We start from the raw sequence: 57,671 nt of genomic DNA, 5'->3' as shown, positions 1-57,671 counted from the left end.
TTCATCTTAATCTCAATCACAGGTGTGGTGATGTGGTGGATTCGTAGACCAAGTCGCAGTGCCGCATTGGGCGCGCCACCTAAGTTTCAACAAGACAGTATTTGGAAGCTTGGCTTAGTAACGTTAGTGATATTGTGTCTCGCGTTCCCGATGGGCGGTTTGGCAATTGTTACGGTTCTCGCACTGGATTGGCTGTTGTTCAACCGCGTTGAGAAACTGAAAACGGCGTTGAATTAGTAACAGACAAAGAATGGAATAATAAAAGAGCCTGCGAAGTCGAAGTGCTGGCTCTTTTTATTTCTGGTAAATCTCCAGTGGCAAGCCATCTGGGTCTTGGAAGAAGGTAAAGGCTTTGCCTGTAAATTCGTCAATACGAATTGGCTCAACTTCAACGTCATTCGATTCTAGGTAGACTTTCACTTGCTCAACATCATCAACCAAAAAAGCGAGATGTCGCAGGCCTTGCGCTTCGGGAAAGCTCGGTCTCTCAGGGGCGCCCGGAAAGCTAAACAGTTCAACTTGACTGCCGTCAGGTAAAGCGAGGTCAAGCTTGTAGGAGTCTCTGGCTTCACGATAGTTTTCAGCAATGACTTTTAATCCCAACACTTCAGTGTAAAAGCGTTTTGACTTTGAGTAATCGCTGCAAATGATCGCGACGTGATGAATGGCATTAAACATGGTTAGCCTCTTCAAACATGGTTAGCTCAAGCATGGTTAGTATCCTTGGAGACTAAATGCTCCTTAACGAAGTCGATAAACACGCGCAGACGAGCAGGCATGTATTTGGTTTGCGCATACTGCATCGCGATAGCGCCGTGGTAGTTACTCTTGATCATCCAATCCGGCAATACTTCCACCACTTCTCCTTGCTCTAACGCGTCTTTGATCACAAAGTCATGGAAGATCCCAATTCCCAAGCCAGACTTAACCCCGTTCAAGCGCATTTGGGAGTGGTTGACGGCGTAGCGTCCACTTACTGCAATCGAGTGGAACGCTTCCTCTTTAAAGAACGACCAGATGTTGTCTTTGTCGTTCTCGGCAAGGTAAATACAATCGTGCTTCTCAAGTTCAGTGGGATGCTCAGGCATACCGTGTTTGGTGAGGTAATCTGGAGAGGCGCACAAAACAAGATTGGTCTTGCTAATTTCTTTGAGTACCAGATTCTCATCGGGTTTGTCGGTGAGCTTAAAGGCGACATCAATACCTTGGCGGAAAAGATCAATCTCACCATCTGCTGCTCTCAGCTTAAGCTGAATATTTGGATAACGTTCTAGGAATGGCAACACAAATGGTTGAAGCACCGAATTAAGAAATGCTTCAGGGGCTGCCACTGTGAGTGCGCCTGTTGGCTCGGCATGATCTTCCGCAGATAGCTCAACGGCTTGCTGCGCGGCATTTACCATTGCTATGCTTTGGTCGTAAACCTTTTGCCCTGCTTGAGTGATGATCAACTTACGAGTTGTGCGCTCAAACAGTTTCACCGAGAGGGCTTGTTCCAATCGTGTGATCAACTTACTTAAAGCCGATGGCGTCACGCCGAGTTGTTTGGCTGCAGCGGTAAAACTTCCTTCGTTTACCACTAAGATAAACGAAGCAAGATCAGGAAGTAGGGCAATGAGTTTTGGATTAACCATAATTGTTCAGTTCTGCGCAGCGGAATAACGATATTGTCTGGTACGGTTTCACGAGGTTCAAGTGTCACTGTCTCGCTTTAACGATATTTTGCCAAAAATGCATTGAGTGCAGGCAAGCCAGATTCACCAGTATGGTATTGCTGCCAACAGTGATAAATGGCCGTTTCGTGGTCTGCAATCAACTCGATAGCTTCTCGCTCAGCGATTGAATACTGCTGTGAAGCTTTCACTTCTTCATGCCACTCTCGATACTTGACCTCATAAGGTTCTACCCATTTCAGAAGAGTCGCCACCAACTCTTGCCATGGTAAACCAATCCACTTGGTTGCATCTGCCAAGCCTTTATCCAGCATCTCTTGGTGTCGACTTTCGATATCCATGCCATTTGTCAGCAGTACAGGTTTGAGCTTTTCTGCGGTGAGTTCTTCCACTTCAATCAAGGTTTGCCACAGCGTTTGTTGTTCACTTTGGGTGTAATGGCTCAAGTAGTGGTTGAAAAAAGCGATGCCGTAGATTTCGCCATAGTAGGCAGACAGAACGTTATGAATCATGGTGAGAATCGTGATTTAAACAGGGAATATCGCATTGTAGGAGGGGAAAGTGCGAAGTGTAAATACCAAAATATACTCAAGTGACTTCAAGATACATGGTTCAGAGCGTTGTCACTGATTCCCTATTTATCGAAAGCAAGCAAGGAAAACAACGAAGCGGAATAGCGAGCTCTTTCCAAGTTGTTTGACGAAGAAATTGCTTCAGTGGCACGCTCCCGAAGGGCGAGTTGCCTTGGTTCGCATGCTTCGTTAACAATTTTCGATTTAGAACCACTAGATTTTCAAATTGTTGCCTCGCCTTCAAACCAAGTCATCCTCGCTGAACCAAGCATCTCGAGGTTACTTGAGTATAAATAAAAAAGTGCTGCTGACAGAATTCGAACAGAACTTGTGAGAATTTTATGAGAATTCGATGAAGTTGCTGATAGATTTGCTCGTCATTCTTAGAGGCAAGAACGCAAAACGTTCGAAACGTAATGCTTAACCTACTCAAGTCACGAACAATGAAGTAAAGCCGTACACATGGGCTTGGGTAGTTCAACCCTCATTAAAGGATGGAATCACAATGAAAAAACGTACCCAACTCGGACTCGTCATGACTTCAGTCGCTATGGCACTAGGCTCTGCATCAGTGAATGCGGCGGAATTGGAAATCACCGTGACAAACGCAACCAAAGGCATCTACTTTACGCCACTTATTGTCGCTGCACATGGTTCTGATCTTCAAATGTTCAGAACGGGTCAAGCAGCAACGCCAGAACTAGAAGCTATGGCAGAAGGCGGTGATATCTCTGGTCTTGCTAGCGTGATTGGTAACGCTGGTGGTGCGGTGGTTGAGAACCCTGCTGGCGGCATTTTGAATCCGGGTGTTGCAACCACCTTCACCTTGGACAGTGGCGACCACGGTTATCTTTCTCTGAGCGCGATGTTGCTGCCAACCAATGATGGTTTTGTCGGTCTAGATAGCTGGAAGATTCCAACGGAAGCGGGTACATACCGAGCAACGCTAAGAAGTTACGATGCCGGTACAGAAGCGAACGATGAACTTGCGTCTAGCATGCCAAACCCACCTTTCATTACCTTTGGTACTGGCGGCACAGGCGTTGAAGCAACGGTAACTAACGACAAAGTTCACGTGCATCCGGGTAACCTTGGTGATAGCGACCCAACTGGCGGCATCAGTGACCTAGACAGCAGCAGCCATCGTTGGTTAAACCCAGTCGCAACCATCACAATCGTTGTGAAGTAAGGGGGATGTATGAAATACAGAATCTTACTAGTAGCAGCTTCAGTCGGCTTGCTCGCCGGTTGTCCAAGCGATGATGATAATGACGTAGTGAAATCGTACCGCTACACCGTCAACGTTGCGAACTTGACTGCGAATCAACCTATGTCTCCGCTCGCTGTACTCACTCACAATGGTGACTACCAATTGTTTGAAATTGGACAAGCCGCATCCGTTGAACTTGAGCACCTTGCCGAAGGCGGGAGTAACGCTGAGCTGATTGAGTTGATGAACAGCAATGACAGTGTTTACCAAGGTATTTCGGGCAATGGATTGGTGTTGCCGGGTGCATCGGACGAAGTCACCATCACGGTTGACCCTAGTCGTTACGGTTACTTGTCTGTGGCGTCTATGTTTGTGAATACCAATGATGCCTTTGTTGGCGAAACGGGGCTATCGCTCAAATCGCTCGCGGTGGGTGAAAGCTATGAAATGAGCATGAACGTTTGGGATTCCGGCACGGAACTGAATGATGAGCTTGCCGAAACCATTCCGGGCCCAGCAGGTGGCGGTGAGGGCTTCAATGCCGCTCGTAATGACAGCAGTGACGTTGTTGCATTCCATGCGGGTGTTGTTAGCCAAGATGATGGATTAGCAAACTCAGCACTCTCTGCGAACCATCGTTTCTTGAACCCAGGTGCGAAAGTCACCATCACTCGAGTCGAGTAACACAGGCTCCGATGACGTCTCCTTTCCAAAGCGCTTGTAGCCGAGCGCTTTATCCCTCATGGCGTCATCGGAACCTTTTTTGAAAGAATTTCTAATTTGTTCCGGTCATGTGCAAAGTGAGGATACTCGAAGGCAAGGAAAGGACCATGGAACAACAGGCAATCAATTTAGTCGCGAACATCTTGTTGGTGGAAGATGACGATGATTTGGCAGAACTGGTTCAGATGCATCTCAAGTTTCAAGGACACCAAGTGTCGCGAGCCACAAATGTCGCCGATGCTAAAACGCAATACCAGCAACAACCCTTTGATTTATTGATCCTTGACCGAGGTTTACCAGATGGTGATGGTCTAGACATTTGCCATTATTTGCGTCAGCAACAAGATTGGAGCCCAGTGCTCATGCTGACAGCCAGAGACGGTGAAATGGACAAGGTTGACGGTTTAGAAGCGGGCGTTGATGACTACATCACTAAGCCATTTAGCGTATTAGAATTCCAAGCACGAGTGCGAAACGTGCTACGCAGAGTCAGCCAAACCGCAGAAGCAAAGGTGGCAAATGAAGTCCTCGACGATGCGATGGATTTTGGTCCGCTGAGAATCATTCCGGAGTTGCACCAAGTATCCCTAAACGACAAAGACGTCACTCTTACCGCGACAGAGTTTACTTTGCTGCAGTTTCTCGCGACTCGTCCGGGCAGAGTCTACAGTAAAGATGAATTGCTCGATCACGTTTGGAACACCAGTCACTCTGGTTATCACCACACTGTGTGTAGCACCATAAACCGTTTACGCAGCAAATTGTCGTTGTCTGACTCTGATCATCACTTCATTCAAACCGTGTGGGGTGTTGGGTATAAGTTTCAACCAAGACACTAATGCAAGAAAGTAAGTCAAAACATCAAGCCAAGACAGTAAGTCGGCAGTTGTTTTCACCGTCATTTTTCAATCATCACGGGTGTTGCAAAAACACCGCTGTTTAAGGAGGCGATAGGATGAGCTTCAAATCTCGCTTGGTAGTATTTACTAGCTTGTGGTTCTGCCTCGCGGCGGTGGTGATTGCACTGACTTACAATTGGCAAAAAGAAACCATTGAGTTACGCACCAAGCAAAGCCTGCATAAAGAGCTAGCCAGCCACATGCGTGATGATAACCCGCTGATGATCGGGACGGATTACAACCCTAAAGCGCTCAAGTCGATTTTTCACACGCTCATGCTGATCGGCCCTGACTTTGAAATCTACTTCCTTGATAGCCAAGGCAATATCACCACCCATGCTGCACCGGAAGGGGCGGAGATCATGGGGAAGGTGGATCTCAATCCCATTAAGCAATTCTTAAATGACCAGCCTTTTCCTATTTTGGGTGAAGATCCACGTAATCGTGGTGAACACAAAGTCTTTTCTGTCGCGGCGATAGAGGAATTAGGCTCAACGGTCGGTTATCTCTACGTGGTGATTGGCAGTACCCGACATGACGCCATTGCCAATGCTCAAGTCGATACTCCTTACATCGCGCTGGCAGGATTGGTCTTAGTGTCCATTTTAGGCTTTGCTCTTGGAGCTTATGTGCTGGTCAAACGTAGCCTATTGAATCCGATTGAGCGCGTGACCAAGCAACTTCAACAGCAAGCTGAACATGATTTCCGCCTGCAACCTGATTTTACTCACCAAGTGCCAGAGCTTGTGCCGATTGCGCACTCTTATCAGATGATGGCGAAGCACATTCAGCAACAGTTTTTACAGTTGGAGTATCAATCGTCTCATCGTCGTCAAAGCTTGTTGCAGCTTAGTCATGATTTAAAAACGCCGTTATCGAGTGTGCTTGGCTATTTGGAAACGTGGCGTTTGCAACATCCGGAATCTGATCCTTTGATTGATGTCGCTTTCCGAAATTGTGAGAAGCTCTCAACTCAATTACATTCTTTGTTAGACGCTGCGCGCAAAGAAGCTCCAATGCCAAATTACGAGTACCGCCCCGTAGATCTTGGCGTGTTGATGGCAGAATGTGCCGAAACGATGCAGAGCCAGTTTTCTCGTAAAGAAGTGGTGTTGAAAGTGGATATCGATAGCGAAATCCAAACTGTGGGTGACAAGGGGCTATTGGAGAGGTTGGTATTGAACCTGCTTGAAAATGCATTGCGCCACAGCCCAATCGGCTCGGAAGTGCATTGCCAAGCGCATTTGAGTGAGGATAAGTCGCGTATCCACTTTACCTTCGTCAATCACATCGAGGAAGAAGCGGAGGGCGGTTCTTTGGGGATCGGGACGAAGATTGTTCAATCGATCTTAATGCTTCACCACAGCTACCTTGAGACCAATGCAACATCCTCTCAATATCAACAGAAGTTCACACTTCTCGCAATCTAAAGAGAAGTGTGAGACATAAGTTAATGTTTATTCAATAACACCACATACGACGCGAGCGCCGCCACCACCTAGCTTACTTGGGTGATCGGAGTGATTGTCACCACCTGCATGGATCATTAACACTCGACCTTTTAAATCCGATAATTTTAGGCGAGGCGCGACAACGGGCTGATTGGCATTGCCGTCCATGTCCACATAGAGTGGAGGCAAGTCGCCTAAATGATTGTCATCGGTCCAAGGATAGCCATGCTTCCCTGTGTTGTTAGGATCATAATGGCCACCTGCTGCGCCGCCTAATACGGTTTTGTCATCCTTTTCTATGCTATCGCAAGATGGATTAGTGTGAACATGGAAACCGTGCACACCTGCTGACAAACCTGATAATTGAGGCGTAAAAACAACGCCATAATCACTTTGTGAAATCTCAATGGTACCCGCACTCTCATTGGTGTTGAGAGCAGTCATTTCTACCGTTTTTGCTAGCACGTTAGGTGCGGCGACAAGAGCGGATGCAACTGAAATGCATAGCAATCCTTTTAACATGGGACCTCCTTCTTTTAGGGTGTACGCTCAAGCACATATTAGTGAAAACCTGTTTTACTTATGTATGTTGAGCGGTGAGTTTATGTCATAGAGTGATGTGTATCACTTTATGGTCTTAAACTGATATCTCGATCCGAAATCAGCTTTCTTTTATTTAGTCTTAACATGTTGAGATCGTTAAGATATAAAAAGAATAGACGCCAATCTTAAAATAGCCTGAATATTTTTAAATTAACGCAAAGTTAAATTTTTAATGACTTTATAACAAAGCTCATAATTGTTTTATAAAGAATTTGGTGGAATTGTCCGCAATAAAGAATAATCAAATTAACGAATATATTAATGTGAACATTGTTGTTTATAGATTTGTGGTCAAACTGTTGCTTATATCATCAAATAAGATAAAAAATTGGAACTAAAGTCACTTAATGGCAGAGGAAAAAATTAAACTCTGATTGTAATGGGTAATAATGTTTTAGTAACAGATAGTTACGCACTTAAAATTAATAATATGGCTAATTTCCGACAAGGATTGAAAAAGATGAAAGACAAGGAATCTATTCAGACTAATAGCAGCCGCCGTAATTTTCTGAAAGGCGCAACAGGAGCTGTTGTTGCTGGTGTGAGTGCTTCCGCTTTCTCAGGCGTAGCTCAAGCACGAGAACAGAAAATTGATTGGAGCAGCCGCGGGCTAGGTAGAAAACACGATAAGCGCTTCTGGCGTAAAGTGCGAAGACAGTTCGTTTTGGACAAACGAACCACTTACATGAACATTGGTACAACAGGTTCAATGCCAAAACATGTTCTTGAAGATTACGAGCATAACAACAAGCTGGTGGCTAAATACCCTTGGGATATGAAAGGCAAATTTGGCTCTTGGCCTTATGTTTCAGAGATGGTTAAAGACGTCGCGCCAGGTTTTGGTGCTAACCCAGAAGAGATCATTCTCAGCCGCAACACTACTGATGGCTTATGCTCGATCATTAATGGCTTACACTTTGAACCAGGTGATGTGATTCTAACGACACACCATGAACATATTGCTGCAACATCACCTATGAACGTAGCGAAACATCGTTTTGGTGTGGATGTGGTAGAAATTCAACTACCAGTATTTACTGGTACCGAAAACGTTTCTGAGCAAGATTACATTCAAGCGTTCCGAGACGCGCTTGATGCGAATCAAAACGTTCGCCTAATTGTTTTCTCTCATATCACATACAAAACAGGAACCGCGCTACCAGCAAAAGCCATTTGTGCTTTAGCAAAAGAGTGTGGTGTACCTACTCTTGTTGATGGCGCGCATACGGTCGGTATGTTTGACCTTGATTTCCACGATATGGATTGTGATTTCTATGCAGGATCTGGTCATAAGTGGCAGTGTGGTCCGGGCGCGACAGGTATTCTGTATGTTCGTGATAACGGTAACCGTTTGAATGAGTATTGGAGCGACCGAGAGAACCCGTTATGGTTGATCAACTCCTCACTTTCTCATGCTGATTACCTAGGTAAACAGCTGCAAATGCAATACATTGGTAACGATAACTATCCTGCGAAACAAGCACTAGTTGATAGTTGCAAAATGTGGGATGAGATTGGTCGAGACCGTATCGAAGAGCGAGTTGTAAGCCTTGGTAGTTTATGTAAAACCTTGCTTCAAGAGTACTTACCACAAGCCAAAATGTATTCACCAAACGTGGAAGGCTTAACCAGTGGCTTAACGACGGTTAACCCGTTCTCCGATGTAACTAATGAAGAGATACTGACGGAATTCCGAGATCGTTTACGTGAAGAGTATGGTTACATCATCCGTACGACTAGCTTTAAGCTGCATAAGGATGATGACTTTGATACTTACGCGCTGCGTATCTCTACGCATTTGTTCCATGACGAACAAGATGTGGAAGGGCTCGTAGTGGCGATGACGAATTTGTATTACTCGTCGTTCTAACATCGTTGTTTATCACTCAAGCGCCCATTATTGGGCGCTTTGTGAAAGGTAAGGATATTATTATGTCAGTCATAACATTCAAAAGAACTTTAGCGACGGTGGCGCTCATGGTTACCTCTGTTGCGTCGTCTGCCGCTTGGTCAGACGATTTACAACAAATCCGTGAACGCGGTGTACTGCGTCACATTGGTGTCCCGTACGCTAACTTTGTCTCCTATATTGAACAAGGTGAAGTGGAAACTTTGACTGGCTTGGATGTAGAGATAATAAAAGGTTTTGCCAAGTCGTTAGGTGTTCAGTACCAGTATGTTCCAGCACAGTGGAGCGACGTGGTTGGTAAGTTGACAGGGCAAAATGTGCAATATCACAACAAGCAGGCTGTTGTCGGAGAAAGTGTTCCAATTGAAGGCGATTTGATCGCAAATGGCGTTACTATTCTTGATTGGCGTTCTGAGGTTGTCGATTTTTCACAAGATTATTTTCCTTCAGGTGTATGGTTGGTTTCCAGATCCGACTCTAGTCTGAGCCCGATTAAACCAAGTGGGTCGGTCGATGAAGATGTTAAAAACGTCAAGCAGCTGATCGATGGTCGCGAAGTGTTAGCTTTAGAACATTCTTGCTTGGATCCTAACCTTTATGACTTATATGACACAGGTGCAAAAGTTATATTACCTGATGGGGCGCGTCTCCTTAATGAGATGGTTCCAGCGATAATGAAAAATGATGCGGAAAGCACATTATTAGATGTTGCGGATACGCTAATTGCCCTCGAAAAATGGCCGGGTGAAATAAAAGTCATTGGCCCTATATCTGAGAATCAAAAAATGGCTGTTGCATTCCGTAAAAATTCCCCTGAATTACGCAAAGCATTTGATCGTTATTTAGACTCGATAAAACAAGACGGTTCATACGAAAAACTAGTAAAAAAATACTATCCATCTATTTACTACTTTTATAACGATTACTTTATAGAAGATAAAAAGAAACTCCGATGAATAAGGCCGTTAAAAAATTTTCCAGTAAAAGATTTATTACAATAAGCGCAATATTAGTTTCAATTTACTTAGCTATGCTTATTACTGTGACTAGCGTAGGTCAAAATAAGTTAAAAGAATCTCAATACAGAGAACTAGATTTAAAAGTAAAAAGTTATGCAAGCACACTCGATAATTTATTTACCATAGCGAGTGAAGATGTTGATAATCTAGCTACAGATAAAACAATACAAACATTCTTTGGTAATTTAGCTTCTGGCATGTCAATGGAGTATGGATTAGGAGCCAGTCTAATTAATTTAAAGCGTCGCTTCGATGAGAAGATAGACAGTAAGCTAATTAATAGCAGCCAAATCTATAAGAAGCTCACGCTGGTAGGCAGTGATGGAGTCACCATTGTCACCACTGGAACTGAAAACCTTGCCGAGCACAAAATGGACATACAAACCTTAATGACTCAACACGGGCATCCCGAAGAGGTTTGTGCGACGCGATACAATGATGACGTTCGCATTCAAGTCATTAAGCAAGTTAAGTTCTCCGGAAAGCCTGTTGCTTTTTTAATTGCCGATCTTAATAAGAATATTGTTATTGACCAACTTACTAACCAAGAACACGAAGATAGTTATAGCCGAATGGTGCTAAAAATAAAAGACGTGGAAATGGTTGTATGGGATACCATAAATAAAACACCTTCTCACAATAAGGATGAGAACTATTTCGTTTCTGAGGCTGTAGACGGAAAAATTTACTTTGAAGTGCCTGTGGATAAACATCACTTTAAATTGATGGCGTGGTTCGAGCCTTTGAGTGAACGAGATATATTTACATCACGGCTCTTTATTATTGGTTTGAGTATTCTGGCCGTTATGATCGTCATTGCTTTATGTTATGCATTCATCACGAACAATAATAGGATTGAATTGAAAATTAAGCTTGAGGAAGAAAAAAAGCGTAAAGATATTCTTTCTCAACAGAATAAAAAATTAACGAACGAAATTGAACGTCGAAAAGCGTCTGAAAAAGAACTCGCCTTCCAAGCTAAATATGACACATTAACTAATTTGCCTAATCGTAGTTATGGTTCCGAGCGATTGGCTTTGGAGTTAATTAGGGCATCGCGTAGTGGGTCTAAAGTTTTGGTGATGTTCATCGACTTAGACCACTTCAAGCAGATTAACGATTCAATGGGACACTTTGTTGGGGATGAAATCCTTAAACTCAGTGCTCAGCGACTGTATCAAGTCGCGAGAAAAACAGACTTATTGGCGAGAATTGGTGGAGATGAGTTTTTACTCGTCATCCCTGATTTGCCTGATAATGATACTGCAAAGCGAGTTGCTTCAAGTGTACTTTCGGCGTTTAACGATCCGTTTGTTTGGAACAACCATGAATTCTTCTTGAGTAGTAGCGTCGGAATGTCTGTGTTTCCGGATGACGGAGACAACGCTGAGCAGCTTCTTGCATGTGCAGATATGGCAATGTATCGGGCGAAACAAGATGGGCGTGATGGCTTTTGTTTTTATAACCATAATATGAACCAAGATTTGCAACGCTATTTGGATCTGGAAAATCGTCTGAGAAGTGCGATCTCCAATCAGTTGTTAGAGCTGTATTATCAGCCAATTATTGAGCTGAGTAGTGGTAAAATCGTAGGGGCAGAAGCGCTAATGCGTTGGAATGATGACAAGTACGGATTCGTAAACCCTGAAGAGTTTATCTCTATTGCAGAGAAAAATGGTTTAATTCATCAAATTGGTGAGTTTGCTATTCAACAAGCGTGTCGACAAGCGGCACAATGGCAAAGTCTGACTCCGTTGTTTGTTTCTGTAAACTTTTCTAGTGTTCAATTTAGGTACTGCGAGCGCTTACTTACGTTTATTAAACACAGCCTTGAGGAGTCTGGTCTTCCGTCAGATAAGTTCGATATTGAAGTGACAGAAAGTCTCCTCTTTAATCACGATTCTGAGCTATTAGACATGCTTAATAACTTACGAGCGTTAGGCACCAAACTTACTATTGATGATTTTGGTACTGGTTATTCTGCGCTGAGTTACTTGCAGAAGTTTCCGTTCGACCGCTTAAAGATTGATCGTAGCTTTATGCAAAATATGTTCGAGAACGACTCAGACCGCGAGCTTGTGAACGTAATCATAGCAATGGCGAAAGCGCTGGATCTTAAGATCGTCGCAGAAGGCATCGAAGAACAGCGTCATGTGGATTACCTGAAAAACCTAAACTGTGAGTTCGGACAAGGTTTCCACTATAGCCGACCATTACCTGCTAAGGACTTTGAAACACTTTTGGCTAAGCCTACCTGGCTATAATTCCTTTTATAACAACCTTATAGAAAAGCATTAATCGAACTTGTGCCTAGGATTCATTAATGCTTTTCCACCTTAAGGTATAATCCTTCCTCCTTCCTTGAATTACACTACAATTAATTGATGAGTGATAGCCCGTGACGCCCGTCACATAAAGGCTAAGCCTAATTCTAAACGAGTAAATACTCGCCAAAATAACTAGGAAGGAATTTCAAATGTCTTCTGCATTCTACCAACAGATTCAGCAGCAAATCGAAGAAGTAAAGGCGGAAGGCCTTTACAAATCAGAGCGTGTCATTACGTCTCAACAGCAAGCGGCTGTTAAAATCTCTACTGGTGAAGAAGTACTAAACTTCTGTGCGAACAACTACCTTGGTCTTGCTAACCACCCGGCACTTATCGAAGCGGGTAAAGCAGGCATGGACGAGCACGGCTTTGGTATGGCTTCAGTACGTTTTATCTGTGGTACGCAAGACATCCACAAAGAGCTTGAGCAGAAGCTTTCTAAGTTCCTAGGTAAAGAAGATACGATTCTTTACACATCATGTTTCGACGCAAACGCGGGCCTATTTGAAACTATTCTAGGCAAAGAAGACGCAATCATCTCTGACGCTTTAAACCACGCGTCAATCATCGACGGTGTTCGTCTATGTAAAGCAATGCGTTTCCGCTACTCAAACAACAACATGGAAGAGCTAGAGCAACAACTGATCGCTGCGAAAGAAGCAGGTGCTCGCCACATTCTTATCGTAACGGACGGTGTGTTCTCAATGGACGGCGTAGTAGCAAACCTTCCGGCTATCTGTGACCTAGCAGAGAAGTACGGCGCGTTGACTATGGTTGATGACTCTCACGCTGTTGGCTTCATGGGCAAAACAGGTGCAGGTACGCACGAGCACCACAACGTAGTTGACCGTATCGACATCATCACTGGTACGCTAGGCAAAGCAATGGGCGGCGCTTCAGGCGGTTACACATCTGGTAAAGCGGAAGTGATTGACTGGCTACGTCAGCGTTCTCGTCCATACCTATTCTCTAACTCTGTTGCACCAGCAATCGTAAGCGCTTCTATCCGCGTTCTAGATCTACTAGAAGAGAGCGGTGACCTACGTGATCGTCTATGGGAAAACGCAGCACACTTCCGTACTCGTATGGAAGACGCTGGTTTCACAATGGGTGGTGCTGACCACGCAATCATTCCGATCATGCTTGGTGACGCAAAAGTAGCAGCAGAATTCGCAGAGCGTGCGCTGGAGAAAGGCATCTACGTAATCGGCTTCTCATTCCCTGTAGTACCAAAAGGTCAAGCACGTATCCGTACTCAAATGTCTGCGGCGCACTCTCGCGAGCAGCTAGACCGTGCAATCGACGCGTTCATCCAAGTTGGTAAGGACATGGGTCTTATTTAAGATTCTAGGCCTTAGACAATAGGGCCTTTAATTAAGGTTACATTATGAAAATTAAAGCATTATCAAAGCTAAAGCCTGAAGAAGGCATCTGGATGACTGAGGTTGATAAACCAGAAGTTGGCCATAACGACATTCTGATCAAAATTAAGAAAACCGCTATCTGTGGTACAGACGTACACATCTACAACTGGGACGAATGGTCACAAAAGACAATTCCAGTGCCTATGGTTGTTGGTCACGAATACGTGGGTGAAGTGGTTGCGATTGGTCAGGAAGTTCGTGGCTTTGAAATCGGTGACCGCGTATCTGGCGAAGGTCACATCACGTGTGGTCACTGTCGTAACTGTCGTGGCGGCCGTACTCACCTATGTCGCAACACGATTGGTGTGGGCGTTAACCGTGAAGGTGCATTCGCTGAATACCTAGTGATCCCAGCGTTCAACGCGTTCAAGATCCCTGAAGGCATCTCTGACGATCTAGCGTCTATCTTTGACCCGTTTGGTAACGCAGTACACACAGCACTTTCTTTCGACCTAGTAGGCGAAGACGTGCTTATCACAGGTGCTGGCCCAATCGGTATCATGGCAGCAGCGGTTGCTAAACACGTTGGTGCTCGCCACGTAGTGATCACAGACGTGAACGAATACCGTCTAGAACTTGCTCGTAAGATGGGTGTAACACGCGCAGTAAACGTGGCTGAAGAGAAGCTAGAAGACGTAATGGCTGAGCTAGGCATGACAGAAGGCTTCGACGTTGGTCTAGAAATGTCTGGTAACCCAGCAGCATTCAACTCAATGCTAACCACAATGAACCACGGTGGTCGCATTGCACTACTAGGTATTCCACCGTCAGACATGGGTATCGACTGGAACCAAGTTATCTTCAAAGGCTTGGTGATCAAAGGTATCTACGGTCGCGAAATGTTCGAAACTTGGTACAAGATGGCTTCACTGATCCAATCTGGTCTGGATCTATCGCCAATCATCACGCACCACTACAAGATTGATGACTTCCAAGAAGGCTTCGATGTAATGCGCAGCGGTATGTCAGGCAAAGTTATTCTTGATTGGGAATAACTTATTCAAGTAAGAAATGCGCTCCTTTTTGGGGCGCATTTTTGTTTCATGAAGATTCTTGTTTCGGGAAGAAATGGTCGCCAATCTTTTCTAAACTTCTCGTGTCGTTCTGCTACTTTTTTTAGATTTTTTCCACTCAACTTCACCCTACCTTCTAACTCATTGTCGATTCTGTATTTGGAACAAGATAATAACCATTTGTTTTTAGTGGTTATTTTTTAGCATTACATGCTTAAAAATCGTCACTTTTAAGTTTAATATTTTTATTTGCTGTTCGTCTTTATCCTTATCCTGCTTCTTTTTATTGTTTTACATTTTATATGCATTTGGTTTGTCATAATTGAGCTATAACTAATAAAAAGGTTACCGATATACAGTGGAATGTAAAAATGGAGCTTTATATGAAAAGATTTTATCTGATGATGCCTCTGCTCTTAACCTCATTTAGTTGGCAAGCGAGTGGAGCGTCAGTGAGCGGTACGATTGATGTTTCAATTAACCTTGTACAAGGTTGTGTGATTAATGGAAACAATGCGGTAGATGCAGCTTCTGGCGTTGGCTTTGGCTCACTCGCCTTTGGAGACGTGCCTGCAATCTTCAGTGAACAAGATGGTGTGGTAAATGGTGGTAGTGCGACGGGTATTGAAGTGCTTTGTAGTAACGGTGTGACACCGACGTTTACATTGGGCACCGGATTGTATGATGCAAGTGCGACCGTTGGTACCTACGCGATGTCAAATGGCGCGCAATTTATTGATTATACGTTGTTTACCGACTCAGACCGAAGCACACAAATTATACAAGGCGGGACGGTAGCTCTGTCTGAATTTACTAGTGCAACATCGCAAACTATTGAGCTTTTTGCGAAAGCTTACGGTACGAGCAGCATTGCCGGCACATACTCCGATACCATCAGTGTGACGCTAAGCTGGTAAAACGTGACGCTGGTTGTTAGGGGCTTTTCACTTGTCGCGATGAGTTTGTGCTCTTTAACTGTGCTGGCTGATGCGACACAAACTTTTCAGGTGTCTGCCACCGTAGATACAGGTTGTTTGATTAACGGCGCAGTACAAGAAGAAAGCGCAACCCAAGCTGGGCAAATAGGCACGTTAGATTTTGGTGAGCATTCTTCAGTTTACGCGACGGAAGTACAAGGCAGCATCACTTACAGTTCATCACTCACATTAAGTTGTACTCCGGGTATTACGATGAATGTTTCCGTAAATGGCGGGATGAATGCATCGGACGGTGTACGTAAGCTAAAGCACAGTGAAGAAGCGACAACGGTAGATTACTTTTTGTTTCAGGATCTAAATTATACGCAGGTGCTTGATATTGACACGCAATATTCCGTCGATACCGACCAAGACCCAGATAATATTCAGTTTCCTATCTGGGCAAAGGCGACAATAAATGGGAATGAAATGGCTGGAATTTATATGGATACGCTGACGCTGACATTAGAGTGGTAAGTGAACTTTGGAGGGGTGAAATGGAATTCATACTCAAAAAACTATTATTAATAACCTTCCTTTTTGTTTTTTTCTCAAATGCCAATGCTAACTCATTATTAATTTGGCCGATTTACCCCAAAATATCAGAGGAGAGTAATGCAACATCACTTTGGATGGTAAATAAAGGCAGTGTTGATTCTTATTTACAGGTGAGAATTTTTAAGTGGGAACAAAACGAAGGAGAAGATAGTTATTCAAGTCAAAGCCAGTTAATTGCAACCCCTCCGTTTGTCAAAATTGAACCAGGTGAAAAGCAGTTAATCCGCATCATCAACCAAGATGAGGCCTCTGCGGGTAAGGAGTATGCATACCGAGTGATCATAGATGAATTACCGCCAACTCAAAACCCTCAAACAGAATTGACGGAAAATGAACTCGCTGTAAAAGTCCGAATGCGTTACTCGATACCTTTGTTTATTTACGGGAAAGGGCTGACTGATACTCAAAAACCAAACCGTGACAGTGAATTATGGGATGATTTACAGGCACAGTTTATTAAGAAAAATAATCAGCGTTTTGTTCACATTAAAAATTCAGGAAAACACCATGTTCGCTTAGTGAATTTACAGTTGAATCTACCAAATAAAGATCCTGTCGTTATTTCCGATGGACTAGCTGGCTATATTCTTCCTGAACAGTATAAGGTTTGGTCTATTCCCCATAGTAATGTCAGACCCTTGAGTTTGAGCGCGAATATTGGAGGTAAACGTTACCAAATACCATTGAAGCAATAATGAATAGATTTAATACAATGAATGCTTTCTTTTGGTTGGTATTACTTAGCGTAACGTGGAGCAGTATTGGTCTTTGTGCAAATTCAGCAAACCACTTCTCTGAGCTACCGAGTCCTGAAAATTTCTCATTAGAAAAGTTTGAGAATATTAGCCTCAATCTGGAGTTGGTGATCAATCAAAGAGCAACCGGGCTTGTTGCGAAAGTTGAGCGAGTTGGCGATCAGTTCTTTTTGCTCCGGGAGGACCTCATTTCAGTTGGGGTTACCGCCAAGTCGTTGCCTGGAACCGAAGAGAGACTTGAGGTTACGTCTATCCCAGGTGTTAACGTGCGTTACTTGCAATCGTCATTGCAACTCGCAATTGACGTACCGCCTAATTGGTTACCGATGCAGAATTTATCAGCGCAGGATATGGGGCGATTTTCCCCGGCTCAGTTTGGGCGTGGTGGCCTGCTTAACTACAACGTATTTGGTGTGTACGAGAACGAAAGCCGACAAAAGGAGGTTTCTATCAATCATGAAGTCAGAGCCTTTTCTGAGTTTGGCGTTTTTTCTACTACCGGGATATTTAAATCTAACTTTCATCGCGATGTTCAGTCCCAGCAAAGCAGCCAGTACACTCGTTTTGATACGAGTTACGAGTACGTCAATCAAGAGAAGCGAATTCGTATGGAGGTAGGGGACTATATTGTTCGCCCTTTATCTTGGAGCCAACCAGTAAGACTGGCGGGTATTCAGTTGTCACATGATTTCTCTATGCGTCCGGATGTCGTGACGACGCCGTTACCTGCATTTTATGGTGAGGTCACAGCGCCCACTACGTTAGATTTGTTTATCAATGGCTTTAAAACTGACTCAATGAATGTTGGGCCCGGTCCTTTCATTATTAACGATATTCCAATGCTCTCTGGTGCTGGGGAAGCAACGGTAATTGCAACGGATGCTCAAGGTAAGCAAACGGTCATGACCAGCCCATTTTTTCTCTCTTCCGATCTACTGAAGACCGGATTTACATCTTACAGTGCGAGTATTGGTGCGATCAGAGAAAATTTCGGTAATGCATCTAACGACTATGGAGACGGTGGCGTGGTTACCGCTCTGCGTCATGGCATGACTGATTGGTTAACATTAGAAGCTCAAGCTGAAGCAAAAGGTGACCTGATCGTTGCGGGGCTGGGCTTTGTCACTAATGCTTTCAACTTGGGTACGGTGGATGCCTCGTTTCGTGTGAGTAATTTTCAGGATCAATCTACCTCATATGCGCTAGGTTATAGTTATCAGTCTCGGCTGTTTAGCTTCGCTGCTCGAACTCAAGTAGAACAAGCCGACTTTTATACCTTATCTCATTTACCAAATTACGAAATGCTCGATGAAGGCAAAGACGCTTCACTCGCGTCGCGCCATCTATCACAAATCAATATGGGAGTCCGTTTGGGAGATTGGGGCTCACTTTCTGGTGGGTACTTTGATATTCAACAATCCGACTCAGATTCACGTACCCTAAATCTCACTTATAGCTACGCTCTGCCTTTTAATATCAATATGTCCCTTTCTTACAATCATAGTATTGGTGGTCAGAGTGTTACGTTGGCGCAATTCTCTCTACCTTTCAGTTCTTTGGGGGGAAGTTCGGGGCTAACGCTGAAAAGAGAGGACGGTGGCGATGTGCGAGGGCGAGTGGGTTACAGCCGCCTTGCGCCAATACGAGGTGGGTGGGGCGTCAATTTAGCGCATGATATTAACGAACACCCAGAAAACCGTAAACAGGCTGATTTGACCTACCGTGCGTCATGGGCGCAGTTCAGAGCGGGGTTAAATGGCACCAGTGGCGACTATGATTATTTTGCGGAAATGGCAGGTTCGGTCTCTACGTTGGATGGAGAAATATTCCCGGCGAATGAAGTGTATGACAGCTTCGCTGTGGTGAGCACCAGTGGTTTTGAAGGTATTCCGGTTAAATATGAAAATCAAATTGTCGGAGTGACAGACGATGAAGGTTACCTACTTGTTCCTTGGGCTACGGCGTATTACACCGCCAAATATGAAATCGATCCACTTAATTTACCTGCCAATGCTGCGTTTTCTGCAACAGAGCAGTTTGCTTCGATACATTCGGGCTACGGCTACCTGTTAGAGTTCCCAATAGAGCTACAAATTGCACTGAGCATGACGGTGGTAGACGAAAATCATTTGTTCCTTCCGATTGGTACATATGGCCGCTCAGAAACGGGCTTAACAAGCCAAATTGGTTGGGATGGTTTTACGTACTTTGAAGGCGTTGACCCAGGCCGCTATATTCAGTTTTATCCTCAAGGACAGCCGCCATGTAAAGTGTTTATTGAGGGGTTGTATCAGCGTGACAGTCAAAAAATACAAACATTGCCTGAGCAGGTTTGTATCAAAGCCGAAGAAGAGACCGCACTATGATTTTGCGCAGCTGGTTTGCTAGCCTACTTCTCTTTTTCTCGTTCTCGACAATGGCTTGTCAGCTCACGGCGGCAACACCTTTAATCTTGTTTGGCAATGTTTCTTCGTTTACTGTTTCAAGCTCTCAGCAGCAAAGCTCAGCTCAGCCTCATGCGGGGATTACGTGTGACTTTTCTACACTTGTGTCTTTGTTAAGTGGCGACTACGTATCAGCAACGTTTAACAGTATAAATAATGGTTTGCTATTAAATGAGGATGATCCGAGTTCGGAGCTCAGCTATCAGATTTTTGGCGATCCAGGTCTTTCACAAGAGTATGTATTCGGCCAAACTTACAATTTTTTTGAAATCGGGTTACTCGATTTACTCGGGTTGTTTGGCACTCAAGCTGAGTTTCCGCTTTATGCTCGGACGGGAGCGGGTAGTAATCTTTCCGCTGGGACTTATAAAGACCAAATCACCGTATCCTGGATTTGGGATTACTGTAAGGGTATCGGGGTTCTAGGGGTATGCATTGGCCGCGCCAATGGCAGCGCTCAAAGCGTGATTACGGTTGAGTTGGAAGTGACCCCTGATTGTATGATCACAGCGCCAGATATTGATTTTGGTTCATCCCCATTAGTGGCCGGTTTTGAACCAGTCAGTCAGGTTATATCGTTAACTTGTACCAAGAATAGTTCCTTCTCCATTGGCTTGAATGACGGCCTAAATGCGTCCGGCGGTCAGCGACGAATGATTTCTAGTGGTCACTATTTGGAGTATGAAATCTATAAGTCATCATCGATGGATCGCTGGGGAGGAACCAGTTCTGAACGTCGTGAACACAGTGACGTCGATACTGGCGGCTCTATTCCTGATGGTATCACTCCACAGAATTATAATTATCGCACGCAGATACTAACCAGCCAAACGACCCCTCCTGCAGGTACTTACACCGACTCAATAATCGTTGACGTTCAATTTTGAGCATCATGTCAATTACATCATTAGAGGCTTCTATTCCAAAAATCTTTTGTAATCATAGTTTTCACTCTGTCACTGCTTAATTTTGTGAGATTAGTATGGCTTTATTCTCACGGAATTTAACTTTCAGAAATAAGGAAAATGATGAAGAAGTCACTAACAACATTAGGTTTGGCACTGGTATTTACAGGAACAGCTTATGCAGCAAGCTGGGGCTACGAGGGAAACCATGGACCTGCTCATTGGGGTGAGTTTGCATCTGAGTGCGCAAAAGGTCAAAACCAGAGCCCAATCAACATTGAATCGGCGACCGAAGCGAAGCTAGAAAAATTGAATTTCGACTACGAAGGTAAGGCAATTTCACTGCTGAACAACGGTCACACTTTACAGACTGGTTTAGAAGGTAAAAACACACTCACCATTGATGGTAAAGAGTTTACGTTGAAACAGTTCCACTTCCATACGCCATCTGAAAACCATGTGGACGGTAAAGAATACCCTCTAGAAGCACACTTTGTGCATGCCGACAAAGTAGGTCATCTAGCTGTTGTCGCGGTGTTCTTTAAACTGGGTGACGCGAACCCAGATTTAGCTAAGATGCTAGCTAACATTCCAACTAAAGATCAAGATGTTACCATCAAGGTTCCATTTGATGCGGATGCCCTTATCCCAAGTGATAAAGACTACTACCGCTTTAACGGCTCACTAACGACACCACCATGCTCTGAAGGTGTGCGTTGGTTGGTGATGAAAGAAGCACAAACTATTTCTCCTGAGCAGATAAAATCTTTTTCGGAAGTAATGGGGAAAAACAATCGCCCAATCCAACCGCTGAATGCACGTATGGTGTTAACGCAACAATAACCACTTCATGCGAAGAAAAATAAAAAGCCCGCTTAAACATAGCGGGCTTGATTATTTGGGTATTGGTGAAAACTAGAAGCCGTGATCTTCTTGCTCTTCCGCTTTTACCATTTGTATAGGATCAAGCTTAAGCGTCTGAGTAGGGAACGCGATATCTGCATCGTGTTCTTTAATGATGTTGATTACCTTAAGCAGTATGTCCTGCTTAACCTCATGGTATCTCACCCAATTCACGGTTTTAGTAAAGGTATAGATAAAGAAGTGCAATGATGATGGACCGAATGTATCGAAATTAACGATAAGTGTTTGGCGTGCATCAATGTCTTTGTGATTTTTCAGCATTTCTTTTACCGCGGTGATAATTTGCGGCATTTTTTCTGCATCGTCGTAACGAAGTCCAATTTTTTCGTAGATACGTCGGTTCAGCATGCGAGATGGGTTTTCTACGACAATGCTGCTAAACACTGAGTTTGGTACATACAGTGGACGCTTATCGAAAGTTCGGATAATGGTCATGCGCCAGCCAATGCGTTCTACTGTCCCCTCTATTTGTCGGTCTGGAGAACGGATCCAATCGCCAACTTTAAATGGACGATCGAAGTAGATCATAAGACCTCCAAAAAAGTTAGACAGCAAATCCTTCGCCGCTAAACCGACGATCAAACCACCAACACCACCGAAGGTAAGGAGGCCCGATAGTGACAGACCAAATGCCTGCATTACGGTTAGAATTCCGACGGTAATAAAGAACAGGCGCGCGACCTTAGCTATCGCTTGTACTGTTGTTTCATCTCGGTTCTTTTGTTCGAGAACATGCTCTTCAACATTGGTAATGAGCCGCATAACGGTCCATACGAAGATGCTGATGATTAAAATCAGTTTCAGCGTACTTAACCAGTTTATTTTATCGTTGAGCTCGCTCTCCAATATGATGCCGATAGAGACGGTTGCTGGCCAACACCAAATGAGTGTACTGACTGGCGCTTTTAGCGCATCAAGCAACATATCATCCCAGTGGAAGGGCGTTTTCTCTACGAGCGCAGCGAGGCGAGAGCGAATCAGCCGCCAAGCTATCCAAGCTATAAAGCTAGCGAGCGTAATGAAAAGGACGCTCCCACTCCAATTTTGATGAGACGTTTCAATGTAGCTTTGTAATTCGGTAAACCACTGTGGCATATGTAACTTATTTCTAGTGAACCATGGAAGGAAAGGTAGCAGATATTACTCCTTCACCCCAGTGATTTCCTTTAAATCATTTACTTATGTCTAAACCGTCCGAGATGGACTTTTCCTTCCGATGACAAGATAGTCACCTCAATGTTCTGTTGAGCGACCGCCTCATGCATGTTCAGAGGTACGCTACCAATGATTGAGGGTTGATATTTGGACGATCAATTATAACTTCTCTGACTTATCGCTAACATTTATCTTAAGTAAGTGTGAGAGTGTATTGGCTCTTGAATTAGCGGAGGCAGATATGGAATTTACAGAGCTGGATCGAAACGCGCTCTACGACATCTGGATGTCACAAAAAGCCAAAATGCACATCACTCAAATGGAAATGGCGAAGCGCCTTGGTTTGAGTCTACACGAGTTTTCTGGCTTGTTACGTGGTAATTCTCCACTGACGCTAGGTTTTGTAAAACAGCTATGCGAGCAGCTACATGTACGTCCTGGTCAGGTGATTCCGTCTTTGACGGAGCGTGACCTATCTGCATCTGGTACCGTTTATTTACAAAATCGTGTGACGGTGGATGGCGATATCAGTAACGTGTTTATCGACGGAAACCAAGTCGTGATCGAGTACGTTCACCAAGTTAGCTAGCTTGCTCGTCAAATTATCGGGTTGAAGAGCAATAAAAAACGAGCCACTGTTGGCTCGTTTTTTCGTTTCTGTTTTGCTCGATTGCAAAGATTATGGGATTTTCACTAGCGAATCGCGTGAAAGATCCGCGATAGACTTAGCGCCAGTCAGCGTCATTGCTACACGCATTTCTTTATCGTACAGATCCAGTAGATTTTCAACGCCTGCTCCGCCTTGTGCTGCCAATGCGTACACAAATGAACGGCCAAGAAGCGTACAGTCTGCACCAAGTGCGAGCATACGAACGACATCAAGACCAGTACGAATACCAGAGTCTACGAAGATCTTAAGATCACCTTTTACCGCATCCGCAATGCTTGGTAGTGCTTTAGCGCTTGAAAGTACGCCATCTAACTGACGGCCACCATGGTTAGATACCACAATGCCGTCCGCGCCGAAACGTACCGCATCTTTCGCGTCTTCTTCATCTAGAATGCCTTTGATAACCATTGGACCATCCCAAAAATCACGAATCCACTCAAGATCTTTCCAGGAGATAGAAGGGTCGAAGTTTGCGCCTAACCAGCCGATGTAATCTTCTAGCTTTGTTGGTTCGCCACGATAAGTTGAGATGTTACCTAAGTCGTGCGGTTTACCAAGTAGACCCACATCCAGCGCCCAGCTTGGGTGGCGCATCGCCTGGAATACACGACGCATGGCCGCGTTAGGGCCACTCATACCTGAATGCATGTCACGGTAACGTGCGCCAGGAACTGGCATATCAACGGTAAACACCAGCGTTGTTACGCCTGCTGCTTTTGCACGCTCAAGTACGTTCTTCATAAAGCCACGGTCTTTAAGTACGTAAAGCTGGAACCACATTGGACGTTCAATTGCAGGTGCGACTTCTTCAATCGGACAAACCGAAACAGTCGACATAGTAAACGGGATGCCTTTTTTCTCGGCTGCTTTTGCTGCTTGCACTTCGCCTCGGCGCGCGTACATACCAGTTAGACCAACAGGAGCTAGCGCGATTGGCATTGCCAGTTTCTCACCGAAGATCTCGGTTTCGAGGCTCAAATCTGTCATATCGCGTAGGACGCGTTGGCGAAGAGCGACATCACCTAAATCGTCAGTATTACGCTTCAGCGTGCGTTCGTCGTAAGAGCCGCCATCAATATAATGGAATAGAAACGGGGGAAGCTTGGCTTTCGCGGCAGCGCGGTAGTCAGTAGAAGCTGAGATAATCATAATGGTGTCCTAGCGGTTATTCTAAGCAAAGTTGTGGAGCAATTTGCTCTTTCGTTGAGCCTTCATCGCAAAGCAGTGAAGACATCAAAATGAGTATAGTTACCTATGGTTCACTTACGTTTGAATCGGTGATGTTGGTAACCCATTTACATAATTGGTTGAAAAATTTTATTAAATCACTCAATCAGTTATGCAAACTGGAAAGGGTGACACAGCTGTCGGGGGAATTGATGTAGCAAGCTAAATCAACATGTCGGGGTAGTAGTGCAGACAGCTGTGTCAAATTAGGCAGGGCTGTAAACCCTGCATTTCGCGTTACTTCATTAAGACATCTGTCATTTGGAAGCCATAAATCAGCACCAATCCAATAATGCCTGTCATTACAATGTAGTAGAACGTAGGGATAATCGTTTTACGCAATGTTGCGCCTTCTCGACCAAGCAAACCTACCGTGGCTGATGCGGCAACAACGTTGTGAATCGCAATCATGTTACCTGCAGCAGCACCGACGGCCTGGAGTGATACAACAATCACACTCGAAATAGACAACGTTTGTGCCACTTCGAATTGGAACTGGCTGAACATCATATTTGATACCGTGTTTGAGCCAGCGATGAACGCACCCAGTGCACCAACGGTGGCACTCAGCGCTGGGAACGCAGAACCAACAAGGTCAGAGGCGAAGTTTGCGGTTGTGACGGGCATACTTGCTAGGTCAGCACCGTTGATGCCTGAGTTGATAAAGATACGAACCATCGGAATGGTAAATACCAAGACAAAACCCGCCCCAATCAGTGTTTTGCTTGACTCGCCAAACGCTTCACGCAATGGCTTTACACTGCCGCTTTGTAACATTGCAGCAAGTAGTGCGACAAACACCAGAATGCCACCAGGAAGGTATAACGGCTGAATAGCAGCGCTAACGCCAGTCTCACCAAGAATGTTGCTGAACGACAAACTTACGCTTTGTACAAAGCCTTTCAGCTCAGGGCTAACGCGGCTTGCGACGAGAATAACTGCCAGCATTACATATGGAACCCAAGCTTTTACGATGCTCATTGGCTTGCCCGGATTGTCGTTTAGATCGACTTTTAGCGAGCCTAACCACTCTGCAGGCCATTTGTCTTCGCTTTCGAAATCCCACTTAGTCTTTGGTACTAAGAAGCCTTTTTTCGCTGCGGTAACAACGATAGACAGACCAACCAAACCACCGATAAGTGAAGGGAACTCTGCGCCCAAGAATACGCCGGTTAACGCGTATGGAACGGTGAAAGAGACACCAGCGAATAGCGCAAATGGTAGAATATCCAGGCCTTCACTCCAGCTTCTGTTCTTGCCGAAAAAACGTGTTAACATCATCGCCATTAATACTGGGATCATCGTACCTACGACTGCGTGAATGACAGCAACGTGCGCTGTGATATCTTGCAGGTACATTTCCCACGTTGCACCTTGTGCGGCCAACGACTCACTGATGTTATGGGTGTCTAAACCTTTGTTTACACCTACGATGATAGGCGTGCCTACCGCGCCGAATGAAACAGGCGTAGACTGAATCATCATGCCCATTAGGACAGCGGCTAGCGCAGGAAAGCCGATTGCAACCAGTAGTGGTGCAGCGATTGCTGCCGGGGTACCGAACCCAGAGGCGCCTTCAATGAACGAGCCAAAACACCAAGCAATGATGATGGCTTGTACACGGCGGTCAGCCGAAATATCGGTAAATCCATTACGGATTGTGGTGATCGCTCCAGTGTGTTTTAAAGTGTTGAGCAAGAAGATGGCACCAAACACGATCCATAGAACAGAGACAGTAATGCCCAGTCCTTGGAATACGGAGGCCAGTACGCGATTGGCTGACATATCCCAAAACATTAGTGCGATAGCGACGGTTAGACCGAACGCAATAGGCATGGCTTTTTTAGCAGGCCAGTTGAGACCAACCAATAAGATGGCGGCAACAACAATTGGCGAAAATGCCACTAGGGCAAGTAGGGTTTCACTCATTTGTACATCCTTCGTACGCTGACTTCTCGAACGGTGTCAATCCGCTGTAGAGGTGACTTTTTGTTGTAATGGTTTTGTTAATTTGGCGTGAATTTACTCCTTTATTTTTTGTTGATATAGGGAAATAATGAAAATAATTAATTCCAAAAGTGACATAATGGTATGAGAGCAGACGACTTAATCCTATTTTCTCAAGTAATCGAACTTGGCAGCTTTAGTAAGGTTGCAGAGGCAAATAACCTTACAAATTCGGTAGTTAGCAAAAGAATGGCGAGGTTGGAGGAAGAAATAGGGGCTCAGCTATTATATCGAACAACGCGCAAATTAACCTTGACCGAGGCAGGTAAGGTGTTACTCCACAGTGCTAAAAATGTGAAGCAGGCCACTCAGGAGGCTATGGATGCTGTTGCAGGCTTTGGAGAGAATGTGAGCGGTCATATAAAAATGTCCGTGCCGTGTATCTCTGGAGATTTGATACTTGCTGATGCTGTTGCCGAGTTTTGTAACCTTCATCCGGGTCTGACCGTGGACATGTCATTGGATAATCGCTTTGTCGATTTAGTGGCTGATGGTTACGATTTAGTCATTCGAACTGGCTACCTAGCCGACTCTAGTTTGATCGCACGACATATTCTCGATTCCCAATGGGTGGTATGCGCGTCACCTTCTTATATTGCGAAAAATGGGAAACCGATCGAGCCGATTGATCTCACCACGCACAATTGTCTGCAATACGCTTACCAAACCACAGGTGCAACGGATTGGGAGTTTAAAGGAGAAGATGGCAATTACATCGTCAAAGTATCGGGCTGCTTTTCTACTGATAACGCGACCGCATTACGTAAAGCCGCTCTGGGCGGCCATGGTATTGCTTACGTCCCGCGCTGCTTGGTGTATCACGATATTCGTAATGGTCAACTGGTGGATATTTTTCCTGAATTAGTAGGTAAAAAGTTGGGTATCTACGCGGTGTATCCGTTTACTCGTCAACCACCGAACAAAGTGAAGCTGCTTATTGAGCACATTCGTGACCGGTACTTAACGATATCTCATTATTTCTAGGTTCTTCATAGATTTAAAACAATGTCGTTGAAATCAAAATTGGGTGCTCTAAGGTAATCACCGCAATAAAACGATTGAAGATAAACAACTTAATAAAAACAACGGAGTAACACGGACGTTATGCATTACCCAAAAACACGTAAAGATTCTGTCGTGGACACTTATTTTGGTCACGACATTGCCGACCCTTATCGCTGGTTAGAAGATGATCGCAGTGAAGAAACCGCACAATGGGTTTCGGGTCAAAATTCGGTCACCTTCGATTTCCTTGGTCAGATACCGTACCGCCAACAAATCCGTGACTTAGTGGCGAACAGTCAAAACTACGAAAAATATTCCCAGCCATTTGTACGTGGTGACTACACCTACTTCTACAAAAACGACGGTTTGCAAAACCAAAGTGTATTGTATCGACGTAAAGGCGAGGGAGAAGCCGAGGTTTTCCTTGATCCAAATACTTTCTCCGAAGAGGGCACGACCTCTCTTGGCGAAGTCAGCTTCTCTAAAGACTACCGTTTGGTCGCGTATTCCATCTCAGAAGGGGGCAGTGATTGGCGTAAGATCTTTGTCATTGATACGGAAACCAAAGAACAGCTAGAGCCTGAGATTGTTGATGCGAAGTTTACGTCGATTTCTTGGCTGGGCAGCAAAGGCTTCTATTACTCAAGCTACGATAAGCCGCAAGGCAGCGAGTTGTCTGCTCGAACTGAGCATCACAAGCTTTATTATCATGAACTTGGTACACCTCAATCTGAAGATAAAGTGATTTTCGGTGAGTTGGATACGCAAGTTCATCGTTATGTGTCTGGTACGACGACGACAGATGATCGCTTCCTCATTATCTCTGGCGCAGAATCTACATCGGGTAATCGTCTGTTTTATATTGATTTACAGTCTGAGTTACAGGCAATTGTGACGCTGCGCGAGACAACGCAAGGCGACACCTACTTAATTGATAGCCAAGACGCAACCTTGCTGCTTTACACCAACCTAGACGCGCCGAATGGCAAAGTTGTCAGCTACAACACTCAGACAGAACAATGGGCTGACGTGATTGCTGAACAAGAACAGCCGTTAGAAATCAGCAAAGGTGGCGGTTATCTGTTTGCGACTTATATGGTAGATGTGCTTTCTAAAGTGCAGCAGTTTAACTACCAAGGTGAGTGGATTCGAGATGTACAATTGCCGGGAGAAGGCACGGCTTATGGTCTGGCGGGTAAAAAAGAAGAAACCACACTTTATTACACATTCACTAACTACGTGACGCCTCCGACGATCTTCTCATTTGATGTTGAGTCTGGTGAATCGACACTGTTTCAAGAATCAAAGGCACCGTTCGATCGTAATGAGTATGAATCAAAACAGGTGTTTTACACCTCAAAAGACGGCACGCAAGTTCCGATGATCATTTCATACAAGAAGGGCGTTGCACTTGATGGTAGATCACCAACCATGTTGTATGGTTACGGCGGTTTTAACATCAGCCTTACTCCAATGTTTTCTGGCAATGTAGCCAACTGGCTAGAGTTGGGTGGTATATACGCTGTCGCCAACATGCGAGGCGGCGGTGAATACGGTAAAGCCTGGCACAACGCAGGCACTCAGCAGCAAAAGCAAAACGTATTTGATGACTTTATTGCGGCGGCGGAATACCTGATTGAAAACGACTACACTAGCTCGGATCGCCTAGCGATTCGCGGTGGTTCTAATGGTGGTTTGTTAGTTGGAGCGTGTATGACGCAACGCCCTGAACTATTCAAAGTCGCGCTGCCTGCGGTTGGCGTGCTTGATATGCTGCGTTATCACACGTTTACTTCTGGAGAAGGCTGGAAGTATGACTATGGCACGTCGGAGCAAAGTGAAGCGATGTTCCAATACTTGCTTGGTTACTCTCCTGTTCACAATGTAAAAGAAGGCGTGCAATATCCTGCTACCTTGGTGACAACTGCTGATCACGACGACCGAGTTGTGCCAGCACATTCGTACAAATTTATTGCGGAGCTGCAAGACAAACAGCAAGGCGCTAATCCAGTATTGATACGCATTGATGTTAATGCCGGTCATGGTGCAGGAATGCCGCTGAGTAAGCAAATTGACCTCACCACAGACGTGTATGCATTTACGTTACATAATATGGGTATTGAGTCGATTTAATGCCCTAGTTGTTAGAAACTTCTGAGAATAAAAAAATGCCGCGACAGTGTCGCGGCATTTTTCATGGTTGGGGGAACTCAATTCATACTGTTTGCCAGTATTTGAGCCAGGTTGACTAAGTCTGACTCTTGAACCAACCAGTCTCGGCGGCCAAACCGAAAGGCAGCTACGCCATTCTTAAGACAAGATGAATTTATCACCTTTTCTTAATCCTAGTTTATGAATATGAAACTGTGATGAACCTAAGCCGCATTGTGCTGATTTTCACTGTTTTCAAGATCAAATGAGGCATCTATCAGTTTTTTCGTGTAGTCATTTTTAGGGTTTTGGAAAATCTTTTCGGCCGTACCTTGTTCCATGACCTCGCCCTTTTGCATGACTAGAACACGATCAGAGAGTGCTTTAACTACTGATAGATCGTGGCTAATAAACAAGTAGCCAATATTGTGTTTTTTCTGCAAATCTTTCAGAAGGTCAATCACTGTCAGTTGCACCGAGCGGTCTAATGCAGAGGTTGGCTCATCAAGCAGAATAAACGAAGGTTCAAGGATCAGTGCTCGCGCGATAGCAATACGCTGACGCTGGCCTCCTGAAAACTCGTGCGGATAACGGTTGATGGACGCGGGATCTAAGCGGACCTCACGGAGCACGTCGCGCGCTTTCTGCATACGTTCTTTTTTACTCAACATTGGTTGGTGGACAGTTAATCCTTCTGTGATGATCTCGCCGATAGTCATACGAGGAGAAAGCGAACCATAAGGGTCTTGGAATACCATCTGAACGTCTTTTTTCAGCTCAAAACGTTCTTTGTTTGTCAGCAAGGCCATATCTTGGCCTTTATATTCTATTTTGCCAGTTGAGGGCAGTAGACCTATCAAAGCTCGGCCGAGTGTAGACTTACCTGAACCGGACTCCCCAACGATCCCGAGGGTCTCTCCTTGTTTAAGCTCAAGAGAAATGCCTTTTACCGCTTCGAAGTACTCATTCTTGCTCGCAATAAAATGCGACTTTACCAAGAATTTGACTCGTATATCGTCGGCCTTTAAAAGCTGTGTAGCACTTTCGCTAATAGGCTCCTTACTGCCTTTAGGAATCGAGTTGATTAGCATACGTGTGTATTCGTGCTTTGGGTCCTCGAAGAGTATTTGCGTTTCGCCTTCTTCGACGACTTCTCCTTTACACATTACAATGACACGATCTGCAAAGTGTTTTACGACGCCTAAGTCATGAGTAATAAATAGGATTGCCATGCCCATCTGAGCCTGAATTTCTTTAATCAGGTGCAACACTTCTGCTTGAACCGTGACATCCAACGCTGTTGTAGGTTCGTCGGCGATCAAAATATCGGGCTCGTTAATCAGTGCCATCGCAATCATGATGCGTTGCAATTGACCACCAGAAAATTCGTGTGGGTACTTGTTGTACGCTTTTTCTGGGTTTGGCATATGAACTAATTCAAACAGCTCTAACACCTTTGCTTTTGCTGTTCGTCTGTCGACCGGGCGGTGACACATGATGGCCTCAGCGACTTGGATACCCACCCGCATGTACGGGTTTAGTGAGGTCATCGGCTCTTGAAAAATCATGCCAATGCGATCACCGCGAATACTTTGCATTTCACGCTCTGTTTTATCCAAGATGGAGCTACCCTCAAACATGATGGATGAGTTTTCATGCAAAATAGCGTTGTCTGGCAGTAGTTTCATCAGTGCATTGGTTGATACTGACTTGCCAGAGCCAGATTCGCCAACGATGGACAGCGTCTCGCCTGCTTTTAAATCGAAGCTAACATTCTTTACTGCATCGACGATCCCATCGTTTGTCGTAAAGCTGACTGATAGGTTGTTCACCGAAAGAATGGTTTTAGAAGACATCACAGATCCTTGTGGTTGATAAAGCAAATGATACTCAAGCAATGGACAGTACAAACCTAGCTGGCCTCAATGCTTGAGCTTTAGATTAATTATACAGGTGAGAAGGCGAAGCTTTTGCCGAACTCATTGCTTGCAAATGTAAGAACTGCTCATGCGCGCGCGTTACGTGCTCGAGTTCTATCATCCATTGAGCATTACGTTGGGCAGAGCAAAATGCCGCCATGTGAGCTAATAAGTCTTCGCTCTGTTGACCAAGTAGGTGACCTACGCGCTCAATCAGTTCATGGCTCTCTAGCTGCAAAAATTGAAATAGTGCGTAAGTTTGATTGAGTATTGAGAACGCATCATGTTGTAAGCCGAGTTTGTTGAGAATCTCTGATTGCGTCACGCTGGCATCTCTAAGCCCCGTAATGAGACATACAAACTGGCAAGGTTTAGTTTGTGCATTTTCTAGCGCTAAATGAATGTGGTTGGGTAGATTGTTGAGCACGTCGTCATATAAACGATGAGCTTCTGGCCAATGGCCTTGTTCCATCAGTTGCTCCGCTTTTAAGTAGCGCATCCAGCATTGCTCAATATTCATATCCATCTCCACAACATTTGATTTGTTTAGATATTAAATGAAATTGATTATCAATTGCAAGTGCGTGTTAATATCACTTATGTGTTCATAAAATGTCCAATCAATCTAGGGTGGAAGGTAAATCACTTAAAATTAAGCAAATAATCTCTACACTCAAATAACGAAAATAAGAAAAAAGGAAGTGGATATGGCAATACTAAGATTGGAAGCTAAGCAGCTATATTCTGTAGCAGATCTAGAGAATATGCCATGTAAGTCGACCAAGGAGTTACCTCCAATTGATGAAATCGTGGGCCAAGAGCGCGCGCAAAAAGCGGTCGAGTTTGCGATGTCCATCAAAGAGAAAGGGTATAACATCTACGCCATTGGTCAGAATGGGCTAGGTAAACGCACCATGATCTTGCGCTATCTGAATCGTCACCAGCACGATGCAGCAGCCCTGTTTGATTGGTGTTACGTTGCGAACTTTGAGGATACCCGTACGCCAAAGGTATTAAAGCTGCCTTGTGGTATCGGAAATAAACTACGTGTTGATATTGAAGCTTTAATGGGCAAATTATTGAATGCTTTACCCCTAGCATTCGACAATGAAATGTACTTTAGCCGCGCTGAGCGATTAAAAAATCAATTGGCAGCTAAGCAACAAAACGAGCTGGATCGTATTAGTCGAGAGGCAAAAGAAAAGGGCATCAGCCTAACACTGACTACGCAGGGGGATTATCAGTTTGTCGCCATGAACGGTGATGAGCTTCATACGGAAGAGTCTTTTGATGTACTAAGCAAAAAAGAACAAGAGCAATTCAGCGATGCTATTGATGAACTCGAAGTGCGATTGCGCTCGATGGTTCGTGAGCTTACGGAGTGGGAAGAGACATACAGCGATAAAATCAAAAAGCTCAATGATGAAGTGACGCTTGATGTGATTACTCACTTCATCAAAAAACTCAAAGTGGATTACGCGCAATATTCCGAAATCAAAACCTACTTAACTGAGCTGCAAAAAGATATTGTTGAAAACGCAGATATCTTCCTTGACCAAAGTGGCGAGCAAGGCGAAATTGCGACGGCATCCTTGGATAAAAAATTGCCACGTCGTTATAAAGTGAACGTCTTGGTAAGCCGTAAAAGCAGCGAATTTCCTATCGTTGTTGAAGAAAATCCCAACTATCATTCACTCTTCGGGTCGATTGAGACTGCCACTTTCAAGGGAACGGTGTTTACCGACTTCTCGCTGATTCGCGCAGGGAGCTTGCATAAGGCGAATGGCGGCGTTCTATTAATGGATGCTCAGAAAGTACTTGAACAGCCTTACGTTTGGGATGGTTTGAAGCGCGCATTGCGTGCTCGTCAATTGAGTTTTACGTCTCTAGAAAAAGAAGTCACATTGACGGGGGCGGTATCACTCGATCCTGAACCGATTCCGCTTGATATCAAAATTATCTTATTTGGTGATTACCGAACTTACCAATTACTCCAACATTACGATCCAGAGTTCAGCGAGTTGTTCCGCGTGACGGCAGATTTCGAAGACGAAATGAAACGTACGCCGGAGTCTGAGCTGCATTACGCGCGCTTTATCTCTAGCGTGGTGCATGACAATAATATGCTGCATTGCGATCGCAAAGCCATTGCTCGAATCATCGAATACAGCTCACGTTTGTCTGGCGACCAATCCAAGCTATCTCTACATTCGGCTAATATCGCCAACTTGCTTCGAGAGTCGAACTACGTGGCTCGTCAAGCTAACTCTAACATGATCCGTATTGGGCATGTTGAAGAGGCGCTCAATAACCAAGAAATGCGAGTAAGCCGATTACGCGATAACGTAATGGAAACCTTTATTAACGGCACAACGCTGATTCGCACCGAAGGAGAAGCCGTAGGCCAAGTGAACGCACTTTCGGTATTGAGCACTAGTGACTACATGTTTGGTGCACCGAATCGCATCACAGCGACGACGTGTTACGGTGATGGGGATGTTATCGATATCGAGCGAAGCGTGGATTTGGGAGGCAGTATTCACTCTAAGGGCGTAATGATTTTGTCTGCCTACTTATCTTCCGTATTTGGTAAAACGGCACGAGTGCCATTAACGACAACCATTACCTTTGAGCAATCTTACGGTGGTGTTGATGGTGATAGTGCCAGCATGGCTGAGTTATGTGCGGTTGTGTCTGCTTTTTCAAAGCAACCAAATCGACAAGACATTGCGATAACAGGGTCGATGAATCAATTTGGTCAAGCTCAGCCTATTGGTGGCGTAAACGAAAAGATCGAAGGATTTTATGATGTGTGTGTAATTAAAGGTCGTCATGACGGGCAGGGGGTCATTATTCCGCGCTCTAATGTTCACAATCTAATGCTTCGTTCCGACATCGTGAAAGCAGTCGAAAAAGGCGAGTTTAATATTTGGGCGATTGACCATGTTACTGAAGCTATCGAATTGTTTACGGGGAAAGTTGCTGGTGAGCCAACCGATGAAGGTTCTTATCCAATCGATACCATTTTTGGCCTTGCTCAAGCTAAGCTCAATTCGTTGAGAAAATAGGCTGAAACCGTCCTAAATGTGAATGTATCTCATCATAAGTGATCATAAGTTATCATAACGACAATATCCCGACGCTACTGTCGGGATATTGTCAATAACAGATTGAAAATGGAGAGTTTTTGTACTAGACAAAAGTGTGATCGACCTCTAATATTCGCCACTTGTTTATTCGTCTGGGATTTATCCCGTCGCAAGGAAGCATAGATATTCAAACTGCCGAAAAGTAACGTTGTTATAAGCACTGCTCGAGTTTGTTTGGATATAGACATCACGCATACAACTGAGGCCCTGTCATGCAGTTATCACTGAAAAATTTGTCAGTACGAACGCAAATTTTGGTTCCGGTATTATTTACCGCGATTGTTTTGTTTATTGCTCTTTGGATTACTAAAAACAATCTTCAAGCAGAGCAAGATGTTATTGCTTCCAACCAAGAATCTTTGGTTTTTCACAAAGACACATTGGCGAGTATTGACGACCAAATTTACCCTCTGCGCATAAGCGCGGTTTACGCTATTTACGATGCTTCTCGTCGTGAGAATTTTCTAACCGAATTGAAAGAAGGCTTAAAGCAAGTTGATGCCGATTTAAGCGCAATTGAAGCCCGAAACCTATTCCGTGACGATGCCGTTAAAGTTCGCCAAGCAATTGAATCCTATGTGCGATATTCAGAGCGCTCAGTTGCTTTCTTCAACCAATACGATCAAGGTTTGAAATCGGATAGCGAGTACCGTGCATTTGTCAAAGAGTATCGCAATGTTGGCCGAGAAATGGTCCAACAAATTAACACACTATCAAAGCATGTAAACGAGCAAGCTGAACAATCTACTATCAGAAGTCATCAGCAAAATGAACGTGTGCAAAATAACGCTATGTTGACGGTTTTAGCGGTATTTGCTTTCTCATTGATAGGCGCTTGGTTCCTATCTGGCATGATTGTTACACCAATCCAAAAGCTGCAAGAAGTGATGCGTCAGTTAGCAATGGGTAATCTATCAGTACGTGCAGATGTCGATGGGGACAATGAGATCTCTAAGCTGAGCAAAGATGTAAACCAAACCGCAGAGCAGTTATACAACACTGTGGACCAGTTAACCCGTATTAGTGAGGAAGTTGCATCTGCATCGACCGAATTAGCTGCGGTAATGACGCAAGCGGAAGCGAACGCTCAACAAGAGTTGGCGGAGATCGAGCAAGTTGCATCTGCGGTTAACGAGCTTGCAAGCACTGCGAATAATGTGAGTGATAACGCGACCTCTGCTGACGCAACCGCGCGTGAAGCTGATGGACTTGCTCAATCAGGTTTGGCTATCTTCCAAGAAAGTGCGGAAGCAAGTGCGCAAATGTCTCAAGCATTGAACGATGCAGCGCAAGTTGTTTTGCGTCTAAAAGAGCAATCTGTACAGATCAACGATGTTATTGAAGTGATTCGCGGCGTATCTGAGCAGACCAACTTGCTAGCATTGAATGCTGCGATTGAAGCGGCGCGAGCTGGTGAGTCTGGTCGTGGTTTTGCGGTAGTAGCTGATGAAGTACGAATGCTAGCAGCGCGTACTCAAGACTCGACACAAGAGATCCAAACGATCATTGAAGAGCTTCAAGCGCAGTCTGGGCTTGCGAATGACAGTATGCAAGTCAGCCTTGATATGCTTAGCCGCAACAACGAGCTGACGCAACAAGCTAATGAAGCGTTGGTTGGAATTACCGAGTCAGTCGCCAACATCAACGATTCAAACACGCAAGTAGCAACCGCAGCCGAAGAGCAGTCTCAAGTTACGCAAGATATCAATCGCAACGTGGTTAACATGTCGGAGCTTGTAAACCAAAACGTAGCGGGCATCAGCCAGAGTGCAAGTGCGAGTACTGAGCTTTCATTACTTGCAGAGAAGCAGAAAGAGCAATTAAGTTTCTTTAAGCTTTAATTCATCATCTACTTATCAAATCTCTAAATCCCTGAGTGAATGCTCAGGGATTTTTTTGTTTGTAATAATCGGATTTATTATCAATAAGTCTATCTAAAACAGTCAGTTAACAAGATTTTTTTGCGGGCAATATCACGTTTTGTGATATTGTTTTTACATTTTTTTCGTCAATTTTTTTTTGACGCGAACATTTTTTTTAACTCAACCGATAACTTGATGGTTGAGAGGTATTCATATCGTCATTTTAAGTGGTGTTTTCTTCTATAAGCGCTGTTTATTCAACACGTTGCGTGAAAAATAACAGCTGCTACTATGCCGCCAGTTTTCTCGTTGGTACAGAAAAGTCCTGTTTTTCTGGTGAGAAAACACATATAAAACAATGATATGGAAAATAACAATGAAATTAAAAACTTTAGCTGTAGCAGTGGCGCTAATGGCATCAGGATCTCAAGTTGTCGCTTCAGAACTATACAACCAAGATGGCACTTCTCTTGAGATGGGCGGCCGCGCTGAAGCGCGTCTTTCTATGATGGATGGTAAGGCAGAAGACCGTACTCGCATCCGTCTTAACTTCCTAGGCAAACAGGAAATCAATGAAAACCTATACGGCGTTGGTTTTTGGGAAGGTGAGTTCAAAACAAAAGAAGAAGGTGCCGTAGATAACAATAGTGACCTTGAAACTCGTTACGCTTATGCGGGTCTGGGTGGCAAATACGGTGAAGTAACTTACGGTAAAAACGACGGCGCACTAGTGGTTCTTACTGACTTTACTGACATTATGGCTTACCACGGTAACACAGCAGCACTTAAACTGCCGGTTTCTGACCGTACAGATAACATGCTGTCTTACAAAGGCCAATTCGAGCAACTAGCTGTACGCGCTAGCTACCGTTTTGCTGATCGCACAACAGATGCACAAGGCTTTACAGACAACGAGGAAGATGGCTTCTCTCTATCTGGTGTTTACGCGTTTGCTAACACTGGTTTTGAACTAGGTGCTGGTTACGCAGATCAAAACGACAGCGATGAGTTCATGCTGGTAGCTGCATACTCTGTAGGTGACTTCTACTTCGCTGGTAACTACACTGGCGCGGATATGGATGTTGCAGGTAAGACTTTTGATTACAAAGGCTACGAACTAGCCGCTGCTTACACTATGGGTCAAACTGTATTCACTTCTACGTTCAACAAAGGTGAACTAGAAGACGCAGATACTGTAGAAAACCTAGCTGTTGATGTAACTTACTACTTCAAGCCTAACTTCCGTGGCTACGCATCATACAACTTCGATCTAATGGATAACGAAGGCGCGGCTGAAAAAGATGAGCTAGCGCTAGGTCTACGTTACGACTTCTAAGTCATGACTCTTATCTAAGATACTGCCTTATTCTTAGTAAATAAAACCCCTTACTGAAAAGTAAGGGGTTTCTTGTTTTCTAGCACTTCAAAGCTTCTTGATAAGCGTAGGGGTTATAAAATCTATCTTTTTAGTGTGAGCTTAGTCCCATCAAATTTGAGGTGACTGAGGAGGTTTTTAGCGTTGTTTTTACCAACCTCATCAAACTCCATTCCGTAGCGAGCATAGTGCGTTGATTTTTGTAAATTACAAATACGACCTCGCAACGGCGCTAGCATACGACTTTCTCCGGGCATTGTTAGATCTAATGAAACGTGGTCACCAACCTGAAGTGGTCGGCTCATTGGTGATGTTACAAAACGACAGCCACTACGAGATAAATCTCTTATTTCGCATTCAGTTCGATAGGCTTCTAAACAAACACGCGCTCTCAAATTTACTTCGTAACGCACTTCTTTGCGAAGCTGAAAGACCTGCATAGTGTTGGGTAGGTCTAGCACCAAAATTGGGTACGGATCGCCTAGTCGATGCTGTAATTGGGCCCGAAATGGGATAACGGCCCCTTCACCTCGATGAGAGTAGGCTTTTACATTGATCCAAAAGCCTTCTTGAAAATAGAACTTCAAGTCTTCATCGGAGATGTTCGGAACCTCTATCAATGCAGTATTATTTGAGTGACAGCCAACAAATGTGCTGGTTGTAATAAACTTTGTACCAACAGGGGTGGTGACGTTTAAGCTCACTTCACTGCCGTGTTCGACCATTGCCATTGCATCGGTGCTATTTAATGTACTTGCCTGACGTTCTGGTGCCTTCTTGCTTTGCAGAGGTAGCTTGCCGTCTCTGGCAATTGGGCTCATATTTCTCATTATAATTGTCGTACCTGATGTAAGAAGGTAATCGCGTGAGGCGAAGCAGCACTCTCGCATGGTATCGATTTTATTCAGTGATATAGTTTGATTCAATCAATCTGTAACAAAAATTAGAGAGCAAGATATGCATAAAGTAACTCATGAAGCCACGAATAGTACATTCTGGGTTGATTTAGAGCAGGGCTATAAAGCCAAGTTAATTTATCAGCTTAAGGGTAATGTCATGCACATTACATCAACGGTTGTTCCTGAAGCACTGCGAGGTAAGGGGTACGGAAAAGTGATGATGGAAGCGGTGTTGCCAGAAATTGAGTCACTCGGTTATCAAATCAAACCAGTTTGCCCATATGTTATTCACTACATGGAGAAGAACCAAACGTGGTCACATCTGCTCGCATGATGACTAACAACCACCAACGCTACCAAAATATTGGCCAGGAACTCAATCTAGGTAATTACCGCTCTGTAGAAGTCATACAATCGCTATGGGGAGGCTATGGAGAGTTAGTCCAAGTTACTTATTCTACTCGTTCGGTGATCATTAAGCATGTAAAACTCCCTAAGCCTTCAGAGCATCCTAGAGGCTGGAATACGGACCGTTCTCATCAAAGAAAGTTGCACTCTTATCAGGTGGAAGTGAATTGGTATGAGTATTTTTCCGGAGGGGTGGATACTCGCTGCCGAGTACCACAAGGTCTAAAAACGTTCCAATCGGAGAATGAATGGCTCATTGTGATGGAAGATCTCGCCGAGGTGGGCTTTCCAAAAGTCATCACAGATGCACAGCTAAAGCATCTACAAGCCTGCCTCACTTGGTTGGCGAACTTTCATGCGCGATACATCGATGTTCGTTCGGATAAGTTGTGGCATACCGGTACATACTGGCACTTAGCAACCAGACCCGACGAGCTTGAAGCATTGCAAGACACTGAGCTACAAAATGCGGCTCAATTGATTGATCAAACGCTTTCGCAAGCTAAGTTTAAAACACTAGTACATGGTGATGCCAAATTGGCGAACTTCTGTTTTGATGAAGAAGAATCAAGCGTTGCTGCGGTTGACTTTCAATACGTTGGATGTGGGTGTGCAATGAAAGATGTGGCACTGTTTATGAGTAGCGCCGTTAAGCCAGAACGTTGTGCAGAGATGGAAGTTTGGGTTTTGGATACGTATTTTGCTCAGTTGCAATACGCGCTAATGGTCTATCAACCGAATCTTGACCCTAATGAAGTCGAGCGTGAATGGCGTCCTTTGTTTGCTGTGGCTTGGGCAGACTTTCAGCGATTTGTGAAAGGTTGGAGTTCCGACCACTGGAAGATCAATCCCTACACAGAAGCATTGACTCGCAGAGCGTTGGCTTACTTACGAAAGTGAGTCGAAGTTTAAAAAGAAAAGCCTCCAATTAGTAGGAGGCTTTGTTTTATCTTTGGCCTGGTCTGATGCGCGCCATGTAATAGGTATTGATGAATTCACCATCACGGAAGGAACCGTCAATCGCTTCACCCTCAATTTGAAATCCATGCTTTTTATAAAGCCCAATGGCGGCGTCGTTATCGGCATTGACCTCTATCTGAATTCTTCTCACATTTAACCAGTTATCTGCTAGTTCAGTGACTGTTTCTATCAATTTGCTACCAATACCGAGTCCGTGGAAACTATCATGTACTCCGATGCCAAACGATGCCGTGTGCATCGTTCTTGGACGTAGAGAGTGGTGAAAGCCAATATTACCGACGACTTTACCATCAATTTCAGCGACATAGCTATAAACACCATCAGGTATGTTTGACAATCTTTCCACCCACATCGCGAGCGAAGGCTTTGGGAGTTGCAGGGTTTCACGCTGTGCTTTTGGTTGTGAATAGATTTCTACGAGTGCCGCTGCGTCTTCGACGGTCGTTGGACGTACGATAATTTCCATGCCTCTCTCCTTCGCTTTTTAGTTTTAATTTTTAATCTAACCACAGTTTTCTTATTTGGATAGTATTTTTTTATGTTTAATGGATAAATGCCTTTTAAATTAGCTTGTTATGATGTCTTTTTTTTAATTTTCAGTAGTGATTTATCATCGAATTGAGCGAATAGATTGCAAAGGTGTTGAATTATTGTACTGAGAATGGTGCGTACTGCAGAGTATCGTGGTGAATTTCATGTCGCAGTAAATAAACGCATTTAGTCAAACTGTGATGACGGCACTGTGCGTCAGTTGACTTGAATCAATAGAGGATGGGGTTACCTCCTATGAGGTATAGGGAAACGACACGTTTAGGGCTATTTATGCTTAACTTGATAAGGGAGTTTTGTTGAGGAAATAGCATGAAATCCTCTCAGTCTAAAATATCGCAAAGTCGGCGCCGATTTTTGCGTGATACAGCTCGAACTGCGGCTGGTGTTGGCGCAGCTGCGTGTGTATTGGGCTTACAATCGCTACAAAGCCAAGCTCGAGAAACCAAAGGTGTGCCTATTCGTCCGCCTGGTGCACTGCCGGAAGGCGATTTCGAATCAGCTTGTATTCGATGTGGCTTGTGTGTTCAGGCATGTCCTTACGATACCTTGAAACTTGCGACATTACTTTCACCCGTCGCGACTGGCTCACCTTACTTTACTGCACGCGATATTCCCTGCGAAATGTGCGAAGACATTCCTTGTGTTGTCGCTTGTCCGAGTGGGGCGCTGGATCCGAAACTAACCGATATTGATGATGCTCGAATGGGTACAGCGGTTCTTATTGACCATGAAACTTGCCTTAACTGGCAAGGGTTACGATGCGACGTTTGTTATCGCGTTTGTCCGCTGATTGATGAAGCCATCACGTTAGAGATGGTTCACAACGATCGAACTGGCTATCACGCCAAACTTATCCCTACAGTGAATTCCGAAGTGTGTACCGGATGTGGTAAGTGTGAACAAGCGTGCGTGTTGGATGTCGCTGCTATTAAAGTCGTCCCGACGGATTTGGCGAAAGGCAAAGTGGGCAGCCACTACAATTTTGGTTGGAAAGAGCTCGACAAACCACTCGAAAATATCCTCCCTAGTGAGACGCCTGTGCCGGAAGGTGCGCTTGAATCGCTAAAAGGAGGTAAGTAATGGCAAAGAATTTAGCTCAAAATGCTGGCAAAGAAGCGCTTGAAAAGCTTGGTTGGTGGCGCGCGCATCGGTTTTTGATTTTACGTCGGCTATGTCAGTTCACCATCATTGCGCTATTTATGGCTGGGCCGACGCTGGGAATTCTAACTGGTAATCTGTCATCAAGTATGTTGCTCGATACCGTGCCGTTAAGTGACCCGTTAATTGTGCTTCAAGCTTTGGCGACAGGGCATGTTCCGGAGTTTAATGCGTTGTTAGGCGTAGTGATTGTCGTGGTGTTTTACGCGATTTTGGCGCCGCGCGCATTTTGTGCTTGGGTGTGCCCGTTGAACATCGTGACAGACTTGGCGGCGTGGTTGCGTCGAAAGCTCAACATTAAAGCGAGCTATCGTTGGTCTCCCGTGATTCGTTATTGGCTGATCCCTGTTTTGATGTTGGGCAGTGCGCTGTCTGGCGCAATTCTTTGGACATGGTTAGATCCAGTGGCGGCACTGCATCGCGGGTTGGTGTTTGGTATGGGCGCAGGTTGGGTGTTGATCGCCCTAGTGTTTGTGTTGGATTTACTCTTGGTTGAGCATGGGTGGTGTGGGCACTTATGTCCACTGGGGGCTACCTATGGCGTGATAGGCCGAAAAAGCCTGTTGCGCGTTACTGTTGTTCGGCGCGAAGATTGCACCAAATGCATGGATTGCTTTTACGTTTGCCCAGAACCAGAAGTGCTTCGGCAGCCTTTGAAAGAGGGAGATCGTCGAGTTATGGATCAAAACTGCATTAGCTGTGGTCGTTGTTTGGATGTATGTCCAGAACATGTGTTTGAATTTAAAAATCGCCTATCAGTAAAAGTCATTGATTAAGCCACTGAGCACATTTACTCATGCTTTATTTCTCTTGATACTTGAACATCGCGCTTAGCCAAGGAGTTAAGCGCGATGTTTATCTTCATAACAATATTCCTCAGCCATATCTGCTTGCTCTGGGCTTAAAATAATAATGATATTGCGAATTTGTTACATTTAAAGCTATGATGATGCCTTCATATTTAAAGGAAACATCATGACTACCTCATCGCACGGCTGGAGAACGCCGCAAAATTTCCTCCTGTTAATTTCCATTATCGTGCCCATTGCTTTTTCTACCTGGATGGCGTTGTTGAACAACTTTGTTATCGAGAAAGCAAACTTTGATGGTGCAGACATAGGCTTATTGCAAAGTGTGCGCGAAATTCCGGGTTTTTTGGCCTTTACCGCCGTGTTTGTATTGCTGTTTATCCGAGAGCAACGCTTTATGCTCGTCTCTTTGGCGATGCTTACGCTTGGTACGGCATTAACAGGTTATTTTCCCACTTTGTACGGTCTACTTTTTACAACCTTGTTAATGTCCACCGGCTTCCATTACTTTGAAACACTCAAGCAGTCTTTGTCTTTACAATGGCTATCTAAAGAAGAAGCGCCAGAAATGCTGGGTAAGTTTATTTCTGTTGGAGCTTTGGCTTCTCTGTTTACCTACGGCGCCATTTGGGTTTCGCTCGAACAGCTCAAACTTGATTTTAAAACGGTCTATTTAATGGCTGGTGGTTTAGGTTTTGTGCTCATTTTGGTGATGGCATTTGCCTTCCCACAATTTAAGACAAAAGTGCCTCAGAACAAGAAGCTCATCCTGCGTAAACGTTACTGGTTATACTATGCGCTTACGTTTATGAGTGGAGCACGCCGTCAAATTTTTACGGTGTTCGCTGGTTTCTTGATGGTAGAAAAGTTTGGTTACTCCGCCGCAGATATTACGTTGCTGTTCCTGATTAACTATGTCTTTAACTTCTTGTTTGCGAAGCGAATAGGCCGTTTTATCGGCGTTGTTGGTGAGCGCAAAGCGTTGATGTTTGAATACGTCGGTTTGATCTTCGTGTTCGTCGGGTACGGTTTGGTGCAAACGGCAGAGTGGGCGGCAGCATTGTATGTTGTCGATCATTTATTTTTCGCGTTAGCGCTTGCGATTAAAACCTACTTCCAGAAAATTGCCGATCCTGCCGATATGGCGTCGACCGCAGGCGTTGCGTTTACGATTAACCATATTGCTGCAGTTGTAATACCTGTTACGTTTGGTGTCATTTGGCTTGTTTCACCTGCGAGCGTATTTTACATCGGCGCTGGTATGGCAGCAGTGAGCTTGCTGTTGTCACTCAATATTCCAGCCAAGCCGGAAGAAGGCAACGAAACTCGCTTGTTGAAGTGGAGTTAAGTTGGCACTCACTATCTAGCCATTGAAGTGAATACCTGTAATTAGACTCGCTGAAAAGGGTGCTTATGCGCCCTTTTCTTTTGATTGCAAATAGATAATCCCTCCAATGGTTGTCAATGCATGCCACGTCCGTTAGGGTTTAGAACTAAGTATTTCGAAATAACTTGGGCATAACTGACGCGAAACAATAAGAGGGGATCTATACAGTGCAGATACATGGCAGAGAGTTGGATTTAGATCTAGGAAGCCGTCACATCGTTATTCAGCGCCGCTATGAGGCGTTAGGAGCTGCAAACGACCTACTCATTGCTATTTGGTTTTTAATTGGTAGCTTTTTCTTTTTGAATGATTCGTTGATTGAAAGTGGTACTTGGCTTTTCATTGTAGGCAGTGCGCAGTTGATCATTAAGCCCCTGATAAAACTGATGAGTTTAGTTCATGTTGGTCGTTTAAATAAGCAACTTTCTGGCACATCAGCGAGCCGCTGAAATTACCGCTTCTTTTGAACACTCGCAAGCAAGAAGCCAACAGGTGAGTTATCGAGGGGAAAGACGGAAGATAACGTGGTCACAACACTAACCACGTTATGTTCAGTTTGAAGCTTCAGAATTTAAAACGGATACCAGAACAGTTGTGTGTCCATCACACGCTTGCTGATCGCAGCAATCACTATCACCGCAATCCCAGCCATGCAGATCATATCGGCTTTGGTCAGTGGTTTTAAGCTGTACCAAGTGCGAGAGGAGTGGCGGCCAAAACCACGTAGCGTCATCGCGTTTGAGATTTGATCGGCTCTGTCTAAACTAGAGAAAATCAGAGGTCCAAGAATCTTCGCGACGTTCTTCATACGATTGAACAACGGAGCCTTCTTGCTCAGTTCTACTCCGCGTGCTTGTTGCGCGTGCATGATGTTAACAAAGTCCTTTTTCACTTCCGGCAAGTAGCGCAGCGTTAAGCTTACGGCATAGGCGATTTTGTAAGGCACACCTAAACGGTTCAAGCTGGCTGAAAACTCTGTCGGATGAGTGGTAAATACAAACACCAATGCGATTGGGAACATGCTGAAGTACTTCAACGTCACTGTTACTAGGTAAAACAATGTCTCTTGAGTGAGCGAGTAATTACCGGGTAACGAGAGTAAAACCGTTGATGAACCCATGAACTCAGTACCTTGTTGCGGTGCTAACGCGAACATAAACAGGGCATTGATCAGTAATACCGTACCTGTACCGAATAACAGCGGTTTGTAGACATGAAAGGGCACTTTGGTCATTTTCAATAAGCCCAAACCCAGCACGATCAACAGCGCGATGATTCGCAAGTCAAATGTGGTCAATACCACCGTTACCCAAGCAATGAAAAGCAAGAACTTAGTAATGCCATTCAACTTATGAAGTGGCGATTGGGTATCGATGTAGTTGATACCAAACTTCATCTTATTGTCTTTCATGCCACCGCTTTCTCTAGTTGGTTTACGTCGTCGCTTTTTTGTTGGCGGTGCGCTTTTTCTACATTGATAAAGTGCTGCATAAAGCCATTGGTGTCCTCGATACCAACTTTCGTAGCCAACTCAAACAAACTTGTGGTAGTGAGGTTTGCTTGGTCTAGTAGCTCTGGACTGCTGAATACCTGCGTCATTGGTGCATCCGCGACTAATTTACTGTCTGCAATCACGATAGAGCGCGAGGTGTATTCCAACACTAAATGCATGTCATGAGAGATGATCATTACGGTTACGCCCAACTCGCGATTGAGCTTTTCGATGAAACTCAGCATAGACGTGTAGTTTCGATAGTCCTGACCTGCCGTCGGTTCATCAAGGATCAGAAGCTCTGGTTCCAAGACCAAAATTGACGCAATGGTTACGCGCTTTTTCTGGCCGTAGCTCAATGCTTCGATTGGCCAGTGACGGTATTTGCTCAAACCGCACAGCTCTAGGACTTCAAGTACTTTAGCGTCGATTTGTTTCTCTTCAACGCCACGATTACGGAGGCCGAAGGCCACTTCGTCGAAAATCATGTGATGGGAAATCATGTGATTCGGGTTTTGCATCACCACACCCACTTTCTGGCTACGCTCGAAGATGGTCAGTTCGTTAAGATCTTGACCATTCATGCTCATTGAGCCGCTATCCGCTTCAATAACGCCCATAATCAGTTTGGTGATGGTCGATTTACCCGAGCCATTTTTGCCAAGTACAGAGACAAACTCGCCACACTTGATGTCAAAACTCACGTCTTCTAACGCGTTTTTCTCACCGTCGTAAGAATAGGTGAGGCCACGGACTTCAAGCAAAGTCTCGGCTGGCGTTTTAGGTGGTTGTGCTGTTGAACCATCAAACCATGCTTGTACCGCTGGTTTATATTGCTCCAACGGTAAGGTAGTTAAGCTAGAAGGTTTTGCATCGCCCTCAATCGCGCAGCCTGCTTCTTTCAGTGCTGAAATATAAAGCGGTTCGCGGATGCCGTAATCTTCTAGTAGAGGCGACGCTAAAATTTCATCTGGCGTTGTATCGGTAATGATTTCGCCGCTTTCCATCAAGATAATACGGTCAACTGAGCAATGCAGAACGTCTTCAAGACGATGTTCAATGATTACTATGGTTTTGTCCGTTTCGCGGTGTAGATCATCGATGATCTCGATGGTTTTTTTACCCGTTTTAGGGTCAAGCGCAGCTAGTGGTTCATCAAACAAAAGGATATCGACGTCATCGACGAGAATGCCCGCCAAAGAAACACGCTGTTTCTGCCCGCCAGATAAATCGTGGGGAGAGCGATCTAACATCTGTTCCAAGTCGACCATTTTGGCCGTGGCTTTGACCAATGGGTACATGTCGATATTTGAAGTTAGCTGGTTTTCCAGCGCAAATGCAATGTCTTCGCCAATGCTCAAACCGACAAATTGGCTGTCCGTATCTTGGAGTACGGTGCCAACTTGCTCAGTGTATTGGTGCATGTCGAAAGGGGCGGTGTCTTGACCATTGATGGTCAATGTTCCACTGGTTTCCCCTTTGATTGCGTGTGGGATCAGTCCGTTAAGACATTGCCCAAGAGTAGATTTACCACTACCACTTGGACCGATAATGACGATTTTCTCTCCTTTCTCTATCCTTAGATTGATATTTTTTAGCGTCGGTTTGTCCAGCGACTCATATCTAAAAGAGAAGTTAGAAAATTCGATTGTCATTCGACATTAAGCCTCTGTTAAGTTACGGCTTTGCTTGTTACGTTTAGCGACAGACTTAAGAATGAAGAAGCCAACAATAGCAATAAGAATGGTGTTACCGATCGCGATAATAGAAAGCTGGGTAAACACTTTAGTGAACGGTTCTGCGTATAAAATCGTGTCGAGGAATGCAGAGCAACCGTAACCAAATACGTTGCCTAATAGCGCAAGTACTACGAATAACGCGAAGTCTTTCATATTGAAATCACCTTTCTCCAAACGGTAGCGCGTTAGAGAAGGGAATAGACCGATAATCAAACCAACAATACCTGAACCAAGTACCCAAGTGAGCCATACGCCCCAACCTGCAAATAGGTCAGTAACCCAGTGACCAATAAAACCAACCAAGAAGCCAACAAGTGGTCCAAATAGTACTGAGAACAATGCTAATACTGCCATTGCTGGTTTTAGCGTTGTGTTTGCAAACACAGGGATGCCAAACATAGGTAAGCCGCCGATACCGTAAAGAGCAGCACCGATTGCAATAACCACAACAGTTTTAGCGGAAAGATTCATAGATAACCTCAGTTCAATAGTCGATTTTAAAGAACGTTCATTTATATTGTTGGAAAGCGTTAGTTATTTGATTGTGTAACATATATTCAAAACAACCAAGCTGCTTATTGTTTGCTCTATTTTTCTTCAGGAAATGTGTGATTTGATTCACGCATCCCTTTGACTGGCTTTGGTTTTAGCAAGCATTAAAAATAAGGCGCGCATTATACAGAATATTAATAAAAGTGGGAATGCTATCTATCTGGATGGCTAGAATGAATCAGGGGCTGATCGTCAGCCCCTGATTACACGGTTTGATGTTATTTTTACCAATAAATGAATGCGCTATATGTTCATTAATGGTCGAGGTATAAATAGTTCTGCCAGCTCTTCATACGAATAAGCACTTTGCGCATCACTGATACGTGAGTAAAGCTGTCTGAATAAACTGCAACTTCAACCGCAGTACCCATTGGTAGGTGGTATCCACTCAAGTCGTCGGTAATTTTCAGCTTCGCAAAAACACGTCCGCTCGTGCGCAAGGCATCAGTCCCAAGCAGAGCGCCTCGCGCTTGAATTTGGCTTTCACCAATGGCTGGAATCACGTCAATGACTTCGCCACGGAACACTTTGCCCGGAATTGCGCGGAACATAAATTCTGCTTCAAAGCCTGGCTTCAAGCGTTGTAATGAGTTCTGTCTGAATGCCGCGGTGTACGTAATGTCTTCGGTATGTACGAAGGTCATTGCCGGGGCAAGTGGCAACGGCACAGCCATAACACCAGGACGCAAAGCCAATTGCGTAACGTAACCATCGGTTGGCGCACGAACGACGGTTTGCTCTAGGTTAAACTCTGCTTTACGCAGCTCGGCAAGAAGTTGCGCGACTTGGGTATTTTCGCCTCCGATTTCAGAGTCCAGAGCGATTTGCGCTTGTTCTTGTTGCAAAATCGCAACGTCTAACATGGCTTCTGCCGCTTTATACGCTTGGCGTCGAGTATCTAAATCTTGTTCAGTAAACGCGCCACGATCAAAGCCCCTTTGATATCGGCTAAACTCCCTTTGTGCTTTATCTCTGTCCGCTTGCGCTTTCAATACAGCAGCTTCTGCTTCTCTTAGATCAGACTCTAAACCCAACGCACCTTGGCTTGCTTCTTTGACTTTCGCTTCAAGGCGAGCAACTTCTGCTTCAAAAGGCACAGGATCGATTTTGAAAAGAATATCGCCCGTTTTGAGCGGTTGGTTGGCTTGGACTGGCACTTCCACCACGCGGCCACGCACGCCAGAGACGATAGGCGTAGTCGGGAACACTTGGTTACCCAATTGAGTAAATGGGTGGTTGTAGTTCATAAGCAGCACGAGTGTGCCCACTAACACTACGCCGCCAAGTACGGCGGTTGGAACGGTCCATTTGTTTAGAGGAATATTGAAAATTTTAAAAATGGCAATACAAAGAGCGGCGTAAGTCAGAATCAGCAATAAGTCCATTATTCGTCCTCTTTACTTTGTTCAGGCAAAGGCTTTTGCTGAATCTTTTGTTGTTTCAACATCGATACTTGGTTTTTGAGTTCGTTGACTTCATCAATGAGTTCTTCAAGGCGGTGATGAATGTCGTGTGTTTCTTGTTCTAGTTGTTTAAAACCCCAGCCGCGTTCCTTGCGCCATAATGTTGCCCAGATCCATAAAAATGGCCACAGCGCATGCAAAGTGAAAAGGCTGACCCAGCCAGCGTAGTGAATTGCGTCTTGGTGCGGGTGCTCTCTCTCTTTGGCGATTTCATATGGAATATCATGGATGACAATGATTCCGTAAAAGATCACTAAAGCAACGAAGATGAGTAACCCAAGTGCAAAATAGTCTAGAAACATCTTACCTACCTGTGCGTATTGCGAAATGGAAAATCTACGTAAATTAACAATTTAAGTATTTGTCTTAACTACAGATGAATCAAGCGGTTTTTATGTAGGAATTATGTTTATGCGATGTAAGTATCCACTGATGTTTATTGGCAGTTAAGGTGTTGCTGAGTACTTATTTAAACAAGCAGTGAAGTGATATAGGAAGGATAAGTAAAAAGTATACTAAAGCCCCAGGTGTCAACCGGGGCATGGTTTAAAGTTCGGTACAGACTTGGTTTCTGCCATTGGCTTTGGCGCGATAAAGAGCTTTGTCTGCACGATAAAAAGTTCGCTGAGTATTCTCGCCTTCTCGATGCAAGGTAATCCCTATGGATACGGTCAGCCCCCGTTCACCAAGAATATCGTCCCAACCATATTGATAAATCCGTTCACGATAATTCTCGGCATGCATTTCTGCGCGTTCCAGTTGGGTATTCTCAAGGATCACGAGGAACTCTTCACCACCAAATCGTACGCACGATGCGCCTTTAAATCTGAAGTAGGACGCCAGTTCCTGTGACACACTTTTGATCGCTTTGTCGCCAACCAAGTGGCTTAGTTCGTCATTGATGGATTTGAAGTGATCGATATCGATGACCATCAATGCAAATGCAGTATCGTGCAGAAGTAGATCTTTTAGTTTAACTTCTAACCAGCGTCGGTTGTGTAAAGACGTAAGTGGATCGGTAAAGACGTCCTGCTGTAGCTGAGCAACAGTATTTTTATGCTGCTTGGTGGTTTCTTTTAGTTCTTTGTTTTCTAGCTCTGACAAAATGAGTTTGAGTTGTAACTCAAAGCGTGAAAGTCGGCGTAGTTGAGCAGACCCTAACTCACCGATCGGAATATGTTTTACAAGATCAGATTCGATTCTATGCGCTTTTTTTTCACAATTTAATGCTTCTTGATACAACCCTTGAGAGGCGTAAACTTGACTCATCGCGTTATAAAAATGCTGAGTAACGATAGGAGATAGTTGCTTTTGAATCCTTTTACTGATGGAGTCCAACGTTAAATTAGCTAAAGAAGTGTGCCCTACACCGTTTAGACAATACGCAGTCTCAATTTTGACCATCGTGGATAACCAGTATGTCGTGGCACTACCCGTTGTATACTGAACATTCGAAATAGCCAGCAACGCATTGGGGTAGTCTTCTTGCAGACGATGTAATTTGGCTCGGTAGAGGTGAATTTGTGCGGCGAGGTTTTTATCACTGACGAGAATGCTCAGTTCTTCACATTCACTCAATAGTTCTTTGGCGTCTGCGGTACGGTTCAAGCTGATATAACAGGCAAGCATGTACAGCTTGTAACGAAGGCGTAGGGATCGACTGCCAATAGCGTGATCGATAGCATCTATTTTTTGATAATAACGTAATGCACGTTGGTGATCCCCATGGGCATCGCACAAATTACCCATTCCAATAATGGCCAATACGTACTCATCAATATAGCCGTACTCGACGGCGATATTGGTTGAAGCAACATACTCGGTTAATGCCGCATTGTAGTCACCTACTTCAACCAAACGCTCACTCAAGCTTGCTTTCACAGAAAGAATATCTTCTACATCCTCTGGTAAAACAAGCAACTCAAGCGCTTGTTTCAATTCACTAATGCTGTCGTTGAGCTGTTTGATCTCTCTTCGATACTCGGCGCTAATGATATAGCAATGCGCTTTCTCTCGGTTTGTTGACGCAATATGTAACCCTATGTGTTCCCATAGCGTAATCGCTTCTTCACCTGAAACGGAAGAAGGATCGATACCTGCGTCAGTCACCTTGCTAAGCAGTTGTTCCATTCTTCATTACCTCAATATAACTTTCTTCGAGCTGTTCTAACGTGAATGGGAAGGTCAGGATATCTTGCAAATACAGTATCGGTTTCGGGCCTTTGATTCCGCGTCGCTTCCATGGATAGATGTCTAACATCGCTTGGACAGTGCGGTAGACCTCTTCTGCTGCTTGACCTTTTTCTGCAATTAACATTGCTAGCCTGTTACTGGAAATTCTCGAGATGAGGTCGCTGGAGGTTGTCAATGCATGAACGAGCTCGGTACAAACATCGAGAACTTCGGGGTTTGAATGCTGAATCATAATGATGGCGTGGTTAGAGCGTTTGAGCTCCGTTTTAAACAAAACTAACTGTTCCCACCAGTAGGTCTCAGAAACGACATTAGAGAACTGTTTTTCAGGGTCGTATTCGTGTTGAGAGCGAATATGATTGATCAGCTTACGTGCTCGCTGCTCTAGTTGGCGTTTAGAGCCTCTTGCTTTATCCATGCTGATTCGATGAGTTTGTTCTTTGAGCATTTTGAGTGCGTGCTTACGGTATTTCTTGAACGCGTTAAACGCAGACTCAAAGTCACCTTGTTCTTCAGCGACTCGTGATTGTTGGAAGCAAATTTGGCTGAGTAGCTCACCGTGGTCGAAACTGAGTGCAGACTCTTCTGCTGCAAGTAGCAACTTGGCAGCGCTGTCTGTATTTTGGCGCAAAAGCTCAAGTCTTGCTCGGCTAATAAAAGAGTGTGCTTTCATCCAAACGAGGTCATGCTCAATGGCGAGCTGGTGGGCTTTTTGGGTGGCTTCTTCGGCCGCATCAAGGCGTTCTAGTCCAAGCAGTGCTAACCCTTTAAAGTCCCAGATCTCGGCTTGCCACGTACTGTCATCATGATCTTTTAATACTTCGGTTGCTCCATCCAGTACCGTAAGCATCTCGACAAACTTATTTAGTAAGTAATAGTCCCAAGCTAATAGGATGCGCGCTTTGCCTTCTAACCAAGCAATACGAACATTGTTTGCCACTTTAACGGCTAACTCATGAGTTGAAGCGGCAAGTTGGTGTTCATTAGTGATGCGCCATACATTACCAAGCCCAATTAGAGATTCGATTTGAATTTCAACATCATCAACAAGAGCAGATTGTTCGAGCGCATTAATCCAATATTGTTGCGCGGAATAATACTTTGCTTGGCCCCAATATTGGAGTGCAAAAAGATGGAGAATTTCCGGGAGATGATCGTCGGTTTCAAGCTGTGTTTGTTTGCTGTAAGCGTCTTTGACGAGTTTTAAGCCTTGTCGGTAATCCATTAGGCACCAACAGCATTGCGCCATGATGAGTAAGGCTTTGATCTCTCCGTCCACAAATAAAATTTGTTCCGCGCGGATACGATATTGCTGCGCAATATTAAAGGTATGTTTAGGGGCCGATTTTATTTGGCCTTTAAGCTTAGTGAGATCATCTTCTAGCTGAATTTGGTTTTTATCCAACGTTCACATCCATGACTATCGAACTGGAAATCACACCTAATATTAAGTGGTTAGATGCATGTTTCTTTACCAAAGCGATGCGGATAACGTTTTGGTAAACGATCAGGGGCCGTAATGTATACCGTTACAACCCCTAATTACTACATCTAAATTACCAATAGAATAGCTACGATAGGAGCTGTTTGATTGTCAAAGGTGCATCAGAGACTTCCAACCTTTGTGCAGCGGTAAGACCTTGTTTATCCTGATAGCACAAATTATGCCAAGCTCTGAATATATCTAAAAGAGGTAAAATACCAGCAGGTCGTAATTTGCGACGTGGCTCGTTAATGAAGCTTTCGAAAAGAATCTGAAAGCGGTTTTGATAAAACTTCACATGACGAGTTGTCGCAACGTTAAACCATTTTTCAGGCTCATTTTGATCGCCAGCGAGGTAGCAAATGCCTTTGTGGTTTTCGTTTTGACTAGAGATTGCCCAACGATCGCGCCACCAACTCATATAGGCGATATCGACTTTGCCAAAGGGAGTGCTCATGTCCCAACTAGCGTCCTCTTCTACATACATCAAGTCGACACTTTTCTCTTTAATACGAGGTAAACAAACGCTCAGTGCAGCTGAACGTAGTAGGGGATCTTGAGGCATGTATAGAGATACACGTTTGTTTGGGCAGCACATATCAAGTACGTGCAAATAGTGTGCATACGAGGTGTATGGCGGACGGACTAATGCCCCTTTTGAAGGGTAATGAAATACAGATAGATTACCAAGAGGGTCTTCTACGTTACCGCGAGCCAAAATTGTTTGGTATTTTTGGTCAATTCGCTCTCTGAGGTGATGAGAAGGTTCCGCAAGCGGCTCACTTGCTTCCGCTACGTACTCCTGGGAAACAAAACGAGACACCTCATCGTAAGGATTATGATCGAGAGTTGCGATTGGCTCTTCATCAGCGGAATAATTGACGTGCTGGCAAAGAATATAGCCAGAATGCGCTTCGCCAGAAACAATCCAATACACACCATTATTGCTGTTCGGTTGCAATGCAATATAGTTTGAGGCCAATTCATAATGCGTTGCGTGGTTTACCCAGCGCGCATCAATGGTTGCCAGCTTGCGGCGGCAGCGGCTAGCTATATGGTCAACATGATCGTAAAAGGTTTTTGGGTTAATACTAAGCTTGCGGCAGATTTCTCGTACGGAATATCCCGTAAACAATAAACCCATCAAGTTCTCTTGAAATTGAAGCTTCTTGTTGGCACCAGACCACTTGTCGACAAAGGTACATTGACACACTTTACAGCGGTAACGTTGGCGATCGCCACTGTAACCGAAAGCGTGATAGAGGTGTTTGTGAGTGTGGACAGAAAGTCCAAAGTTGTCGCAATCATCATTACGGCAAGCAGGCAACCCGTCACTGTGGACGTGCCGCAGGCGATGAAGTTCGTTCACGACATCGCGATTATTAAGTAAGGGGGGGAAAGCTCCACATTCACGGCATACCATCGCCGGACGCTTAGGGTTCGCATGTTGCAGAACGTAACGCTTTGCATCACTCAATCCAAAGTTGTCACACGCCAATGTTTTACAAAAGTTGAGTTGTAACCCATCTGCGTCTTTTGGCAGTTCGCCGTTAGACACAATCGCCCCCTCGGGATAATTCGGGCAGCCAGCATAATTCTGGCTGCAAATTATTACTTACTATTTGTTCTTAGATGTTGATTGCAGTTTCTAGTGCAACTTTCATCATGTCGTTGAACGACTTCTGACGCTCTTCTGAGCTTAGTTTTTCACCACGGATGATGTGGTCAGAAACTGTCAGGATAGTCAGTGCTTTCGCGCCTAGGTCAGCTGCTACGCCGTAGATACCAGCCGCTTCCATGTCTACACCTAGGATGCCTAGTTTTTCCATCTTCTCGAAGATGTCTGCTTCTGGTGTGTAGAACAGGTCAGCAGAGAATACGTTACCTACTTTTACAGGCACTTCCTGAGCGCGCGCTTGGTTAACTGCTTCTTCTAGAAGACCGTAATCAGCGATTGCTGCGAAATCGTGGTTGTTGAAACGGATACGGTTAACTTTAGAGTCTGTAGAAGCACCCATACCGATAACAACGTCCATTAGTTTCACGTCGTCACGTACTGCACCACAGCTACCCACACGGATAACGTTTTTCACGCCGTATTCAGCGATTAGCTCGTGTACGTAGATACAGCAAGACGGGATACCCATGCCGTGGCCCATTACAGAAACTTTTTTGCCTTTGTAAGTGCCAGTAAAGCCGAACATGTTGCGAACGTCACAAACTTGTTTCACATCTTCTAGGAACGTTTCAGCGATGTATTTAGCGCGCAACGGGTCGCCTGGCATTAGAACTGTTTCAGCGAAATCACCTGGTTGTGCGTTAATGTGTGGGGTTGCCATAAGTGCTCTCCAAAGTTTTGTTTTGATAAAACGCCTCTATTATAGAACGCTATTACCAATTCTGTTGAACTTGTTCGTTTTCGTTGAGGCAATAATATCGGGACGTACAGTAGCCCCTTGAGAGCTTAGTCACAAAAACCACGCATTTAGAAACTGCAACTACTATTGATAACCAAATCTGTTGAAATCAAAAGAGCAATCGATTTGCTTTTGAGCAGTTTGTCGATTGCGCGCACAAATTCTTTGTTTTTGGGCCAAACTTTTTTCTGACAGCTGGTTGATCGAAATACTTTCGAGTGAAGTAAAACGATTAAATTGTACAACTTATTTTCTTGTACAATCTGGAAAGGCTTGCTATAAGTTATACAACAAAACTTTTTGTATAGGGATGCGTCATCATGGAATCTTCAATCAAAGTAGGTATCAGTTCGTGTGTTTTGGGTGAACGAGTGCGTTTTGACTCTGGTCATAAGGTGAGCAACTTTGTGACTAAAGAGCTCAGCCCGTATTTTGACTTTGTTTCGGTATGCCCTGAAGTCGGCGTAGGTATGCCAGTACCCCGTCCAACAATTCGTCTTGTTTCTAATGAAGAGCGTGTTGCATTGGTTGAAACCAAAAATCCAGAAAATGATCATACCGACAATATGCTCACTTACTCGGCCAATAAAGTAGATGAACTTCAAAGCGAGCAGCTTTGTGGTTACATCGTTTGTGCCAAGTCACCAACTTGTGGCATGGAGCGAGTCAAGGTTTACAGCAAGAACAGTGCTGCGAAAGAAGGTGTTGGCTTGTATACACAAACATTGATGCAAAAAATGCCTTGGTTGCCTGTTGAAGAGGATGGCAGACTTAACGACCCTGTATTGAAAGAAAATTTTATTACTCGAGTATTTTGTCTAAATGACTTTTACGGCTCGATGGATGGTGAGCCTACTCGTGGCAAAATCATCGACTTTCATTCGCGCTACAAACTGACGTTAATGGCACACCACCCAGAGTCATACCGCTCCCTTGGCCGCTTAGTCGCTGATGTCGCTAATTATGAAATTGAAGACTTTTACCAAGAGTATCGTTTAGGACTTATGAAGGCGTTAACGAATCGGGCTAGCCGCAAAAACAACACAAATGTGTTGATGCATTTACAAGGGTACTTCAAACGCTCACTAACTAAAGAAGAAAAAGAAGAGTTAGCGACAGTGATTCACGACTACCGTATCGGAATGCTGCCTCTGCTAGCACCACTTACATTGATTAAGCATTACTTAAATACTTACCCAGACGAGTATTTAGCAAAACAGAAGTTTTTAGAACCGTATCCGCAGGAGATGAGATTACGCTATGGTTTGTAGTTCAGAAGAAAAACTATACGCGATCCGAGATGTCGCAGACATCACGGGTGTAAAACCAGTTACGCTGAGAGCTTGGCAACGAAGATACAACTTGATCCAACCTCAGCGAACTGAAAAAGGACACAGACTTTATCGCCAGCAAGATCTCGATACGATTCGCGAAGTCCAGAGCTGGCTCGCGAAGGGGATTTCGATTGGTAAAGTGAAGGGGCTGCTAGGAAAAAGCGCCGATGTCGAAGTCAAAAACGAGGTTCGCACACTCGAAGAAGTTGAAAACATGCTGCTTGCGCTGTCTACCCTGAATCGAGGAAAAGCAGAGAGTTTACTTGCCTCTGTTCTTAAAGAGTATCCACTAAAACTCGTTATTGATCAGTTTATTAGCCCAGTATTTGATGCGCTAGACATGGTAAAAGGATCGCTGCGATCTTTACAGGTAGGGTTATTTCAGACTTGTTTGATCACTCGACTTGCCCTTGTTATCGATTCTGAAAACAAAGCCGCTTCCAAAGGAAAGTGTCTGCTCATTAGCTTTGAACAAAACAGAGAGTCTGAGAGTTGGATTCAAGCAGCGAAGCTTTGCGAACAAGGGTATCACACGACTTTGATCGATAAGGTTGATGATGTTTCTGGTCTACTAGATCACGAGGTCGTTGAAAATGGTTCGTTTATCTACCTTTTCTCCAACAAAGCGCTAGCTGCTAAACAAGTAGCGTCCATCAAAATGCTTCACGCACAGTTAGGTGATCGGATGGGGTGCTCTGAAGTGATAGAGAAATTACACCTAACTTAGTAGACAAAAGATAGGAGCTACCATGGTTTTAGTATGGTTTCGACGTGACTTACGTGCGTTAGACCACACGGCACTCAAAGCGGCGTTGGATTCAGGTCAGCCTGTTGTCGCTTGCTTTATCGCGACGCCAGAGCAGTGGCGGGAGCATCACATGGCGCCGATGCAGGCAGA

Annotated in this window: 51 protein-coding genes (1 of these 51 running past the window's edge); 31 read left to right on the top strand and 20 right to left on the bottom strand. The window is 44.5% G+C overall.

The genetic code is table 11. The features are described 5' to 3' along the window. A protein-coding gene (locus tag IQP38_RS16610) for a PepSY-associated TM helix domain-containing protein (protein WP_193837773.1) crosses the window boundary here: on the top strand, positions 1-237 show its 3' portion. It extends 1,203 nt beyond the left edge of the window; only the last 237 of its 1,440 coding nucleotides appear in the window; the start codon falls outside the window, past its left edge; the stop codon is at positions 235-237. 57 nt (positions 238-294) lie between these two features. Here the strand turns inward: IQP38_RS16610 and IQP38_RS16605 are convergent, their stop codons facing one another. The 3 genes from IQP38_RS16605 to IQP38_RS16595 form a co-directional block, all read right to left on the bottom strand. Further along, the gene (locus tag IQP38_RS16605; RefSeq protein ID WP_167415865.1) at positions 295-678 is read right to left on the bottom strand and encodes a VOC family protein; all 384 of its coding nucleotides are present in this window, start codon (positions 676-678) and stop codon (positions 295-297) included. A 26-nt stretch (positions 679-704) separates the two neighbouring features. Continuing rightward, positions 705-1,634: a LysR family transcriptional regulator gene (locus tag IQP38_RS16600; protein WP_167415866.1), complete on the bottom strand. Its 930-nt coding sequence runs from the start codon at positions 1,632-1,634 to the stop codon at positions 705-707. A 77-nt stretch (positions 1,635-1,711) separates the two neighbouring features. Further along, positions 1,712-2,185 (bottom strand): hypothetical protein, encoded by a 474-nt coding sequence (locus IQP38_RS16595; RefSeq protein WP_017635502.1) that lies wholly within the window; start codon positions 2,183-2,185, stop codon positions 1,712-1,714. Positions 2,186-2,750: 565 nt separating this feature from the next. On the opposite strand from IQP38_RS16595, the gene IQP38_RS16590 reads away from it, so the two are divergent. From IQP38_RS16590 to IQP38_RS16575, 4 genes are all read left to right on the top strand, one after another. After that, a complete protein-coding gene (locus IQP38_RS16590) occupies positions 2,751-3,434 on the top strand; it encodes a spondin domain-containing protein (protein WP_005384002.1) in 684 nt (227 codons plus the stop codon). Between the two features lie 9 nt (positions 3,435-3,443). Continuing rightward, positions 3,444-4,139 carry a spondin domain-containing protein gene (locus tag IQP38_RS16585; RefSeq protein ID WP_086047238.1) on the top strand — a complete coding sequence of 232 codons (696 nt, stop codon included), beginning with the start codon at positions 3,444-3,446 and terminating at the stop codon, positions 4,137-4,139. 146 nt (positions 4,140-4,285) lie between these two features. Then, complete coding sequence (locus tag IQP38_RS16580; protein WP_041053947.1) at positions 4,286-5,017, top strand: response regulator transcription factor; 732 nt, start codon at positions 4,286-4,288, stop codon at positions 5,015-5,017. 116 nt (positions 5,018-5,133) lie between these two features. Next, positions 5,134-6,507 (top strand): sensor histidine kinase, encoded by a 1,374-nt coding sequence (locus tag IQP38_RS16575; RefSeq protein WP_193837772.1) that lies wholly within the window; start codon positions 5,134-5,136, stop codon positions 6,505-6,507. A 27-nt stretch (positions 6,508-6,534) separates the two neighbouring features. On the opposite strand, the gene IQP38_RS16570 is transcribed toward IQP38_RS16575, so the two are convergent. Beyond that, positions 6,535-7,050, bottom strand: coding sequence for a superoxide dismutase family protein (locus IQP38_RS16570; protein ID WP_193837771.1), 516 nt, complete (start codon positions 7,048-7,050; stop codon positions 6,535-6,537). Between the two features lie 541 nt (positions 7,051-7,591). On the opposite strand from IQP38_RS16570, the gene IQP38_RS16565 reads away from it, so the two are divergent. From IQP38_RS16565 to IQP38_RS16515, 11 genes are all read left to right on the top strand, one after another. Continuing rightward, positions 7,592-9,001 (top strand): aminotransferase class V-fold PLP-dependent enzyme, encoded by a 1,410-nt coding sequence (locus IQP38_RS16565; protein ID WP_193837770.1) that lies wholly within the window; start codon positions 7,592-7,594, stop codon positions 8,999-9,001. 62 nt (positions 9,002-9,063) lie between these two features. Continuing rightward, positions 9,064-9,996 carry a transporter substrate-binding domain-containing protein gene (locus tag IQP38_RS16560; protein WP_017820522.1) on the top strand — a complete coding sequence of 311 codons (933 nt, stop codon included), beginning with the start codon at positions 9,064-9,066 and terminating at the stop codon, positions 9,994-9,996. Next, positions 9,993-12,323: a putative bifunctional diguanylate cyclase/phosphodiesterase gene (locus IQP38_RS16555; protein ID WP_193837769.1), complete on the top strand. Its 2,331-nt coding sequence runs from the start codon at positions 9,993-9,995 to the stop codon at positions 12,321-12,323. The genes IQP38_RS16560 and IQP38_RS16555 overlap by 4 nt, the downstream gene beginning before the upstream one ends. 212 nt (positions 12,324-12,535) lie before the next feature. Beyond that, entirely contained in the window at positions 12,536-13,729 is a 1,194-nt protein-coding gene (locus IQP38_RS16550) for a glycine C-acetyltransferase (RefSeq protein ID WP_005375095.1), read from the top strand. Positions 13,730-13,773: 44 nt separating this feature from the next. Continuing rightward, positions 13,774-14,805, top strand: coding sequence for an L-threonine 3-dehydrogenase (gene tdh / locus IQP38_RS16545; protein ID WP_005383983.1), 1,032 nt, complete (start codon positions 13,774-13,776; stop codon positions 14,803-14,805). 389 nt (positions 14,806-15,194) lie between these two features. Further along, entirely contained in the window at positions 15,195-15,740 is a 546-nt protein-coding gene (locus tag IQP38_RS16540) for a spore coat U domain-containing protein (protein WP_005375099.1), read from the top strand. A gap of 39 nt (positions 15,741-15,779) precedes the next feature. Then, on the top strand, positions 15,780-16,277 hold the full coding sequence (locus IQP38_RS16535) for a spore coat U domain-containing protein (protein WP_017820521.1): 498 nt from the start codon (positions 15,780-15,782) through the stop codon (positions 16,275-16,277). 20 nt (positions 16,278-16,297) lie between these two features. Continuing rightward, on the top strand, positions 16,298-17,053 hold the full coding sequence (locus IQP38_RS16530) for a molecular chaperone (protein ID WP_005375103.1): 756 nt from the start codon (positions 16,298-16,300) through the stop codon (positions 17,051-17,053). Positions 17,054-17,070: 17 nt separating this feature from the next. Next, on the top strand, positions 17,071-19,479 hold the full coding sequence (locus IQP38_RS16525; RefSeq protein ID WP_193837842.1) for a fimbria/pilus outer membrane usher protein: 2,409 nt from the start codon (positions 17,071-17,073) through the stop codon (positions 19,477-19,479). After that, positions 19,476-20,444: a spore coat U domain-containing protein gene (locus IQP38_RS16520; protein WP_193837768.1), complete on the top strand. Its 969-nt coding sequence runs from the start codon at positions 19,476-19,478 to the stop codon at positions 20,442-20,444. Before IQP38_RS16525 ends, IQP38_RS16520 begins: the two co-directional genes overlap by 4 nt. Before the next feature lie 141 nt (positions 20,445-20,585). Then, positions 20,586-21,305 (top strand): carbonic anhydrase, encoded by a 720-nt coding sequence (locus tag IQP38_RS16515; protein ID WP_005375106.1) that lies wholly within the window; start codon positions 20,586-20,588, stop codon positions 21,303-21,305. A 72-nt stretch (positions 21,306-21,377) separates the two neighbouring features. Here the strand turns inward: IQP38_RS16515 and IQP38_RS16510 are convergent, their stop codons facing one another. Further along, positions 21,378-22,481: a mechanosensitive ion channel family protein gene (locus IQP38_RS16510; RefSeq protein ID WP_005375107.1), complete on the bottom strand. Its 1,104-nt coding sequence runs from the start codon at positions 22,479-22,481 to the stop codon at positions 21,378-21,380. A gap of 301 nt (positions 22,482-22,782) precedes the next feature. Between IQP38_RS16510 and IQP38_RS16505 the strand changes: the two genes are divergently transcribed. Continuing rightward, entirely contained in the window at positions 22,783-23,130 is a 348-nt protein-coding gene (locus IQP38_RS16505) for a helix-turn-helix domain-containing protein (RefSeq protein ID WP_005375109.1), read from the top strand. Positions 23,131-23,220: 90 nt separating this feature from the next. Here IQP38_RS16505 and lldD read toward each other — a convergent pair whose 3' ends face one another. Both lldD and IQP38_RS16495 read right to left on the bottom strand, forming a co-directional pair. After that, complete coding sequence (gene lldD / locus IQP38_RS16500) at positions 23,221-24,360, bottom strand: FMN-dependent L-lactate dehydrogenase LldD (RefSeq protein WP_005383962.1); 1,140 nt, start codon at positions 24,358-24,360, stop codon at positions 23,221-23,223. Positions 24,361-24,675: 315 nt separating this feature from the next. After that, positions 24,676-26,367 (bottom strand): L-lactate permease, encoded by a 1,692-nt coding sequence (locus tag IQP38_RS16495; RefSeq protein WP_017635488.1) that lies wholly within the window; start codon positions 26,365-26,367, stop codon positions 24,676-24,678. A gap of 162 nt (positions 26,368-26,529) precedes the next feature. Between IQP38_RS16495 and IQP38_RS16490 the strand changes: the two genes are divergently transcribed. Both IQP38_RS16490 and IQP38_RS16485 read left to right on the top strand, forming a co-directional pair. After that, a complete protein-coding gene (locus tag IQP38_RS16490; RefSeq protein WP_005375112.1) occupies positions 26,530-27,429 on the top strand; it encodes a LysR family transcriptional regulator in 900 nt (299 codons plus the stop codon). 120 nt (positions 27,430-27,549) lie between these two features. Further along, the gene (locus IQP38_RS16485) at positions 27,550-29,583 is read left to right on the top strand and encodes a prolyl oligopeptidase family serine peptidase (protein ID WP_137283033.1); all 2,034 of its coding nucleotides are present in this window, start codon (positions 27,550-27,552) and stop codon (positions 29,581-29,583) included. Between the two features lie 242 nt (positions 29,584-29,825). Here IQP38_RS16485 and IQP38_RS16480 read toward each other — a convergent pair whose 3' ends face one another. Both IQP38_RS16480 and IQP38_RS16475 read right to left on the bottom strand, forming a co-directional pair. Continuing rightward, complete coding sequence (locus IQP38_RS16480; RefSeq protein ID WP_193837767.1) at positions 29,826-31,457, bottom strand: ABC transporter ATP-binding protein; 1,632 nt, start codon at positions 31,455-31,457, stop codon at positions 29,826-29,828. 85 nt (positions 31,458-31,542) lie between these two features. Beyond that, positions 31,543-32,040 (bottom strand): hypothetical protein, encoded by a 498-nt coding sequence (locus tag IQP38_RS16475; protein ID WP_017635485.1) that lies wholly within the window; start codon positions 32,038-32,040, stop codon positions 31,543-31,545. A gap of 187 nt (positions 32,041-32,227) precedes the next feature. Between IQP38_RS16475 and IQP38_RS16470 the strand changes: the two genes are divergently transcribed. The 3 genes from IQP38_RS16470 (at position 32,228) to IQP38_RS16460 (ending at position 37,867) form a co-directional block, all read left to right on the top strand. Continuing rightward, on the top strand, positions 32,228-34,588 hold the full coding sequence (locus tag IQP38_RS16470) for a Lon protease family protein (RefSeq protein ID WP_005375118.1): 2,361 nt from the start codon (positions 32,228-32,230) through the stop codon (positions 34,586-34,588). Positions 34,589-34,881: 293 nt separating this feature from the next. Beyond that, positions 34,882-36,510: a methyl-accepting chemotaxis protein gene (locus IQP38_RS16465; RefSeq protein WP_005375120.1), complete on the top strand. Its 1,629-nt coding sequence runs from the start codon at positions 34,882-34,884 to the stop codon at positions 36,508-36,510. 397 nt (positions 36,511-36,907) lie between these two features. After that, entirely contained in the window at positions 36,908-37,867 is a 960-nt protein-coding gene (locus tag IQP38_RS16460; RefSeq protein ID WP_064354918.1) for a porin, read from the top strand. 122 nt (positions 37,868-37,989) lie between these two features. On the opposite strand, the gene IQP38_RS16455 is transcribed toward IQP38_RS16460, so the two are convergent. After that, the gene (locus tag IQP38_RS16455) at positions 37,990-38,736 is read right to left on the bottom strand and encodes a flagellar brake protein (RefSeq protein WP_042521645.1); all 747 of its coding nucleotides are present in this window, start codon (positions 38,734-38,736) and stop codon (positions 37,990-37,992) included. Positions 38,737-38,863: 127 nt separating this feature from the next. Between IQP38_RS16455 and IQP38_RS16450 the strand changes: the two genes are divergently transcribed. Together IQP38_RS16450 and IQP38_RS16445 are read left to right on the top strand one after the other, a co-directional pair. Beyond that, positions 38,864-39,139 (top strand): GNAT family N-acetyltransferase, encoded by a 276-nt coding sequence (locus IQP38_RS16450; protein WP_104976440.1) that lies wholly within the window; start codon positions 38,864-38,866, stop codon positions 39,137-39,139. Further along, positions 39,136-40,113, top strand: coding sequence for a phosphotransferase (locus tag IQP38_RS16445; RefSeq protein WP_193837841.1), 978 nt, complete (start codon positions 39,136-39,138; stop codon positions 40,111-40,113). Before IQP38_RS16450 ends, IQP38_RS16445 begins: the two co-directional genes overlap by 4 nt. Positions 40,114-40,159: 46 nt before the next feature. Here IQP38_RS16445 and IQP38_RS16440 read toward each other — a convergent pair whose 3' ends face one another. Then, the gene (locus IQP38_RS16440) at positions 40,160-40,660 is read right to left on the bottom strand and encodes a GNAT family N-acetyltransferase (RefSeq protein ID WP_017820512.1); all 501 of its coding nucleotides are present in this window, start codon (positions 40,658-40,660) and stop codon (positions 40,160-40,162) included. A gap of 395 nt (positions 40,661-41,055) precedes the next feature. Here IQP38_RS16440 and napG point away from each other — a divergent pair, with 395 nt between their 5' ends. From napG to IQP38_RS16420, 4 genes are all read left to right on the top strand, one after another. After that, positions 41,056-41,826 (top strand): ferredoxin-type protein NapG, encoded by a 771-nt coding sequence (gene napG, locus IQP38_RS16435; RefSeq protein WP_064376387.1) that lies wholly within the window; start codon positions 41,056-41,058, stop codon positions 41,824-41,826. Next, on the top strand, positions 41,826-42,680 hold the full coding sequence (gene napH / locus IQP38_RS16430; protein WP_193837766.1) for a quinol dehydrogenase ferredoxin subunit NapH: 855 nt from the start codon (positions 41,826-41,828) through the stop codon (positions 42,678-42,680). The genes napG and napH overlap by 1 nt, the downstream gene beginning before the upstream one ends. A 199-nt stretch (positions 42,681-42,879) precedes the next feature. Further along, positions 42,880-44,061, top strand: a complete 1,182-nt coding sequence (locus IQP38_RS16425; protein WP_005375129.1) for an MFS transporter — start codon at positions 42,880-42,882, stop codon at positions 44,059-44,061. A gap of 206 nt (positions 44,062-44,267) precedes the next feature. Further along, positions 44,268-44,549 (top strand): YrhK family protein, encoded by a 282-nt coding sequence (locus IQP38_RS16420; RefSeq protein ID WP_025768568.1) that lies wholly within the window; start codon positions 44,268-44,270, stop codon positions 44,547-44,549. A 122-nt stretch (positions 44,550-44,671) separates the two neighbouring features. Here the strand turns inward: IQP38_RS16420 and IQP38_RS16415 are convergent, their stop codons facing one another. The 9 genes from IQP38_RS16415 to deoD form a co-directional block, all read right to left on the bottom strand. Then, entirely contained in the window at positions 44,672-45,511 is an 840-nt protein-coding gene (locus IQP38_RS16415; RefSeq protein ID WP_005383942.1) for an energy-coupling factor transporter transmembrane component T family protein, read from the bottom strand. Next, entirely contained in the window at positions 45,508-47,247 is a 1,740-nt protein-coding gene (locus tag IQP38_RS16410; protein ID WP_186585108.1) for an ABC transporter ATP-binding protein, read from the bottom strand. The genes IQP38_RS16415 and IQP38_RS16410 overlap by 4 nt, the downstream gene beginning before the upstream one ends. A gap of 6 nt (positions 47,248-47,253) precedes the next feature. Next, positions 47,254-47,802, bottom strand: coding sequence for an ECF-type riboflavin transporter substrate-binding protein (locus tag IQP38_RS16405; protein ID WP_005375133.1), 549 nt, complete (start codon positions 47,800-47,802; stop codon positions 47,254-47,256). Positions 47,803-48,137: 335 nt separating this feature from the next. Then, the gene (locus IQP38_RS16400; protein WP_005375134.1) at positions 48,138-49,268 is read right to left on the bottom strand and encodes an HlyD family secretion protein; all 1,131 of its coding nucleotides are present in this window, start codon (positions 49,266-49,268) and stop codon (positions 48,138-48,140) included. Beyond that, complete coding sequence (locus IQP38_RS16395; RefSeq protein WP_064376388.1) at positions 49,268-49,648, bottom strand: DUF3302 domain-containing protein; 381 nt, start codon at positions 49,646-49,648, stop codon at positions 49,268-49,270. Before IQP38_RS16395 ends, IQP38_RS16400 begins: the two co-directional genes overlap by 1 nt. A gap of 244 nt (positions 49,649-49,892) precedes the next feature. Further along, positions 49,893-51,476 carry a GGDEF domain-containing protein gene (locus IQP38_RS16390; RefSeq protein WP_017820511.1) on the bottom strand — a complete coding sequence of 528 codons (1,584 nt, stop codon included), beginning with the start codon at positions 51,474-51,476 and terminating at the stop codon, positions 49,893-49,895. Continuing rightward, on the bottom strand, positions 51,460-52,944 hold the full coding sequence (locus IQP38_RS16385) for a hypothetical protein (protein ID WP_005375137.1): 1,485 nt from the start codon (positions 52,942-52,944) through the stop codon (positions 51,460-51,462). The genes IQP38_RS16390 and IQP38_RS16385 overlap by 17 nt, the downstream gene beginning before the upstream one ends. 166 nt (positions 52,945-53,110) lie before the next feature. After that, complete coding sequence (locus IQP38_RS16380; protein WP_017635476.1) at positions 53,111-54,580, bottom strand: lactate dehydrogenase; 1,470 nt, start codon at positions 54,578-54,580, stop codon at positions 53,111-53,113. A gap of 70 nt (positions 54,581-54,650) precedes the next feature. Continuing rightward, on the bottom strand, positions 54,651-55,361 hold the full coding sequence (gene deoD / locus IQP38_RS16375; protein WP_005375140.1) for a purine-nucleoside phosphorylase: 711 nt from the start codon (positions 55,359-55,361) through the stop codon (positions 54,651-54,653). Between the two features lie 398 nt (positions 55,362-55,759). On the opposite strand from deoD, the gene IQP38_RS16370 reads away from it, so the two are divergent. From IQP38_RS16370 to IQP38_RS26485, 3 genes are all read left to right on the top strand, one after another. Beyond that, entirely contained in the window at positions 55,760-56,710 is a 951-nt protein-coding gene (locus IQP38_RS16370) for a YbgA family protein (protein ID WP_053350049.1), read from the top strand. After that, complete coding sequence (locus IQP38_RS16365; protein WP_193837765.1) at positions 56,700-57,500, top strand: MerR family transcriptional regulator; 801 nt, start codon at positions 56,700-56,702, stop codon at positions 57,498-57,500. Before IQP38_RS16370 ends, IQP38_RS16365 begins: the two co-directional genes overlap by 11 nt. A gap of 22 nt (positions 57,501-57,522) precedes the next feature. After that, a partial coding sequence (locus tag IQP38_RS26485) for a deoxyribodipyrimidine photo-lyase (protein WP_193843551.1) occupies positions 57,523-57,671 on the top strand: 149 nt, incomplete at its 3' end.

This window comes from Vibrio sp. OPT41 (genome assembly GCF_015163595.1).
Taxonomy (GTDB): Bacteria; Pseudomonadota; Gammaproteobacteria; order Enterobacterales; family Vibrionaceae; genus Vibrio; species Vibrio alginolyticus.
This window is presented reverse-complemented; position numbering and strand designations above follow the sequence as displayed.

Excerpts from the sequence above, each read along its gene's own strand:
- IQP38_RS16605 (WP_167415865.1), bottom strand. The coding sequence starts at position 678 with ATGTTTAATGCCATTCATCACGTCGCGATCATTTGCAGCGATTACTCA.
- IQP38_RS16600 (WP_167415866.1), bottom strand. The coding sequence starts at position 1,634 with ATGGTTAATCCAAAACTCATTGCCCTACTTCCTGATCTTGCTTCGTTT.
- IQP38_RS16595 (WP_017635502.1), bottom strand. The coding sequence starts at position 2,185 with ATGATTCATAACGTTCTGTCTGCCTACTATGGCGAAATCTACGGCATC.
- IQP38_RS16590 (WP_005384002.1), top strand. The coding sequence starts at position 2,751 with ATGAAAAAACGTACCCAACTCGGACTCGTCATGACTTCAGTCGCTATG.
- IQP38_RS16585 (WP_086047238.1), top strand. The coding sequence starts at position 3,444 with ATGAAATACAGAATCTTACTAGTAGCAGCTTCAGTCGGCTTGCTCGCC.
- IQP38_RS16580 (WP_041053947.1), top strand. The coding sequence starts at position 4,286 with ATGGAACAACAGGCAATCAATTTAGTCGCGAACATCTTGTTGGTGGAA.
- IQP38_RS16575 (WP_193837772.1), top strand. The coding sequence starts at position 5,134 with ATGAGCTTCAAATCTCGCTTGGTAGTATTTACTAGCTTGTGGTTCTGC.
- IQP38_RS16570 (WP_193837771.1), bottom strand. The coding sequence starts at position 7,050 with ATGTTAAAAGGATTGCTATGCATTTCAGTTGCATCCGCTCTTGTCGCC.
- IQP38_RS16565 (WP_193837770.1), top strand. The coding sequence starts at position 7,592 with ATGAAAGACAAGGAATCTATTCAGACTAATAGCAGCCGCCGTAATTTT.
- IQP38_RS16560 (WP_017820522.1), top strand. The coding sequence starts at position 9,064 with ATGTCAGTCATAACATTCAAAAGAACTTTAGCGACGGTGGCGCTCATG.
- IQP38_RS16555 (WP_193837769.1), top strand. The coding sequence starts at position 9,993 with ATGAATAAGGCCGTTAAAAAATTTTCCAGTAAAAGATTTATTACAATA.
- IQP38_RS16550 (WP_005375095.1), top strand. The coding sequence starts at position 12,536 with ATGTCTTCTGCATTCTACCAACAGATTCAGCAGCAAATCGAAGAAGTA.
- tdh (WP_005383983.1), top strand. The coding sequence starts at position 13,774 with ATGAAAATTAAAGCATTATCAAAGCTAAAGCCTGAAGAAGGCATCTGG.
- IQP38_RS16540 (WP_005375099.1), top strand. The coding sequence starts at position 15,195 with ATGGAGCTTTATATGAAAAGATTTTATCTGATGATGCCTCTGCTCTTA.
- IQP38_RS16535 (WP_017820521.1), top strand. The coding sequence starts at position 15,780 with ATGAGTTTGTGCTCTTTAACTGTGCTGGCTGATGCGACACAAACTTTT.
- IQP38_RS16530 (WP_005375103.1), top strand. The coding sequence starts at position 16,298 with ATGGAATTCATACTCAAAAAACTATTATTAATAACCTTCCTTTTTGTT.
- IQP38_RS16525 (WP_193837842.1), top strand. The coding sequence starts at position 17,071 with ATGAATGCTTTCTTTTGGTTGGTATTACTTAGCGTAACGTGGAGCAGT.
- IQP38_RS16520 (WP_193837768.1), top strand. The coding sequence starts at position 19,476 with ATGATTTTGCGCAGCTGGTTTGCTAGCCTACTTCTCTTTTTCTCGTTC.
- IQP38_RS16515 (WP_005375106.1), top strand. The coding sequence starts at position 20,586 with ATGAAGAAGTCACTAACAACATTAGGTTTGGCACTGGTATTTACAGGA.
- IQP38_RS16510 (WP_005375107.1), bottom strand. The coding sequence starts at position 22,481 with ATGCCACAGTGGTTTACCGAATTACAAAGCTACATTGAAACGTCTCAT.
- IQP38_RS16505 (WP_005375109.1), top strand. The coding sequence starts at position 22,783 with ATGGAATTTACAGAGCTGGATCGAAACGCGCTCTACGACATCTGGATG.
- lldD (WP_005383962.1), bottom strand. The coding sequence starts at position 24,360 with ATGATTATCTCAGCTTCTACTGACTACCGCGCTGCCGCGAAAGCCAAG.
- IQP38_RS16495 (WP_017635488.1), bottom strand. The coding sequence starts at position 26,367 with ATGAGTGAAACCCTACTTGCCCTAGTGGCATTTTCGCCAATTGTTGTT.
- IQP38_RS16490 (WP_005375112.1), top strand. The coding sequence starts at position 26,530 with ATGAGAGCAGACGACTTAATCCTATTTTCTCAAGTAATCGAACTTGGC.
- IQP38_RS16485 (WP_137283033.1), top strand. The coding sequence starts at position 27,550 with ATGCATTACCCAAAAACACGTAAAGATTCTGTCGTGGACACTTATTTT.
- IQP38_RS16480 (WP_193837767.1), bottom strand. The coding sequence starts at position 31,457 with ATGTCTTCTAAAACCATTCTTTCGGTGAACAACCTATCAGTCAGCTTT.
- IQP38_RS16475 (WP_017635485.1), bottom strand. The coding sequence starts at position 32,040 with ATGAATATTGAGCAATGCTGGATGCGCTACTTAAAAGCGGAGCAACTG.
- IQP38_RS16470 (WP_005375118.1), top strand. The coding sequence starts at position 32,228 with ATGGCAATACTAAGATTGGAAGCTAAGCAGCTATATTCTGTAGCAGAT.
- IQP38_RS16465 (WP_005375120.1), top strand. The coding sequence starts at position 34,882 with ATGCAGTTATCACTGAAAAATTTGTCAGTACGAACGCAAATTTTGGTT.
- IQP38_RS16460 (WP_064354918.1), top strand. The coding sequence starts at position 36,908 with ATGAAATTAAAAACTTTAGCTGTAGCAGTGGCGCTAATGGCATCAGGA.
- IQP38_RS16455 (WP_042521645.1), bottom strand. The coding sequence starts at position 38,736 with ATGAGAAATATGAGCCCAATTGCCAGAGACGGCAAGCTACCTCTGCAA.
- IQP38_RS16450 (WP_104976440.1), top strand. The coding sequence starts at position 38,864 with ATGCATAAAGTAACTCATGAAGCCACGAATAGTACATTCTGGGTTGAT.
- IQP38_RS16445 (WP_193837841.1), top strand. The coding sequence starts at position 39,136 with ATGATGACTAACAACCACCAACGCTACCAAAATATTGGCCAGGAACTC.
- IQP38_RS16440 (WP_017820512.1), bottom strand. The coding sequence starts at position 40,660 with ATGGAAATTATCGTACGTCCAACGACCGTCGAAGACGCAGCGGCACTC.
- napG (WP_064376387.1), top strand. The coding sequence starts at position 41,056 with ATGAAATCCTCTCAGTCTAAAATATCGCAAAGTCGGCGCCGATTTTTG.
- napH (WP_193837766.1), top strand. The coding sequence starts at position 41,826 with ATGGCAAAGAATTTAGCTCAAAATGCTGGCAAAGAAGCGCTTGAAAAG.
- IQP38_RS16425 (WP_005375129.1), top strand. The coding sequence starts at position 42,880 with ATGACTACCTCATCGCACGGCTGGAGAACGCCGCAAAATTTCCTCCTG.
- IQP38_RS16415 (WP_005383942.1), bottom strand. The coding sequence starts at position 45,511 with ATGAAAGACAATAAGATGAAGTTTGGTATCAACTACATCGATACCCAA.
- IQP38_RS16410 (WP_186585108.1), bottom strand. The coding sequence starts at position 47,247 with ATGACAATCGAATTTTCTAACTTCTCTTTTAGATATGAGTCGCTGGAC.
- IQP38_RS16405 (WP_005375133.1), bottom strand. The coding sequence starts at position 47,802 with ATGAATCTTTCCGCTAAAACTGTTGTGGTTATTGCAATCGGTGCTGCT.
- IQP38_RS16400 (WP_005375134.1), bottom strand. The coding sequence starts at position 49,268 with ATGGACTTATTGCTGATTCTGACTTACGCCGCTCTTTGTATTGCCATT.
- IQP38_RS16395 (WP_064376388.1), bottom strand. The coding sequence starts at position 49,648 with ATGTTTCTAGACTATTTTGCACTTGGGTTACTCATCTTCGTTGCTTTA.
- IQP38_RS16390 (WP_017820511.1), bottom strand. The coding sequence starts at position 51,476 with ATGGAACAACTGCTTAGCAAGGTGACTGACGCAGGTATCGATCCTTCT.
- deoD (WP_005375140.1), bottom strand. The coding sequence starts at position 55,361 with ATGGCAACCCCACACATTAACGCACAACCAGGTGATTTCGCTGAAACA.
- IQP38_RS16370 (WP_053350049.1), top strand. The coding sequence starts at position 55,760 with ATGGAATCTTCAATCAAAGTAGGTATCAGTTCGTGTGTTTTGGGTGAA.
- IQP38_RS16365 (WP_193837765.1), top strand. The coding sequence starts at position 56,700 with ATGGTTTGTAGTTCAGAAGAAAAACTATACGCGATCCGAGATGTCGCA.